Below are 57,010 nucleotides of genomic sequence, written 5' to 3'. Positions count from 1 at the left end.
CAGCGACGCGCAGATGCGCGGCCTGGCCGACGCGGCGCGCAGCCGCTCCGAGGCCGACTGGCTGGTGGGCATCAATGGCACGCGCGCCATGACGGCCTTCAACTCGCGCGACGGCGGCTTCTTCCTGACCACCGTCGGCCGCGTGCAGACGCCCACGCTGTCCATCGTGGTCGAGCGCGAGGAGAAGATCCGCGCGCACAAGCCGCGCGATTACTGGGAGATCCACGCCAGCTTCCTCGCCGAGGCCGGCGAGTACCCGGGCAAGTGGTTCAATCCCGACTTCAAGAAGCCCACGGGCGAGGATGCCGACGCCGACCTGCGCGCCGACCGCGTGTGGAGCCTGCAGGAGGCGCAGGCCATCGTCGACGCGGTGCGTGGCAAGGCCGCCAGCGTCAAGGAAGAGAGCAAGCCCACCACCCAGGCCTGCGGCCAGCTCTACGACCTGACCAGCCTGCAGCGCGAGGCCAACGGCCGTTTCGGTTTCTCCGCCAAGACCACCTTGCAACTGGCGCAGAGCCTGTACGAGCGCCACAAGGCCCTGACCTATCCGCGTACCGATTCGCGCGCCCTGCCCGAGGACTACCTGGGCACGGTGAAGGACACCTTCGAGATGCTGGCCGGCAGCGGCATGGGGCATCTGGCACCGCACGCGAAGACGGCGCTGAGCAACGGCTACATCAAGCCCAGCAAGCGCATCTTCGACAACAGCAAGGTGTCGGACCACTTTGCCATCATCCCCACGCTGCAGGCGCCGCACGGCCTGAGCGAGGCCGAGCAGAAGCTCTACGACCTGGTGGTGCGCCGCTTCATCGCGGTGTTCTTTCCCAGCGCCGAGTTCCTGGTCACCACGCGCATCAGCTCCGTGCTCAATCACCACTTCAAGACCGAAGGCAAGGTGCTGGTGAAGCCGGGCTGGATGGCCGTGTACGGCAAGGAAGCCGCCGAGGACGTGGAGGGCGCGCAAGCCGGCGACAAGGGCCAGAACCTGGTGCCGGTGCGCGAAGGCGAGACGGTTCGCACCGAGTCGGTGGAGCACAAGGGCCTGCAGACCCGGCCGCCCGCGCGCTACAGCGAAGCCACGCTGCTGGCCGCCATGGAAGGCGCGGGCAAGCTCATCGATGACGAAGAGCTGCGCGAAGCCATGCACGAGAAGGGCCTGGGCACGCCGGCCACGCGCGCGGCCACCATCGAAGGCCTGCTGGCCGAGAAGTACATGCTGCGCGAAGGCCGCGAGCTCATTCCGACCGCCAAGGCCTTCCAGCTCATGACGCTGCTGCGTGGCCTCGAGGTGGAAGACCTCTCCAAGCCCGAGCTCACCGGCGAGTGGGAATACAAGCTGGCGCAGATGGAGCACGGCAAGCTCTCGCGCGACGCCTTCATGGCCGAGATCGCGGCCATGACCGAGCGCCTGGTGAAGAAGGCCAAGGAGTACGACCGCGACACCGTGCCGGGCGACTACGCCACGCTGTCCACGCCCTGCCCCAACTGCGGCGGCGTGGTGAAGGAAAACTACCGCCGCTTCGCCTGCACTGGCGCCAACGGTGCCAGCGAGGGCTGCGGCTTCTCGTTCACCAAATCGCCCGCGGGCCGCACCTTCGAAACAAGCGAGGCCAACGATTTCCTGCGCGACAAGCGCATCGGTCCGCTGGAGGGTTTCCGCTCCAAGGCGGGCTGGCCCTTCGTGGCCGAACTCGCGCTCAAGTACAGCGAAGAAGACCGCAACTGGAAGCTCGAATTCGACTTCGGCGACGACCGCAAGGACGAGGAGACCGGCGAGCTGGTCGATTTCTCCGGCAGCGAATCCCTGGGCGCCTGCCCCAAGTGTGGCGGCGCGGTGCACGAGCACGGCGCCAACTACGTGTGCGAGCGCGCCGTGCCCACCGCGCAGCAGCCCACGCCGAGCTGCGACTTCAAGAGCGGCAAGGTCATCCTGCAGCAGCCCGTGGCGCGCGAGCAGATGAGCAAGCTGCTGGCCACCGGCAAGACCGACCTGCTCGACAAGTTCGTCTCCATGCGCACGCGCCGCCCGTTCAAGGCCTTCCTGGCCTGGGACGCCGAGGCCGGCAAGGTGAACTTCGAGTTCGAGAAGCGCGATAGCAAGTACCCGCCGCGCAAGGGCGCCCCGGCGCGTCCCGCGGCCAAGGCCGCCGCACCCGCGAAGAAGGCTGCGGCCAGGAAGGCCCCGGCCGCCAAGAAGGCGCCCGCCGAGAAGAAGGCCCCGCGCAAGACCACGGCCGTAACCGGCAAGCAGCCCAGTGCCGTGCTGGCGGCAGTCATCGGTGAAGGCCCGGTGTCGCGGCCCGAGGTGGTCAAGAAGCTGTGGGACTACATCAAGGCCAATGGCCTTCAGGACCCGGCGGACAAGCGCCGCGTCAAGGCCGACGCCAAGCTGCGCCCCGTGTTCGGCAAGGACGCGGTCACCATGTTCGAGATCGCCGGCCTGGTCGGCGACCACCTGAGCTGAATTCAACCCAAACCTGGAGACGGACCCAATGAGCCTCAAGCTGTACTACGCGCCCGGCGCGTGTTCCTTCGTGCCGCACAGCGCCCTTGAACTGGCGGGTGCCAGCTTCGAGCCCGCGCTGATCAAGCTGCACAAGGCCGAGCAGCGCGCGCCCGAGTACCTCGCCATCAACCCGCGCGGCCAGGTGCCGGTGCTGGTGGATGGCGACGAGGTCATCACGCAGATCCCGGCCATCGTGCTCTACCTCGATGGCAAGTTTCCCGACGCCGGCCTGCTGCCCGCCTCCGGCGTGGCGCGCTCGCGCGCGCTGCAGACCCTGGCCTGGATGAACAACACCGTGCACCCCACCTTCACGCACGTGTTCATGCCGCAGAAATTCACGGCCGACGAGGCCGCGCAGAAGGCCGTGAAGGCGCACGCGGTGGAGACCTACCGCGGTCTGCTCACCGAAATCGAGGCGCTGGCGCAGAAGGCCAGCCCCTGGCTGAGCGGCGACAAGCCCGGCGCGCTCGACGCCTACGCGCTGACACTGCTGCGCTGGGGCGGCTTTGCGGGCATCGACCCCAACAGCCTGCCCGCCACCTGGGCGCTGGTGCAGCGCTTCGCGGCGCTGCCGGCGGTGGCGCGCGCGATCGAGCGCGAGCGACTGGAATTGAACGTCTACAAAGGCTGAAGCGACGCCCGGCGGGCGGGCCTCACTCGCCTGCCTGCTTCGCCACGAAGCGCACCGACACGCGCAGCCCCGGGCGGGCGCGCTCCGGGTGCGCGTCTTCCATGTGCACGGTGGCGCCGTGCTGCTGCGCGATCTCCTGCACGATGGCCAGGCCCAGGCCCGAGCCGTCGACGTCGGTGCCCAGCGCGCGGTAGAAGGGCTGCATCACCAGTGCCCGCTCGCTCAGCGGGATGCCCGGGCCGTTGTCCTCCACCTGCACGAGCTGCACGCCGCTGAAGCGGTCCACGAGCACGCGCGCCGTCACCACGCCCTTGGGCCCGCCGTAGGCCATGGCGTTGTCCACCAGGTTGCGCACCATCTCCTGCAGCAGCGTGGGGTTGCCGGTGAGCTGCAGTTCCTCGGGCACCTCGCTGTCGCCTTCCACGCCGAGGTCGATGCCCTGCTCCAGGGCGCGCGGCACCGTGTCGCGCACCACGGCGGCCACCAGCCGCGCCAGGTCCACGCGCGCGCTGGGCAGGGTGCGGCCCGTGGTCTCGGCCCGCGCCAGGGCCAGCAACTGGTTCACCGTGTGCGTGGCGCGTGCGCTGGAGCGCGCGATCTGCTGCAGCGAGCCGCGCAGCCCCGCCGGATCGGACTCGCGCTGCGCGAGCTCGGCCTGCATGCGCAGGCCGGCCAGCGGCGTCTTGAGCTGGTGCGCTGCGTCGGCGAGGAAGCGGCGCTGCGTGGTCAGCGACACTTTCAGCCTGGCCAGCAGGTCGTTGATGGAGGACACCAGCGGCGCCACCTCTTGCGGAATGTCGGCCTCTTCGATGGGGCTCAGGTCGTCCGGACGGCGCGCGCGGATGCGCTGCTCCAGGTCCGACAGCGGGCGGATGCCGCGCACCAGCGCCAGCCACACCAGCAGCACCGCCAGCGGCAGGATCACGAACTGCGGGACCATCACGCCCTTGATGATCTCGTTGGCCAGCGTGGAGCGCCGCCCCGTGGTCTCGGCCACCTGCAAGAGCACCGGGCGCAGCGGGTCGGGCCGCGCGAGCCAGGTGTAGGCCACGCGCACCGCGTCGCCGCGCAGCACGTCGTCGCGCTGACGGATGCGGCCGGCCTCCGGCACCTCGTCGGCGGGTGGCGCGGGCAGGTCGAATTCACCGCTGACGAATTGGCCTCGGGCGTCGGCGAGCTGGTAGTACACGAGATCGGAATCATCGGCGCGCAGCAAATCGCGCGTCTGCGGGTCGAGCGCGAAGCGCAAGCTGCCTTCCTCCACCACCACCAGCTGCGCCAGCGCCTGCAGGTTGTATTCGAGCGCCCGGTCGAAGGGCTTGTTGGCAATGCCCTGGGCCACCACCCAGGTAAGCGCGAGCGACAGCGGCCACAGCAACAGCAGCGGCGTGAGCATCCAGTCCAGGATCTCGCCGAACAGGCTGCGCTGCTCGCGCTGGAACAGGCCGAAGGAGATCGGGGTGGTGTTGTGGCGCGCCGCGCGTTCGTCCGGCGCGGGGTGGGTCACACCTTCTCCAGGCAATAGCCCAGGCCGCGCACCGTGGCGATGCGGATCGGGCCCTTCTCGATCTTCTTGCGCAGGCGGTGGATGTAGACCTCGATCGCGTTGGTGCTGACCTCCTCGCCCCATTCGCACAGGCGCTCGACGAGCTGGTCCTTGCTGACCAGGCGGCCCGCGCGCTGCAGCAGCACCTCGAGCAGGCCCAGTTCGCGCGCCGACAGCTCCACCAGCTTGCCGTCGATGGTGGCCACGCGGCCGGCCTGGTCGTACTCCAGCGGGCCGTGGCGGATGAGGTTGGTGCTTCCGCCCATGCCGCGGCGCGTGAGGGCGCGCACGCGCGCCTCCAGTTCCTGCAGCGAAAAGGGCTTGGCCATGTAGTCGTCGGCACCGACGTCCAGGCCTTTGACGCGCTCCTCCACACTGTCGGCCGCGGTGAGGATGAGCACCGGCATGGCCGAGCCGCGCGAGCGCAGGCGCTTGAGCACTTCCAGGCCGTGCAGGCGCGGCAGGCCCAGGTCGAGGATGAGCAGGTCGAACTCGTTGTTGGTCATCAGGGCCGCGTCGGCCTCGGTGCCACTGGCCACGTGATCGACCGCCGCACCGGCCGCGCGCAGGCTGCGCAGCAGGCCGTCGGCCAGCACGTGGTCATCCTCGGCGATCAGGATGCGCATGGCTTGTCTCCTCAGGTCGTGGCGCATTGTAGGGACGGCGCCCTGTGACGGTGGGGCGCATCAGGCCTGCGCATAGGCCTCCAGACCGATGGCCACCACCGTGGCGACCTCCTGGCCCACCTGGGCGGCGAACTCGGCCTCGGCCCGGGCCACGGCGCGGCGGAAGGCATCCAGCCAGAGCAGGCCATCGGGCGTGAAGGCGATGCGCCGGGCCCGCGCGTCCAGGGGGTCGTTCTCGCGCCGCACCAGGCCCCAGGCCTCGCACTGTGTGACGAGGTCGCCCATGGCCTGCTTGCTCATGCCGGCGGCCTGCGCGAGTTCGGTGAGCCGCGAGCCGCGCAGCGACAGGTGCCGCGTGATGTGCACGTGCGCCGCGCCCACCTGCTGGCGCGCCGCCAGGTTGGACAGTGCCAGCGGCACCTCGGCGTCGTGCGCCATCAGGTGCAGCACGCGGGCGTCGAAGCGGCGCAGGGCTTCGCCCAGCAGGCGGCCCAGGTGGCCGCCCCGCCAGCGGTCGTCGGGTGAGGAAATCATGGTGATGGATTGTCAGGCAAACTGACCAAAATTTGCCTTGCCGGCAAGCAATGAACCGCTAAACTGCTGGGCATGCATCCAGTACTGGATGTGATCACAGATCCCGGAAGTCAACACCCACTCACCGCTCAGGAGCCATCAATGGACGCACCCGTGAAAAACGCCGCCCTCAACAGCGAAAAGGCCAAGGCCCTGCAGGCCGCGCTGGCCCAGATCGAGAAGCAGTTCGGCAAGGGCACGATCATGAAGCTCGGCGAAGGCGAGCAGATCGAGGACATCCAGGTTGTCTCCACCGGCTCGCTGGGCCTGGACATCGCCCTGGGCGTGGGCGGCCTGCCGCGCGGCCGTGTGATCGAGATCTACGGCCCGGAATCGTCCGGCAAGACCACGCTCACCTTGCAGGTCATCGCCGAGATGCAGCGCCTCAACGGCACCTGCGCCTTCGTCGACGCCGAGCATGCGCTGGACGTGCAGTACGCGCAGAAGCTCGGCGTGAACCTGCCCGAGTTGCTCATCAGCCAGCCCGACACCGGTGAACAGGCGCTGGAAATCGTCGACTCGCTGGTGCGCTCCGGCGCGGTCGATCTGGTCGTCGTCGACTCGGTGGCCGCGCTCACGCCCCGGGCCGAGATCGAAGGCGAGATGGGCGACCAGCACCCCGGCCTGCAGGCCCGCCTGATGAGCCAGGCCCTGCGCAAGCTCACGGGCACCATCAAGAAGTCCAACTGCACGGTCATCTTCATCAACCAGATCCGCATGAAGATCGGCGTGATGTTCGGCAACCCCGAGACCACCACCGGCGGCAACGCGCTCAAGTTCTATGCATCGGTGCGCCTGGACATTCGTCGCACCGGCACCATCAAGAAGGGCGACGACGCCATCGGCAACGAGACCAAGGTCAAGGTGGTGAAGAACAAGGTCTCGCCGCCGTTCAAGACGGCCGAGTTCGACATCCTCTTCGGCGAAGGCATCAGCCGCGAGGGCGAGATCCTCGACCTGGGCGTGGTGCACCGCGTGGTCGAAAAATCCGGCGCCTGGTACGCCTACAACGGCGAGAAGATCGGCCAGGGCCGCGACAACGCGCGCGAGTTCCTGAAGGAAAACGTCGAGCTGCGCGTGGAGATCGAGAACAAGGTGCGCGAGGCCCTGGGCGTGCCGCTGCTGCCGGTGGACGGCGCAGCCGGTGCCGAGGAGGCCGCGCCGGCCAAGGGGCGCAAGTCGAAAGCCAAGGCCGACGCCGCTGACGCCGAAGCGGCCGACGCCTGAGCGCCGTGGGCTTCGAAAAGCCCTCGCTCAAGGGCCGCGCGCTGCGGCTGCTGGCGCAACGCGAGCATTCGCGCGCCGAGCTGCAGCGCAAGCTCGCCGCGCACGAGGAATCGCCCGGTGAACTCGCGCGGGCGCTCGACGAACTGCAGGCCAAGGGCTTCATCGACGAGCGGCGCGTCATCGAATCGGTGATCCACCGCCGCGCCGCGCGCCTGGGGGCCTCGCGTGTGCGGCAGGAGCTGCAGGCCAAGGGCCTGCCAGCCGAAGCGGTGGCGCAGGCGGTGGGCGAGCTCCGCGGCAGCGAGGTCGAGCGCGCGCGTGAGGTCTGGCGCAAGAAATTCGGCCGCCCGCCCACCGATGCGACGGAGCGTGCGAAGCAGATGCGCTTTCTGGCTGCGCGCGGCTTCGGTGGCGAGGCGATCCGCCGGGTGGTGACGGGCGCCGACGATGACCTGGCTTAAAGCCCCAGCATGAGCTTGAGGTTCTGCACCGCGGCGCCGCTGGCGCCCTTGCCCAGGTTGTCCAGGCGCGCGATGAGCAGCGCGTGGCGATGGGCCTCGTTGGCGAATACGCGCAGCTCGATCAGGTTGGTGTCGTTGAGCGCGGTGGCGTCGAGCTTGCCGTCCTCGGTGGGCGGCAGCACCTTCACGAAGCCGCCCGCGGCCGCGCTCGCGGCGTAGTGCTTCACCAGCGCATCGTGGAGGTCGGCGGCCTTGGGCTTGCCGGGCAGGCTGTCCAGGTGCAGGGGCAGATGCACCAGCATGCCCTGGCGGAAATTGCCCACGGCGGGAATGAAGATGGGGCGCTGCTTGAGGCCGGTGAGCGCCATGATCTCGGGCAGGTGCTTGTGCGACAGGCCCAGCGCGTAGGCCTCGAACAGGGGGGCGGTGCCTGCCTCGTAGGCCTCGATCATGGAGCGGCCGCCCCCCGAGTAGCCGCTGACCGAGGGCAGGGTCAGCGGGAAGTCGGTGGGGATCAGACCGGCATCTACCAGGGGCCGGATGAGCGCGATGGCGCCCGTGGCGTAGCAGCCGGGGTTGGCCACGCGGTCGGCCTGCTGGACGGCGGCCGTTTGCGTGGCGGTGAGTTCGGGGAAGCCGTAGACCCAGCCGGGTGCGGTGCGGTGCGCGGTGGAGGCGTCGATGATGCGCGGCTTCTTGCCGCTCAGGCCATCGACCATCGCGACCGACTCGCGTGCCGCGTCGTCGTGCAGGCACAGGATCACGAGGTCGGCTTGCGCCATCAACTCGCGCTTGGCCTCGGGGTCCTTGCGGCGCTCGGGCGCGATGCTGAGCAATTGAACGCCCGGCTCCTTCACGAGCCGCTCGCGGATCTGCAGGCCGGTGGTGCCGGCTTCGCCGTCGATGAAGATCTGGTGGGCCATGCGCGAATCCTGTGGCGATGCGGGTCGGCGGGCCTCGGGACGGCGCCCGCCGTGAACCGGTTTGGTGCGATGCACCATGATACAGTCCCCGGTTGCTCCGTCCGTGAGCCCGTCCATCCGCCGCCGCTGCCGCGCCGGACACACGATCCATCCCTGAGAGAGACCTCATGAAGATTCACGAATACCAAGGCAAGGAAATCCTGCGCCAGTTTGGTGTGCCCGTGCCGCGCGGCATTCCCGCGTTCACGGTGCAAGAGGCGGTGGAAGCCGCGCAGAAGCTCGGCGGACCCGTGTGGGTCGTCAAGGCGCAGATCCACGCGGGTGGTCGCGGCAAGGGCGGCGGCGTGAAGGTGGCCAAGAGCATCGATCAGGTGAAAGACCTGGCGGGCCAGATCCTGGGCATGCAGCTCAAGACCCACCAGACCGGCCCCGAGGGCCAGAAGGTGCGTCGCCTCTACATCGAAGACGGCGCCGACATCCAGAAGGAGTACTACCTCTCCGCCGTGACCGACCGCGGCACGCAGAAGGTGGCCTTCATCGCCTCCAGCGAGGGCGGCATGGACATCGAGGAAGTGGCGCACGCCACGCCCGAGAAGATCGTCAAGGTCTTCGTCGACCCGCTGGTGGGCTTCACCGACGCGCAGGCCAAGGAACTCGCCCAGGGCATCAACCTGCCGGCCGACTCCGAAGCGCAGTTCGCCGACATCTGCAAGAAGCTCTACAAGTGCTACATGGACACGGACGCTTCGCTGGTCGAGATCAACCCGCTCAACCGCGACAGCAAGGGCAACATCATTGCCCTGGACGCCAAGTTCAACTTCGACTCCAACGCCCTGTTCCGCCATCCCGAGATCGTGGCCCTGCGCGACCTCGATGAAGAGGATCCAGCCGAGATCGAGGCCTCCAAGTTCGACCTTGCCTACATCAGCCTCGACGGCAACATCGGCTGCCTGGTGAACGGCGCCGGCCTGGCCATGGCGACCATGGACATCATCAAGCTGTTCGGCGGCGAGCCGGCCAACTTCCTCGACGTGGGCGGCGGCGCCACCACGGAGAAGGTGACCGAGGCCTTCAAGATCATGCTCAAGAACGACAAGGTGAAGGCCATCCTGGTCAACATCTTCGGCGGCATCATGAAGTGCGACACCATCGCCACCGGTGTGATCACCGCCTGCCGCGCGGTGAACCTGAGCGTGCCGCTGGTGGTGCGCATGAAGGGCACCAACGAAGAACTGGGCAAGAAGATGCTGGCCGAATCCGGCCTGCCCATCATCAGCGCCGACTCGATGGCCGAAGCGGCCCAGAAGGTCGTTGCCGCCGTCAAAGCCTGAGGAGCCAACATGTCGATCTACATCAACAAAGACACCAAGGTCATCACCCAGGGCATCACGGGCAAGACCGGCCAGTTCCACACCGAGAAGTGCCAGGAATACGCGAACGGCAAGCACTGCTTCGCCGCCGGCGTGAACCCCAAGAAGGCGGGCGAGTCGATCTTCAACATCCCGATCTACGCCTCGGTGAAGGAAGCCGCCCAGCAGACCGGCGCCACCGTGTCGGTGATCTACGTGCCGCCCGCGGGCGCCGCCGCCGCCATCTGGGAAGCCGTCGAGGCCGACCTGGACCTGGCGATCTGCATCACCGAAGGCATCCCCGTGCGCGACATGCTGGAAGTGCGCAACAAGATGAAGGCCAAAGAAGCCAAGGGTGGCAAAAAGACCCTGCTGCTGGGCCCCAACTGCCCCGGCCTGATCACGCCCGACGAGATCAAGATCGGCATCATGCCCGGCCACATCCACCGCAAAGGCCGCATTGGCGTGGTGTCGCGTTCGGGCACGCTGACGTATGAAGCCGTGGCCCAGCTCACCGAGATCGGCCTGGGCCAGTCCAGCGCGGTCGGCATCGGTGGCGACCCCATCAACGGCCTCAAGCACATCGACGTCATGAAGGCCTTCAACGACGACCCCGACACGGACGCCGTCATCATGATCGGCGAGATCGGCGGCCCCGACGAGGCCGAGGCCGCCATGTGGTGCAAGGCGAACATGAAAAAGCCCGTCGTCGGCTTCATCGCCGGCGTCACGGCGCCCCCCGGCAAACGCATGGGCCACGCCGGCGCGCTCATCAGCGGCGGCGCCGACACGGCCGACGCCAAGCTGGCCATCATGGAAGAGTGTGGCTTCAAGGTCACGCGCAACCCGTCCGAGATGGGCAAGCTGCTCAAGTCGCTGATCTGAGCGGCCTGAAGGGATGTGCAAAAGGCAACGCGCGCGTTGCCTTTTTTTTTCGGCTGTTGCGCGCAACGTGACGCTTGTCACCGATGCTGCTTGTCCTGCCCCGGGTGCTTGAAACAAAATGCAACACCTGTCGGGCGGCGTCTGCCGCTTGTCCTTCCAACCCTGCGTGAGGCCGATGATTCGACGGCTCGCACGTCGTCGCGAGTCTCGTCTGGAACGCCTCCGTGTCTGCCATTGAACCGCCATCTCCTGTGGGCCGCTTCCGCCTTCGGCGCACTCAGCCCCTGCGGTCGTCCGCCGACGAACGCCCCTCCATCCGCCCACCGGTATAACGCCTCGCACATGAATTTCGAGTTTCACGCCCTGACCGATCCTGGTCTCGTCAGGGACAACAACGAAGACTCGGTGGCGCTCGACCCCGACAACAGCCTGGCCATCCTTGCCGATGGCATGGGCGGCTACAACGCGGGCGAGGTTGCCAGCGCCATGGCCACCACCTTCATCAAGACGGAGTTGGGGCGCTGGATCGCCGAGGGCGGCTTCGAGGCCAGCGCGCGCGAGTTGAAGCGGGCGATGGAGATCTGCATCGACAACGCCAACCGGTCGATCTTCAATGCCGCCAATGCCAACCAGCAGTACGCCGGCATGGGCACCACGCTCGTGATGGGCGTCTTCCTCGACGGGCGCGTGATGATCGGCCATGTCGGTGATTCCCGCTGCTACCGCTTGCGCCGCGGCGAGTTCGTGCAGATGACGCGCGACCATTCCCTGCTGCAGGAGCAGATCGACGCCGGCCTCATCTCCATGGAGCAGGCGCAGTTCGCCACGCACCGCAACCTGGTGACGCGCGCACTGGGCGTGGAAGACACCGTGCTGCTCGAAGTCAATGAATACCGCGTCGAGGACGGCGACCTCTACCTCTTCTGCTCCGATGGCCTGAACGACATGCTCAGCGACGAACGCATCGCCGCGCTGCTGGTCACCGCCGGCACCTTGGAGGAAAAGGCAACGGCCCTGGTGGAAGCCGCCAATGGCGCGGGTGGGCGCGACAATATTTCGGTGATACTGGCGTTTGCCCGCGCCCGAGCCACCCGCCGCGGCCTGCTGTCGCGCATGCTGGGTCAATAATCGCTTCGATCCCAAATCAAGTCCAACAGGAATCCCGAGGAGTCGGCCATGCCGAAAATGATCGTTTCCATCGACGGCGTCGTCATCAAGGAGGTGCAGCTCACCAAGGACCGCACCACGCTGGGCCGCCGTCCGTACAACGACATCGTCATCGACAACCTGGCCGTCAGCGGCGAGCACGCCGTCCTTCAGATGTCCGGGGCCGACGTCTTCCTCGAAGACCTCAACAGCACCAACGGCACCTACGTCAACGGCAAGGCCATCAAGAAGCAGCAGCTGCAGGGCGGCGACACGGTCGAAATCGGCAAGTACAAGATCAAGTTCGTCAACGACGCGGCCGACTCCTACGAAAAAACCACGGTCATCAGCGGCGGCGCGGTGGTTTCTGCCGCGGCCGAGCCGGCGGCGGCCGTCAGCCTGGGTCCGGCCGCGATCAAGGTCATCAGCGGCTCGGCCGCCGGCCGCGAGGTCGCGCTGACCAAGGTCGTCACCACCATCGGCAAGCCGGGTGTGGCGGTGGCCGCCATCACCCGCCGCCCGCATGGCTACGTGGTGGCCATGGTCGAAGGCACGGTCAAGCCCACGGTCAATGGCATGCCGCTCAGCACCGACGGCATCGATCTCCACCACGGCGATCTTCTGGAGCTGGCCGGCACGCAGATGCAGTTCGTGCAGCAGTGAGGGCGTATCCCCGCACGCCCGTCCTCGGGGCTGCGCGGCTGGGTCACACGCTGGCCGGCGCCGAGAAATAAGTCACATCGCCTGCAAACCGCGGGGGGTACGCTCGGAGCCCCTGATGTTTTCCAGCCGCTGCCGATGAGGGTTCGCGTACTTGGGTGCTCAGGCGCCATCGCCCAAGGCTGCCGGACCACCGCTTTCCTGATCGACGACGACACGCTCATCGACGCCGGCACCGGCGTGGGTGATCTGAGCATCGACGAGATGCTGCGCATCAACCACGTGCTGCTCACGCACGCGCACCTCGATCACGTGGCCTCGCTGCCGCTCATGCTCGATGCGGTGGCCTCGCGCCGGCTGGCGGATGGCCGGCCCGAGCTGGCGGTGCACGCCCTCCCCGGCACCATCGCTGCCCTGCGGGCGCACATCTTCAACGACGTGATCTGGCCCGATTTCTCGCGCATTCCCTCCGAAGCCGCGCCCTTGATGCGCTTCGTGCCGTTCGACGTCGGCGATGTCGTGAGAGTCAACGGCAAATGCTTTGAGGCCTTGCCCGCCGTGCACACGGTCCCGGCGGTGGGTTTTGCCGTGGCCCGAGAGGGCGGCGGCCCGCATTGGGTGTTCAGTGGCGACACCGGCCGTAACCCGGCCTTCTGGAGCCGCGTCAACCAGTTGGACGTGGCGCAACTGGTCATTGAAACGGCTTTCAGTGACCGCGAGGCCGAACTGGCGCGCCGCAGCCAGCACCTGGCCCCGGTTCTGCTGGCCGAGGAGCTGCGCCACATCGCGCCGGGCAGCCGGTACCCGATCCACATCACCCACACCAAGCCAGCGGAAACCGATCTGATCGCCGACGACATCCGGAGCATGGCCCTGGATGCCCCGCGCGACATCCGCTGGCTAAGCGCGGGGCAGGTATTCGAGATCTGACAAATTCTGTCGCTCCAGGGTGGGGCGACAAATTTTGTTCCATCCGAAGTAGTCCAAAAGGCCGTAGTTGGGCGTCCGTGGGCCGGTCATCCACCCAGCCGACACGCTCATCTGTCACAGCCGGCTGGCACGCCATCTGCACAAGGGGATACGTCTCAACCCCAACCCCCCTTCTGGAGGAGTTCTCAATGAAGCGTACGATTCAAAAAGGTTTTACCCTCATCGAACTGATGATCGTGGTGGCCATCATCGGCATCCTGGCGGCGGTGGCGCTGCCGGCGTATCAGGATTACACCAAGCGGGCCAAGATGTCGGAAGTGATTCTGGCCGCGTCGGCTTGCCGCACCAGCGTGACGGAAATTTACCAATCGCGTACGGGGGCTTCCATGCCCGTTGCAGGCGCTTGGGGTTGCGAGGCGTCTGTGTCGACGTCCAACTACGTTCAACGGATCGCCACGAACGCCGCCGGTGCCGTGCAAGTGACCTCGCAGAACATCGGTTCTGGTGCCAACGGTACTGTGTTCTTGGTGCCGCAGATTTCTCCCGGCGGGGACACCGTTACGGCCTGGGTGTGCGGGCCGGGTACGGTGGACGCCAAGTTCCTTCCGGGATCTTGCCGAGACACCACGGTTGCAGCCACCGCTGGCCCTTTCGTCGCCACCACGCCGTAATTTGACGCCGCGAGAAAAGTACACAACGCTTGAATCAAGACGCCCCTTTGACGGGGCGTTTTCTTTGTGATGCCATACACACTCTTGCCCCTGTTCTTTCTGGCGGGTTGGGGTACCACCACCCATATTTCGCCTTGGGTCAGTTGGCACGCGGAGCTTCCGTTCTTTGTGGGGGCCATATTGATCGCATGGCTGCAAACCGGACGTCAGTGGAATTCAGGCGTATCGGGAGGGTTGATCCTCCCAGTGACCGTATGGCCGTTTGTGATCTTGATTCTGGCGACACTGGGGCAGTGGGCTGCGGGTAGGCTTGCGTACGCTGGTACTGCCTTGGTGGTGGTGCTGTACTTGGGATTGATGCTTGTGTGTCAGGTGATCGGTCGCAATGCGGATGTACGCAATGATCGAGGCGCAGGCGGCGTTGCAGCGTCGCAACTCGCGACCATTCTGGCCGGCACGCTGCTGGTTGCGAGTATCGCTTCCGTCGCACTTGCATTGGCTCAGGTCACCCAGGTTTGGGAGGGCAGTGCCTGGGTGCTTCGCACGGCGGGTATTCGCCGTCCTGGGGGAAACCTTGGACAACCCAACCACTTGTCCACGCTGCTCATGATGGGCATGGCTGCAGTTGCCTACTTTGGCGCCACGAGTCGTCTGTCGAAACTCACGGTCGCGTGCATTGTGGGCTTTCTCTGCCTTGGCTTAGCCATCACAGAATCTCGGACCGGTTTGGTTTGCTTGGTGGTGCTTTCGTTCTGGTGGGCTTGGAAGCAGCCGATGGTGGCCCCGAATGTCCCTCGCTGGATTCCGATTCCCTTTGTATCGGGCTATCTCTTCGTATTGATGATATGGCCTGAGGTCTACGAAGCTCTTGGCGGCGTACTGTATGAAGGGGCTCGGGTCGGCGCAGAAGGTGCCATTGGCGATGCGCGAATGACTATCTGGCCCCAATTGTGGAAAGCTACGGCCGCGTTTCCATGGTTAGGTTGGGGCATGCGAGAGACGACGGAGGCGCATGCGTCCGTTCTTCATGCATACGCATCAAGTCTGCCCCTCGCATACAGCCACAACATCATTCTTGATCTCGCCTTGTGGACCGGATGGCCCTTAACTTTGGCGCTGTTGCTGTTGTCCCTCTATTGGTTGTGCATGCGCACCTCGGCGATCGACGGCCCATTGGCCTGGTTTGGCATGGCCCTGGTTCTTCCGCTGGCGATACATTCACTGTTCGAGTTTCCGTTTGCCTATGCATACCTCTTGGCTCCGGCCATGCTCGGCATGGGATTGGTCGAAGCGAATGTCCCGTCGTCGGGCCCGCGACTGCGCATCCGCGCCGAATATATGGCCTTGTTGTTGGCGCCCCTCTCCGCTATTGGCGCTTGGTCTGCTATCGACTATCTTCGACTCGAGGAAGATTTCCGCGCCGCGAGATTTGAAATGCTCAAGATTGGTGCGCCGACCTCTGCGCACCAACGACCTCCGACGGTGATTCTGACGCAATTGGAAGCCGTAGTGCGCGCAGCGCGAATGAATTTGCATGACCGCATGAGCCTTGACGATCTAGAAGCGCTACGGATCGCCTCCACCCAAACCCCTTGGTCGGGCTTGCGCTACAAATATGCGCGAGCGCTGGCGCTGAATCAGCAACTGGACGCTGCGGCGAAACAACTTCAGCTTATTCGAGTTCAGTACGGCGCAGAAGTGCAGGAGGCGTTCCGTCGGCAGTTGACGGAGGATAATCGCAAGCTCGGAGTTCGAGAGGAATTACCGCAATATTGATTCAGTTCATGATGTCGATGATGCTCTTAATGGCTGCTCCCAGCGGAACCCCTTGGCGTTTCAAATTGGCAAGGGCCACTTGCTGCTCAGCCTGTTGGTAGTTGGTGCCGTGGCCTATGGCGTTCTCACGCTTTAGTACACACAGCCTTATAGGCGTGAAAAGAGTGGCAACGCGTCATGGTGATCCTGATTGTGTTGCAGGTGCTGGCGCTCGGTCATGGGCTTTGTTCGGTTTTCGTGGCGCGCCCGGTATTTGTGATCTACGAAATAGATCGATTCAGAGATATTCACGCAAACGACATTCCCTTGGAACCCATGGAAAAGGTCCATATGGGATTGGACGCGTTGCCATTGACCAGCCCCGCGCTGCCGCTGTTTAGCCGTACCAGACCGCGCAGGAGAGAGCGGAATTTACCTTTGCCGCAATTGTCGGTGTGCACAGCGGCGCGCGCTTGGACCTGCTGGTGGCGTATGCCCACTCGACAGAGGCGGTCAGACGCGCGGCGCTCCCGCATTAGCGGCTGGTGGCATCGCACCCTCAGGCTGGAGTCGCCCGAAAGGTGTTGTCTTCCGTAGAGGAGCCCGTCATTGGCTCAGGTTGGGTACCTTCCCGTCGTGGGGCGGACCTCCGGAGCACTACAGGATTGCCTTCCTTCGATCCGAAGTGATTGTGCGGGCGCTGGCAATCAGAAACTTGCTTAGCCAGTGGGGCCGGGCTCGAACGCGAACTCCCCACTCTTCCCCCCCCGCTTCTCCCTCAACCTCACCCCCCCAATCACCATTTCCCGATCCACCGCCTTGCACATGTCATAAATCGTGAGCAAGGCCACCGACGCCGCTGTAAGCGCCTCCATCTCCACCCCCGTCTGCCCCGTGCACTCCGCCGTCGCTGTGCACAGCACGCTGTGATCGGCGGCTTCCACCGTGAACTCCACCGCCACCCGCGTCAGCGCGATCGGATGGCACAGCGGTATGAGATCGCTGGTCTTCTTGGCGGCCATGATGCCGGCCAGCCGCGCCACGCCCAGCACGTCGCCCTTCTTCGCCGTGCCCGATTCGATCAACGCCAAGGTCGCCGGCTGCATGGTGATTCGTCCTTCGGCAATGGCAACACGGTGAGTGCTTGCTTTCGCGCCAACGTCCACCATGTGGGCCTGGCCCTGGGCATCGAAATGAGTGAGAGGGCTGCCGGACGGTGCCGGAGAAGAAGGGGGCTTGGACACGTTCTTGACGCCTGGTAACGCCGCTTCATGGCGGCTTTGCGCGTTCGCGCGGTGAACCGGTAAGGGGTTGGGGGCATCATACGGCCATGTTTTCGATCCCTGCGGGCCCCCGGCGGCCCCCGCGATTGGCGCTCTCGCTGCTGGCGCTCGCTCTGGCCTGGCCCGCAAGCTTCGTTCAGGCGCAGAACGATGCTGCCGCCCGCGCCGCCGCACAGCGCCCTGGCGCGAACGCCCCAGGCAACCCAGGCGGCAACCTCGCGCTCCCCAGCCTCGGCGACGGCGAAGGTCTCACCGTGTCCGCCGAGCGCCGGCTTGGCGACCGCATTGCCCGCAGCATTTACCGGGACCCGGACTACCTCGACGACCCCATGCTCGTCGACTACCTGCAGCTCCTGTGGCAACCCTTGCTGGCCGCCGCCAAGCAGCGTGGCGAGGTGCCGCCCGAGTTGGCCGAGCGCCTGGCCTGGGAGCTGATGATTTCGCGCGAGCGCAGCGTCAACGCCTTTGCCCTGCCCGGCGGCTACCTGGGCGTCAACCTGGGCCTGCTCGCGGTGACGGAGCGCCCCGAGGAGTTGGCCTCGGTGCTGGCGCACGAGCTGAGCCACGTCTCTCAGCGCCACATCGCACGCATGATGTCGAACGAGCAGCGCCTGGCGCCCTGGATGATCGGGGCCATGATCCTCGGCGCGCTGGCCGCCGGCTCCAACCCGCAAGCGGCGGGCGCCGCCATCGCGGGCGGCTCGGCGGTGGCGGCGCAGCAGTCGCTCAAGTTCTCGCGCGACATGGAGCGCGAGGCCGACCGGGTGGGCTTCGGCGTGCTGACTGGCGCGGGCTTCGACGGCCAGGGCTTCGTGAGCATGTTCGACAAGCTGGCGCAGGCCTCGCGCCTGAACGACGACGGCGCCTTCCCCTACCTGCGCAGCCACCCGCTCACGGGCGAGCGCATCGCCGACATGCAGTCGCGTTTGCCCTCGGCCGCAGCTGGCGTGGGTCCGCGTGCCGACGCCCCGCTGCGCCCCGCCGGCCTGCCATCGGCCGCGATGCACGCGCTGGCCTCGGCGCGCGCGCGCGTGCTGGCCGAGCGCAACAGCACGCGCTGGTCCGGCTGGGTGCAAATCGCGGCCGGGTCCGCGGCGAAGCCTGGTGAGCTGTATGCGGGCGCTCTGTCCGCGCAACGCCTGGGCCAGCACGATCGCGCGGCCGAACTGGCCCAGCGCCTGCGCACCGCCGTGGCCGGCAGCGACGCGCGCGCTATGGCCGATGCCCTGATGTTGGAGTTGCTGATGTTGCCCGGCGCGCCCGCCAACGCGGCGCTGTTGGCCGAGTTGCGCGACGCGGCGTTGGCCTCTGGCTCGCGCGGACCGTTGCTGCTGGGCGCTCAGGCCGCCATCGCCAGCGGCGAAGCCGAGCGCGCCGCTTCGCGCCTGCAGGTCTGGGTGGTGGACCACCCGCGCGACGCGCAGGCCTGGCAGACCCTGGCGCGCGCGCATCAGGCCCGGGGCCGCACCCTTCGCGCGGTGCGCGCCGAGGCCGAGGCGCGGGCCGCGCATTTCGACTGGGATGGCGCACTGGAGCGCCTGAAGGCCGCGCAGGCCCTGCCGCCCGCCCAGCGCAACGCCGATCCGATCGAGCTGGCCATCGTGGACAGCCGCCGCCGCGACGTGGAAGACCGCCTGCGCGAGGCAATGCGCGAAGAAGACAAGCGCTGAGCGCGCCTTACCAGGTAATGAGTGCCGCCAGCCAGTCCGGCTGCAGGCGCTGCGCGGGTGTGGCTCAGCCCAGCCGCAGGCTGCGCAGCGCCGCGTCCACCACCAGCATGATCACCGAGTAGATGATCGAGCCGAGCAGGGCCGCCCAGAACCCGGCCACATAGAAGCCGTCGAGCACGCTGGCCGCCGCCCAGAACAGCAAGGCGTTGATGACGAACAGGAAGAGGCCGAAGGTCACCACGGTCACCGGGAGCGTCAGCAGCACCAGCACCGGGCGCAGCAGCAGGTAGAACAGGCCGATCACCGCGGCGGCGATGAGCGCCGACGGGAAGCTGCGCACTTCCACGCCGCCGTACAGCCAGGCCACCAGCAGCAGCGCGCAGGCCGCCAGCATCCAGCGCAGGATCAGCCGCATGTGCGCCTCAGGCCTTCTCGGCCGCGTCGGCGCGTTGCGCCACGCGCCGGTTGTGCAGGTAGCCCAGGGTCAACACCACCACGATGGTGAGGGCCACGAAGCCCCAGTACGCGGCCATCTGCGCGAACTCGGGGCCCTTGAACCAGGGGGCCAGCAGCGCCTCGTTGACCACCATCTTGCCGGCCGTGAAGGCCAGCACACCGGCGCCGATGTACATGATGGCCGGGTACTTCTCGACCAGCTTGAGGATCAGCGTGCTGCCGAACACCACGATCGGAATGCTGATGAGCAGGCCGATGACCACCAGGTCGAAAGCGCCGCGCGCCGCGCCGGCCACGCCCAGCACGTTGTCGATGCCCATCACCGCGTCCGCGATGATGATGGTCTTCATGGCGCCCCAGAAAGTGGTGGCGGCCGGGCCGTGCTCGTCGCCGTCGCCTTCGTCCTCGGCGATCAGCTTGTAGGCGATCCACATGAGCGCGACGCCGCCGATGGCCATGAGCCCGGGGATCTTCAGCAGCCACACCACCACCAGCGTCATGGCCGAGCGCACGACGATGGCGCCAATCGTGCCCCAGACGATGGCCTTCTTCTGGTGTTCCTTGGGCAGGTTGCGCGCGGCCAGCGCGATCACGATCGCGTTGTCGCCGGCAAGCACGAGGTCGATGAGGATGATGGCCAGCAGGGCGGACCACCAGGCAGCGGACATGAATTCCATGATGAAAAGGGGCTCCAGAGGGGATGAAGTCTGAAGGTCTCGCCCGGCACCACGTGTCCGTGGGCCCAACGCGCCGGGTGCCGCGCAGCGGACACCGTATTGACGACGCGTTGACCGGCGCGGCATGACACCAGAAGGAGCCGCCGCCGCGCCCGGGAGCTACTCCCCTTCCGCGAAACCGTGGATTGTATGCGGCGATGCCAGCGGCCCGCCGGCCGGGCTCAGAGGGGAATTGCGTACGCGGTATCCCTCACCCGGCGCGGCCCGTGAGCATGCCTACACTGTCTGGACCGGCCGGCGGACGTCCCTGCGGTCGATTCGCGCTCACCGGAAAGCCTCACCATGGAATTGCTGTCGAGTCCCCAGTTCTGGCTGGGCCTGGGCCAGATCATCTGGATCAACATCATCCTGTCCGGCGACAACGCCGTGGTGATCGCGCTGGCCGCGCGCGGGCTCGGGCCGCGCCAGCAGAAGCAGGCGATCTTCTGGGGCACGGCGGCGGCCGTGCTGCTGCGCGTGGTGCTGACGGTGGTGGCCGTCAAGCTCATGCAGATGCCCTGGCTGCAACTGGTGGGCGGCCTGCTGCTGCTGTGGATCGGCGTGCAGTTGCTCAACGGCGGAGACGACGAACCGGTCGAAGGCAAGTCCAGCGGCGGCTTGCTGGCCGCCATCCGCACCATCCTCGTGGCGGATCTGGTGATGAGCCTGGACAACGTCATCGGCGTGGCCGCCGCGGCCAACGGCAACATTCCGCTGCTGGTCATCGGGCTGGCCATCGCCATTCCCATCGTGATCTTCGGCAGCACGCTGATGATCCGAATCATGGGCCGCTTCCCCGCCATCGTGACCTTGGGCGCCGCCCTGATCGGCTGGGTGGGTGGCGAAACCCTCGTGTCCGACAAGATGATCGAGCCCTGGATTCCGCACCACTCCATCGGCTTCTACGCCGCGGCCGCGCTGGGCGCGGTGCTGGTGGTGGCTGCGGGCAAGTTCCTGCAGCGCCGCAACAAGGCGGACTGAGCGGGCGGACGGATCACCCGGGCGCGCGCAGGGGTGCCGTCAGAACGTGGGGCGAGGGCGTCTTATCATCGCCCTCCCATGGCCGGCATCCACATCACCGACATCGAAGCGGCCATCAACTGGTGGCGCGAACGTTCCCCTTCGCCCGACGGTGTCTCGCTGCCCGCGCCCACGCGCGCCCTGGCCGAGGTCTACGCCCAGCTGGTCTTCTTCCACGAGGCCGAGGCCGACGAGCACAGCATGCCCTCCGAGGCCCGCGAGGCCTGGCTGGCCTGGTACGCCACCACGCCCGACACGCCCTGCATCGCGATCTGCTCCACCAGCCAGGGCGACGACGTGTGCAAGGGCTGCGGTCGCCTGTTCGAGGAAGTGCAGCGCTGGACGGAGATGACCCCGGGCGAGAAGCGCCACACCTGGCGACGCATCACCATCGAAGGCGACGCCTGGCGATTCAATCGCTACCGCGAGCGGGCCGCCGCGTAGGGCCCGCTCAGGCGCGTTTGGCCAGTTCGGCCGCCTTGCCCGTGTAGGTGGCGGGCGTCATGGCCAACAGCCGGTCCTTCTCGGCCTGCGGAATCTCCAGGCTGCGGATCAGCGCGTGCATGGCCTCGGCTGTGACGGTCTTGCCGCGCGTCACTTCCTTGAGCTTCTCGTAGGCGCCGGAGACACCGAAGCGGCGCATCACCGTCTGGATGGGCTCGGCCAGCACCTCCCAGGAGGCGTCGAGGTCGGCGGCCAGCGCTTCCTCGTTCAGTTCGAGCTTGCCCAGGCCCACGCCCAAGGCGTGGTAGGCCAGCACCGCGTAGCCCAACGCCACGCCCATGTTGCGCAGCACGGTGGAATCGGTCAGGTCGCGCTGCCAGCGGCTCACGGGCAGCTTTTCGCTCAGGTGGCGCAGCAAGGCGTTGGCCAGGCCCAGGTTGCCCTCGGCGTTCTCGAAGTCGATCGGGTTGACCTTGTGCGGCATGGTCGAGGAGCCGACCTCGCCCGCCTTGAGCTTCTGCTTGAAGTAGCCCAGGCTCACATAACCCCAGATGTCGCGCGCGATGTCGACCAGGATGGTGTTGGTGCGCGCCACCGCGTCGAACAGCTCGGCCATGTAGTCGTGCGGCTCGATCTGGATGCTGTAGGGCTGGAACGTCAGGCCCAGGCCCAGCGGCTCGGGCGTCTCCACCACCTTGCGGCTGAAGGCCTCCCAGTCGAAGTCGGGCCAGGCCGCGAGGTGGGCGTTGTAGTTGCCCACGGCGCCGTTCATCTTGCCCAGCAGCTTCACGTTCGCGATGCGCTCGCGCGCGGCGGCCAGGCGCACCACCACGTTGGCGAGTTCCTTGCCCACGGTGGTGGGGCTGGCCGTCTGGCCGTGGGTGCGGCTGAGCATGGGCACGGCCGCAAAGCCGTGCGCCATCTCGCGCAGCTTGTCGATGACCGCGTCGAGTGCGGGCAGCAGCACCTGCTCGCGCGCGCCCTTGAGCTGAAGCGCGTGACTGGTGTTGTTGATGTCCTCGCTGGTGCAGGCAAAGTGCACGAACTCGGCGGCGCGCTCCAGCTCGGGCCGGGCCTCGAACTTCGATTTGATCCAGTACTCGACGGCCTTGACGTCGTGGTTGGTGGTCTTCTCGATGGCCTTGATGGCTTCGCCATCGGCCTCGCTGAAGTTCTTCACCAGGCCCAGCAGGTAGGTGCGTGCACCGGGCGACAGCGGCTTGAATTCCGCGAAGCCCGCGTCGGACAGGGTGATGAACCAGGCGATTTCAACCTGCACGCGCCGGTGCATGTAGCCCAGCTCGCTCATGACGGGGCGCAGCGGCGCCAGGCGCCCGGCGTAGCGGCCGTCCAGCGGCGACAGGGCAGTGATCGGGGAGAGTTCGGCGCTCGTGGGCGCGGCGGGAGCAGGGGTCTGGCGCATCCCGGAATTGTAGGAGTGCGCCCGTCCCGGGCCGCAGGGGTGCCGGGCGTGTCAGGCGAAAGGCCCAGGTCGCTGGCTAAAATCGCCGACCATTCCCTAGCCCCACAGACCATGAAACTCATCGGTGCCGTCACCAGCCCCTACGTGCGCAAAGTGCGCATCGTCATGGCCGAGAAGAAGCTGGACTACCAGTTCGTGCTGGAAGACGTGTGGTCCGACGACACCACCATCGGCGCGTCCAATCCGCTGCACAAGGTGCCCTGCCTGGTGATGGAAGGCGGCGAAGCGGTGTTCGACTCGCGCGTGATCGTCGAGTACCTCGACGGCCTGTCGCCGGTGGGCAAGCTCATCCCGCCCTCGGGCCGCGAGCGCGCCGAGGTCAAGACCTGGGAGGCCCTGGCCGACGGCGTGCTCGACGCCGCCGTGCTCGCGCGCCTGGAGTCCACCTGGCCGCACCGCACGGCCGAGCAGCGCAGCCAGGCCTGGATCGACCGCCAGATGGTCAAGATCCATGCGGCGCTCAAGTCCATGAGCCAGGGGCTGGGCGACAAGCCCTTCTGCTCGGGCATCCACTTCAGCCTGTCCGACGTGGCCGTGGGCTGCGCGCTGGGCTACCTGGATTTCCGCTTCCCCGCCATCGACTGGCGCGGCGACTTTCCCAACCTGGCCCGGCTGAACGACAAGCTCGTGCAGCGCCAGAGCTTCATCGACTCCCTGCCCAGCGCCTGAGCGCCCTTCAGGCCAGCACACCCGGCAGCGCCTGGCGCAGGGCGCGCCGCTCGCTGATGCGCGGCACCAGGTCGAAGCGGTCGATCAGCGCACGCGCCGCGTGCAACCCGGCCTTCAAGCCGTCTTCGTGAAAGCCGTCGCCGCACCAGGCGCCTGCGTACCAGGTGTGGCGCCGGCCCTGCAGCGCCGGCAAACGAAACTGGGCGCGGACCGCCTCGAGATCGAACACCGGGTGCGCCACGTCGAAGGCGCCGAGCACCCGCTCGGGCGCGATGGCGCGCGAGCCACCGTACGAGGCCAGTAGCGGTGATGCCATGGGCAGCGGCTGCGTGCGGTTGAGCAGGCAATGCAGGCCGCCGGGCTCGCAATTCCACGCCGCCCAGGCCCCGAGCGCGGCAGGCAGCACGGACGTGTCGGTGTGCAGCACGGCGCGCCGGCTCGGGAAGCGGATGGCACCCAGCGTGGCGCGCTCTTCGTCGCTGGCGTCCTCGCCGAGCACGGCCAGCGCCTGATCGGCGTGGCAGGCCAGCACCACGGCGTCGAAGCGCTCGACCTGGGCGTCGGTGACCACGCGCACGCCCTGGGCGTCGCGCGCGACATGGCGCACCGGCGTGGACAGGCGCGCGTCGCCGATGCCGGCGACGATGGCCTGCACGAACGGACGCGCACCGCCCGCCACCGTGAACCACCGGGAGCGCCCGCCGAGCCGCAGCACATCGTGGTGACTGAGAAAGCGCGCGGCGGTCAACAGCGGCGCGCTCAGCACCTCCTCGACCGGGCATCCCCAGAGGCCGCTCAGCAGAGGCAGCAGGCAGTCCTCGCGAAAGCCGCTCGAGAAGTGCCGTTCGCGCAGGAATCCGTCCAGCGGCTGCAGCAGGGGGTTGTCGGGATCGGACGCGCTGTCTGGCCGTGCCAGGGCAGCGCACGCGCGCTTGAAACGCCGGGCGTCGGCCAGCATGCGCCAGAAGCGCAGGCTCGCGAGCAGGCGCCGCTGCGTGAACACGCCGGCCAGATCCGTGCTGCTCCAGGCCAGCCCGGTGCCGGGCACCTGCACCGAGAACGAGCCCTCGGACGCCGCCAGTGGCACGCCCAGTTGCGTGAACAGGGCCAGCAGATTCGGGCTGGTGCGCTCGTCGAGCACCAGAAAGCCCGCGTCCAGGCCGACGCTCGCCTTCGCCCCCGTGGCGTCGGGCAGCGCGACATCCAGCGTGCGGGTCTGGCCACCGAAAGCCTCGCTGCCCTCGAACAGCGTGATGTCGGCCAGGCCTTGCAGTGTGTGCGCGGCCGCCAGCCCGGCGATGCCGGAGCCGACGACGGCGACGCGGGCCTGGTGGGGGCTGGCGCCCGGGCTCATGCGCGCCCCCGGGCGGCGACCGCCGGGCAGCCCCGGCGGCAAGGTGGACAAGAAACTGCGAAGCGCCCCGACGCGAACAAGGGAGGGAGGGAGGAGGAGGAGAAGCGCCTCGGGATTGCATCCGGAGCCCAGGGGCCCGGAAGGCTTCGCAGTGGAAAACGGTGTTCGGGTCGCTCCCTCGCCGACACGCGCGGTTGGAGCGCGGGCCGGCGCGGGAAGTTCCGCGGGAAATGTGTATCGGTTTCTGTGCGGGTCATGGGGCAATCCGGGTGCCCGTTATACCCCCCGCCTACAATATTGCGCGTTTTGCCTGTCGTTGAGAGAAGACCATGCTGTATCCCGAACTGTTCAAACAACTGGAGTCCGTCCGCTGGGACATGGACAAGGACATCCCGTGGGATCGGTTCGACGCCAGCCGGCTGAGCGACGAACAGGCCCAGACGATCAAGATGAACGCCATCACCGAGTGGGCGGCGCTGCCGGCCACCGAGATGTTCCTGCGCGACAACCGCGACGACTCCGACTTCTCGGCCTTCATGTCGATCTGGTTCTTCGAGGAGCAGAAGCACTCGCTGGTGCTGATGGAATACCTGCGCCGCTTCCGGCCCGAGCTCGTGCCCACCGAGCAGGAGCTGCACGAGATCCGCTTCGAGTTCGATCCCGCGCCCGCGCTGGAGACGCTCATGCTGCACTTCTGCGGCGAGATCCGCCTCAACCACTGGTACCGCCGCGCGTCCGAGTGGCACAGCGAACCGGTCATCAAGCACATCTACACCACGCTGAGCCAGGACGAGGCGCGCCACGGCGGTGCCTACCTGCGCTACATGAAGCGCGCCATCGGAAAATTCGGCAACGAGGCCCGCGCCGCGTTCGCCAAGGTCGGCGTGCTGATGGCGAGCGCGCGGCGCACGGCCCAGGCCTTGCACCCCACCAACCTGCACGTCAACAAGGCGCTGTTCCCCAAGGACACCATTCAGAGCCGCCTGCCCAACCCCGAGTGGCTGGAGCACTGGCTCGACCAGCAGATCAACTTCGACGCCGTGTGGGAAAGCAAGGTGGTCGACCGCATACTGCACAACCTGAGCCTGCTCATGGACGGCCGCTTCAAGACCGTGCAGGAACTCAACCGCTTCCGCAAGTCGCTCGGCGCCGAGCCGGCGGCGGCCTGACGCCGGCCCCTCAGGCCACCGCGCGCCGCGCGCGCCAGCGGTTCCAGCCCGCGCCCAGCGCCCCGAACAGCGCGCCCCAGGCGGCACCGCTCAGGTGCGCGGCGCGCACCACCGACATCTGGTTGCCCGGGTCCCAGACCACGGGGCCGGACCAGCCGTGTTCCAGCCAGAGCTTGAGCAGCAAGCCGGCCGCCAGCAGCAGGCCCCAGGGGCGCAGGGCCCTGGGACCACCCAGCAGCAGATGCACCGCGAGCACCGCCACGCCCGCGTGCAGCACGCCCGACAGGCCCACCGCGTAGCCGATCAGCGGCCACATCACCAGGCTCATCTGCATGAGCGGCCAGCTCAGCGCCCAGGCCAGCGTGGCAACGCGCGTGGGCCGCAACCACCAGCCGGCCGCGGTGAGCGCGCCCAGCGCGAGCTGGTTGCCCACCAGGTGCGGCGTGTTCAGGTGCACCCAGGCGCTGGTCCACAGCGTCCACGGTGCCTGGTGCCATTCGGCGGAACGCCACACGAGCGCCTGCACCGCCGCTTCCTGCGACCACCACAGCACCATGCTCGCCACGCCGTGCAGGGCGCACAGCGCGAGCCAACTGCGCGAGCCTCTCATGGGCGCGGCGCTCAGGCGCGGGGGTTGCCCAGCACCTGCGTCCACAGCGCGCGCACGGCGTCGGCCTCGGCCTGGAGTTCGGCCGGATCGACCTGCGTGGAGGTCTCGTCCAGGCGAGCGCGGTGCTGCACCTGGCGCAGCCGGCGGTAGGCCAGCGCGGCGGCTTCGCCCATGCCGGCGGGCAGCAGGCCCGCCGCCTCGGCGCGGCGCAGCAGGTTGATGTTGCCCGTGTTGGCGCGCAGCTCGGGGTGCTGGCGCGAGTGCAGCAGCACCAGGTACTGCACCACGAACTCCACGTCCACCATGCCGCCCGGGCTGTGCTTCACGTCGAAGCGCCCGCCGCGCAGTGTTTGCGCCGAGCGCACCTTCTCGCGCATGGAGACGATCTCGCCGGCCAGCGCGGCGGCGTCGCGTGGCGCGGTGATGACGGCCTCGCGCACGGCGTCGAAGCGACCGGCCAGGCCGGCGCTGCCGAGCACGAAGCGCGCGCGCGTCATGGCCTGGTGCTCCCAGGTCCAGGCGGTGTTGCTGCCGCGCTGGGTCTGGTACTTCTCGAAGGCCTCGAAGCTGGTGACCAGCAGGCCCGAGTTGCCATTGGGCCGCAAGGCGGTGTCGATCTCGAACAGGTCGCCCTCGCCGGTCTTCACCTGCAGCCAGTTGATCATCTTGCGCACGAAGCCGGCGTAGATCTCGCTCGCGTTCTCGTGCTCGTCCTCGTAGACGAAGACGATGTCCAGGTCGCTGCCGTAGCCCAGTTCCTTGCCGCCCAGCTTGCCGTAGCCAATGATGGCGAAGGCCGGCGTGTCCTGGTGGCGGGTCTTCAACCGCTCCCAGCACCAGCGCGCCGTCAGGCGCAGCACCGAGTCGGCCAGGGCCGAGAGATCGTCGGCCACCTGCTCCACCGTGAGCACGCCCTCCACGTCGCGCGCCAGGGTGCGGAAGGTCTCGGCGTGGTGGGCGCGGCGCAGCAGGTTGAGCAGGGTCTCCTCGTCGTCTTCGCCGGTGATTCGCAGCGAGGCGCGCCGCGTCTCGCACTCGGACTCGAAGGCCTCGGCGTCGAAGCGCTCGGCCATCAGCTGCTGGCTGGCCAGTTCGTCGATGACGCCGGGGTGCTGCATGAGGTAACGCGCCGGCCATTTGGCCGCGCCCAGCAGGCGCAGCAGGCGTTCGTGCACCGAGGGGCGCTCCTGCAGCAGCGCCAGGTAGCTCTCGCGGCGCAGCAGCGGCTCGATCCAGTCGACCATGCGCAGCGCGGCGGTTTCGCTCACGCGGCCGTCCTCGATCCAGGAACCGGTGCGCTGCACCAGGCGCACCAGGCGCGCGCGCGTGTCCTCGCGCAGGGCCAGCACGCGCGGGTGCTCGCACCAGCGCTGCACGCGCTCGGCCAGCGCGGCGGGCAACTGGGGCAGCACGGCGCCCAGGTCGTCGTCGGCGGCACGCGGCGCCGCACCATTGCAGCCCTTGCCCTTGCAGGCCCCCGGGCTGCCGCCGAGCAGGGTATCGAACTCCTCGGCCACCAGCTCGCGGTGCGCGTCCAGCGCGTGCAGGAACGCGCAGGTGTTGGCAAATCCGAGGGTGGCGGCCATCCAGGCCAGGTCGTCGTCGCGCTCGGGCAGCACGTGGGTCTGCTGGTCGTCCAGGTACTGGATGCGGTGCTCCACCTGGCGCAGGAAGACGTAGGCCTCGGCCAGCGCCCGGGCCTTCTCGGGCGGCATCAGGCCGGCCTTGGCCACGCGCTGCAGCGCGTCCAGCGTGGGGCGCGTGCGCAGCTCGGGGAACTGGCCGCCGCGCACCACCTGCAGCAGCTGCACGGTGAACTCGATCTCGCGAATCCCGCCGCGCGAGAGCTTGACGTCGTTGGCCCGGCCCGGGTTGCCGGCGGCGCGGCGCGCCGCGTGCTCGCGGATCTGCCGGTGCAGCACGCGCAGCGACTCGAACACGCCGTAATCGAGGTAGCGGCGGAACACGAAGGGCAGCACGGTGCCGCGCAGCGCGGCCATGCCGTCCTTGTCGGCCAGCGCGCTGGCCGGGGCGATCACGCGGCTCTTGAGCCAGGCGAAGCGCTCCCACTCGCGGCCCTGCACGAGGAAGTACTCCTCCAGCGCGCCCAACGAGACCACGCTGGGGCCGGAGTTGCCGTTGGGCCGCAGGGCCAGGTCGACCCGGAACACGTTGCCGTGCTCGGTGGTCTCCCCCACCGTGTTGTAGAGGTGCTTGACCGCCTTCGCGAAGTACTCGTGGTGGCTGATGCGGTGTCGGCCTTCGGCGTTGCCCGCGGTCTCGCCGTCCTGGTCGTAGACGTAGATCAGGTCGATGTCGCTGGACACGTTGAGCTCGCGCGCGCCCAGCTTGCCCATGCCGATGACCCAGAGCTGGGCGCGGGCGCCATTGGCGCAAAGCGGCGCGCCGTGCAGCGCGTCCAGTTCCTCGAAGGCCAGCGCGCAGGCCCGGTCGAGCGCGAACTCGGCCAGTTCGGTGACCGCGCCGGTGACGGCCTCGAGCGAGGCGCCGCCCTCGCAGTCGATGACCGCCAGCCGCTCCAGCACGAGCTGGCGCAGCACGCGCAAGGCGGCCGGCAGCGCCAGGCCTCGCGCCACGAGCGCGTCCAGGCAGGCGCGCATGGCGGCCTTGTCGGGCGCGCCGGGCGGCAGGCAGGCCAGCTCGGCGGCGTAGCGGCGGCGCACGCGCTGCACGAAGCGGGAATGGTCGGCCTGTCGGGTGGCCGGGGTCGGGGCGGCGGTGGTGGTGTTCACAATCGTTGACAAGCCGTGCTCAGCACCACCGGAACCTGTGTGGTGTCCCACCCTCATAATTTGCGGTGGACATGAACCGATCTCTTGACGCCAGCGCCTCGAGCGCCAATGGCGATGCACCGGCCGGCCGAGGGCTGCGGCTGTGGGCACGCGCCCTGCGCGTGCTGTTGTGGCTGCTGGCGGGCCTTTGGGGCGTGTTCATCCTGACCTGGCTCGTTTTGCAGGCGTGGATTGTGCCAAGGATCGACACCTGGCGCCCCGACCTGGAACGCTGGGCCACACACGCGGTCGGGATACCGGTCACCATCGGCGCCATCCGGGCCATCGAGGGCCCGACACTGGCCGGCGTGCTGCCGCCGCTGGTGCCCTCTTTCGAGCTCAGCGACGTTCGGCTGCACGACGCCAATGGCCGCAGCGCGCTGCAGCTGCCGCTGGTGCGGGCCGCGGTCTCGGTTCAGTCGCTCTGGCACGGCGGCTTCGAGCAACTGCGCATCGACAGCCCGAGCGTGGACGTGCGCCGGCGCGCCGATGGCCGCGTGGAAATCGCGGGCATCGACGTCTCGGGCGACGGCGGGGGCAACCACGCCGCGGCCGACTGGTTTTTCGAGCAACCGGAGTTCGTGGTGCGCGGCGGCACCGTGCGCTGGATCGACGAGCGCCGCCAGCAGCCACCGGTGCTGCTGCGCGACCTCGACTTCGTGGCGCGCAATGGCGCGCGCTCGCACGAACTGCGCCTGGACGCCACGCCCGAACCCGAGTGGGGCGAGCGTTTCAGCCTGCGGGGGCGCCTGCGCGAGCCGCTGCTGCGCCTGCCCCTGAAGGCGCCCGCCGGCCAGGCGCCCTGGGACAACTGGAGCGGCGAGCTCTACGCCGAGTTCGCGCGCGCCGACGTCTCGCGCCTGCGCGCCCACCTGGACCTGAGCGACTCGGGCGTGGACGTGCGCAGCGGCGAAGGCGCGCTGCGCGCCTGGGCGCGCGTGCAGCAAGGCCAGGTGCAGGGCCTCACGCTGGACATGGCCCTGCAGGACCTCGACCTGCAGCTCGCGCCCGACCTGCCCGACCTGGCCCTGGCGCAGGCGCGGGGCCGGCTGGAGGCGCAGTGGTCCGACCGTGGCATGAGCCTCGGTTCGGACGACCTGGCGTTCACCACGCGCGAAGGCCTGGACTGGGCCGGCGCCCGTGTGCGCGTGGAGCACACGCTGGCGCGCGAGCGCCAAGGCGCCCGCACGGTGGTGCAGGCGCAGGCGGTGGACCTGCAGACCGTGGCGGCGATCGCCGAACGGCTGCCCCTGCCCGCCGACGCGCGCGACTGGCTGGCGCGCCTGCAGCCGCGCGGGCGGCTCGACACGCTCGATCTGACGTGGCAGGCGCGCGGCAGCGGCCCCATGGCCGAGCACGTGGTGGCGCGTGCCAGGGGCCGCGTGAGTGGTCTCGCCCTGGCCGGCGAGCCCAGCGGCAAACGCTCGCGCAGCGGGCGCTTTCCCTTGCCGGGACGGCCCGGCATCGAGGGCGCGGACGTCGATTTCGACCTTGACGAGAACGGCGGCCAGGCCAGCGTGGCGCTGCGCGAAGGCGCCTTCATCTTCCCCGACGTGTTCGAGGAACCGCGGATCGCGCTCGACCGCTTCGACGGCCGCGTGCGCTGGACGGTCAAGGGCGATCGTCTCGACATCCAGCTCGACCAGGCCACCCTGGCCAACGATCACGCCGAAGGCACGCTGCAGGCGCGCTGGCACACCGGTGACCCCGCCGCCCAGCCCGCGCAACCGCGCCTGCCGGGCGTGCTCGACCTCAGCGCTCAGCTCACCCGCGCCGATGGCACGGCGGTGCACCGCTACCTGCCGATGGTCGTGCCCGAGAGCGCGCGCCGCTACGTGCGCGAGGCCGCGCGGGCCGGTGGCTCGCGCCAGGCGAGCTTTCGCGTCCAGGGCCTGGTGGACGACATTCCCTTCGACGAGCCGCACCACAGTTCGGGCACCTTCCGCATCGAGGCGGCGCTGGAGGGCGTGGACTTCGACTACCTGCCCGCCGTCCTGCAGGACGAGGGGGAGGCGCACTGGCCCGGGGTGCGCAACGCCAGCGCGCGCTTCGTGCTCGACCGCGGCAGCCTTCAGATCAGCGAGGTGCGCGGCGGTGTGGACGGCGCGCCCGGCGTCGCACTGGACGGCGGGGTGGACATCGAAAACCTCGCGCACGACGCGCGGGTGCGTGTGCGCGTCCACGGCAAGGGCCCGGCGGACGAGCTGCTGGGCTTCGTCCAGCGCTCGCCGGTGAACACCTTCACCGAGGGCGCCCTGGCCTCGGCCCAGGCCAGCGGGCCGGGCGAGACCACGGTGCAGATCGATCTGCCGCTCAAGCACCTGAAGGACAGCCGGGTGAGTGGCAAGGTCAGACTCGACGGCACCGACCTGCGCCTCATGCCCGGCACGCCGTTGCTCGCGCGCACGCGCGCCACGCTCGACTTCACCGACCAGGGCTTCGCCTTCACCGGCGCACGCAGCCAGGTGCTGGGCGGGGAACTGCTGTTCGACGGCAGCCTGCGCAGCGAGGCGCCGGGCCGCACGGTGGCCCGGTTCCGCGGCAGCGGCACGGCCAGTGCCGCCGGCCTGCGCGAGGGCGGGTTTGGCCCCGTGTCCAATCTGTTCGCGCACGCCAGCGGCAGCGCCCGCTACAACGCCACCCTCGGCTTTCGCGGCGGCGCCCCCGAGCTGCGCATCGACAGCAGCCTGCAGGGCCTGGCGCTGAGCCTGCCCGCGCCCCTGAGCAAGCCCGCCGAGGCCGCCTGGCCCCTGCGCCTGGAGAGCGCCGTGCAGGGCCTGCAGGGCGACAAGGCCGTCAGTGACCGGATCACGCTGCAACTCGGCCCTGCCGCGCAGCCGCTGGTGGACCTGATCGCCGAACGCGACCTGCGCGGCGAGTCGGCGCGCCTGGTGCGCGGTGGACTGGCCGTGGGCCAGGCCGCTGGCGAACGCGCCGTGCTGCCGCCTCAGGGCCTGCACGCCCGGCTGCGCGTGGGCGAGCTCGATCTCGATGCCTGGCGGGCCCTGCTGCGCGACAGCGGCACCGAGGCCACGGCCGTCCTCGGCGAAGGTCTGCCCTTGGCGGTGTCGCTTCATGCCGACGCGGCGCTCGTCGATGGGCGGCGCTTCCAGCGCGTGGTCGTCGGCGCCTCGCGCGAGGGCCCGGTCTGGCGCGCCAACGTCGACGCCAACGAACTCAATGGTTATGTCGAGTTCCGTCCGGCGGGTCCCGCCGGGGCGGGCAGCATCCGCGCCCGGCTGGCGCGCCTCACGCTGTCGCCGGCCGCGCCGCGCGAGGTCGACGCCTTGCTGCAGCAGCCCGGCAGCGTGCCTGCGCTGGACATCGCGGTGGACGACCTGCAGTGGGACGGGCGCTCGCTCGGCCGTGTGGAGATCGACGCCGTCAACCGCGGCGGGCCCACGCGCGTGGGTGAATGGCGGCTCAACGCCTTGCGCGCCACCTTGCCCGAAGCGCGGCTCAGCGCCTCGGGCAACTGGGCGCCCCTGGGGGGCGGCGAAGGCGGCCAGCGCCGCACCGCCTTGCAGTTCCGCCTCGACGTGGACGACAGCGGCGCGCTGTTGAACCGCTTCGGCAAGGAAGGCCTGGTGCGCGGCGGCAAGGGGCGGCTCGAAGGCCAGATCGGCTGGCTCGGCACGCCCTTCGGCATTCACTACCCGACGCTGGCCGGCAACCTCAAGCTGGACGTGGCGCGCGGCCAGTTCCTCAAGGCCGACCCGGGCGCGGGCCGCCTGCTCGGCGTGCTCAGCCTGCAGGCCCTGCCGCGCCGCCTGGCGCTCGATTTCCGCGACGTCTTCTCCGAGGGCTTTGCCTTCGACTTCGTGCGGGGCGACGCGCGCATCGAGCAGGGCGTCATCCACAGCAACAACCTGCAGATGAAGGGCGTGAACGCGGCGGTGCTGATGGAAGGCTCGGCCGACCTCGCACGCGAAACGCAGGACCTGAAGGTGGTGGTGGTGCCCGAGCTCAACGCCGGCACGGCATCCCTCATCGCCACCGCCATCAACCCGGCGGTGGGCCTGGGCAGCTTCCTCGCGCAGTTCCTGCTGCGCCAGCCGCTGCAAAGCGCGGCCACGCAGGAATTTCGCGTCAGCGGCGGCTGGGCCGACCCGCAGGTGGAGAAGGTGGCGCGGCCGACCCCGGCGCCCACGCCGGGCACCACGCTGCAGTAAGCTTGAAGGCTTGCCCCCCGGGGTGTCGCACCCTGGCCGATCGCACGCCCCCTTTTCCGCCGGAGGACTCACCGCATGAAAGTTGCCGCCATCCAGATGGTGTCCGGCATCAGCCTGGACGCCAACCTCAGCGAAGCCCTGCGCCTGCTGCGCCAGGCCGCCGCCGTCGGGGCCGAACTCGCGGTGCTGCCCGAGTACTTCTGCTTCATGGGCGCCAAGGACGAAGACAAGCTCCTCATCGCCGAAACCGAGGGCCTGGGCCGCGTGCAGGACTTCCTGGCCGACGCCGCGCGCGACCTGAAGATGTGCATCGTGGGCGGCACCCTGCCCATGGCCACCGCCGACCCGTCGCACGCCGCCAACGCCTCGCTCAGCTTCGACGCCAAGGGCCACCGCCTGAGCCGCTACGACAAGATCCACCTCTTCCGCTACGACAACGGGCGCGAGCGCTACGACGAGGCCGCGGTGCTGCAGGCCGGCGACACGCCCACCCATTTCGAGCTGCGCTCGCGCGACGGCGAGAACTGGCGCATCGGCCAGAGCGTGTGCTACGACCTGCGCTTCGCCGAGCTCTACCGCATGCTCGCGTCCGACGTGCTGCTGGTGCCCGCCGCCTTCACCTACACCACCGGCTCGGCGCACTGGGAGGTGCTGCTGCGCGCCCGCGCCATCGAGAACCAGGCCTTCGTCATCGCCAGCGCTCAGGGCGGCGTGCACGAGAACGGCCGGCGCACCTGGGGCCACAGCATGGTGATCGACCCCTGGGGCCAGGTGATGGCCCTGCACGCCGAGGGACCGGGCGTGGCGCTGGCCGACATCGACATGGCGCGCATCCGCCAGGTGCGCGAGCAACTCCCCTGTCTGGAGCACCGCGTTCTCTGCTGAACGCGCTGCTGCGCCCGTGAGTCGCGCCCTCAAGCCGCCCCGCTGGCCCCTGTGGGGCGCGCTGCTGCTGCTGGTGGGCGCGCTGCTCGCGGTGCTGGTCTTCCTGGCCGCCGAGTACGAGGTCGGGCGCGATCAGGCCGCGCTCGACCAGGATGCCACCACCGTGGTCGGCGAAATCCGCGGGGCGCTGCTGCACAACGTCCAGAGCCTGCAATCGCTCAACGCCTTTTCCCCCACGCCGGCGGGCTGGGACACGGCCGCGGCCGAACTGCTCGCGCAGCGGCGCGAGCTCGTGCGGCTCGAATGGCGGGACACGGACATGCGCGTGCTCGCGCAGCGCCTCTCGCCCTACCGGCCCGACGTGTTCGACCTGCTGCCGCGCGGCCAGGCCCTGCCCGAGGTGCGCCAGGCCTGCGACGCCGCGCTGCGCCTGTCGGGCCCGGCGTACTCCGCCAGCTACTTCTGGCCCAAGCGCGACGGCCGCGGCCTGGAGGTGATGGAGCTGTGCCTGCCCCTGAGCGAAGCCGGCGAGTCGCGCGGCTTCCTCATCGCCACCTACTCCCTGCCCGCCATGCTGGCCGAACTCACCGACGCGGTCCCGCTGCGCGGGCGCGGCCTGAGCTTCGTGGAGAGCGACGGCGCGCGCCTGGCCGTGCACAGCGTGGTGCCCCTGCAGCGGCGCACCCTCAGCGCGCACGCCCTGCTGGACCTGCCGGGCCACACCCTGCTGCTGCAACTGGAGAGCCCGCGCCGCGCGCTCGGCCTGTTCCCCAACGTGCTCACCGGCGTGGTGGGCGCGCTCTCGCTGGCGCTGCTGGCGGTGCTGTACCTGCTGGCGCGCGACATGCGACGGCGCCAGCGCGCCGAGCAGCGCGCGGCCGACGCACTGGCCTTTCGCAAGGCCATGGAGGACTCGCTCGTCACCGGCCTGCGCGCGCGCGACATGACCGGGCGCATCACCTACGTCAACCCCGCCTTCTGCCAGATGGTGGGCCTGACGGCCGAGCAGCTGGTGGGCAGCGGCATGCCCGCGCCCTGGTGGCCGCCCGAACTGGTGGACGAGTACCAGCAGCGCCAGGCCGTGCGCCTGGCCGGTCAGATCCTGCCGCGCGAGGGCTACGAATCCGTGTTCCAGCGCAGCGATGGCACGCGCTTTCCGGTGCTCATCATCGAGGCCCCGCTGATCGACGCCCAGGGCGTGCAGACCGGCTACATGAGCGCCATCATCGACCTCACCGAGCAGCGCCGCATCGAGGAGCTCAACCGCGCCTCGCAGGACAAGCTGCAGGCCACCGCGCGCCTGGCCACCGTGGGCGAGATGGCCTCGCTCATCAGCCACGAACTCAACCAGCCGCTGGCGGCCATCGCCAGCTACGCCAGCGGCACCCTCAACCTGCTGCAACGTGGCGAAGACCGGGGCGACGACAGCGTGGGTGGCGACATCGAGCGCGCCATCCGCCGCATCGGCGAGCAGGCCGAGCGCGCGGGCCGCGTGATCCGCGGCGTGGCCGACTTCGTGCGCCGCCGCGACCAGGTGCGCGAGGCGGTGGAGCCGCGCCAGCTCATCGAAGGCATTTCCACCCTGCTCACCTTGCAGGCCAAGAAGCGCGGCATCCGCCTGCAGGTCGACATCGCCCCCGGCACGCCGCGCGTGTGGTGCGACCGCACCATGGTCGAGCAGGTGCTGCTCAACCTCGCGCGCAACGGCATGCAGGCCATGCCGCTGGGCGACCCGGGCACGGCCAGCGGCCTGCGCGTGCTGCACATCGCCATGGCGCCGGTGATGGGCGAGGCCGGCGAACCGGGCGAAGGGCGTTGCGCGCGCTGGGTGCGCGTGGACGTGACCGACCACGGCCAAGGCCTGCCGCCCGAAGTGGCCGAGCGCCTGTTCACGCCCTTCTTCACCACCAGGGCCGAGGGCATGGGCCTGGGCCTGAGCCTGTGCCGCACGGTGGTGGAGCAGCACGGCGGCGCGCTGGACTTCGAGCCCGCGCAGCCGCGTGGCACGCGCTTCTCGTTCACCCTGCCCGTGGCCGAGGCGCAGGCGGGGCGGCCGCTGGAGGCCCAGGCCGCGCTCCTATGATCCGCGCATGACCGAATTCCCCGACGCGAAGATCTACCTCGTGGACGACGACGTCGGCGTGCGCGAGGCCCTGGCCTGGCTGCTGCGCACGCGCCGGCTGATCAGCGACGGCTTCGACAGCGCCGAGGACTTCCTGGCCGGCGCCGCCATCGCGCGGCAGGAGCCCGACGTGCCCTGCTGCGTGCTGCTGGACGTGCGCATGCCCGGCATGAGCGGCCTGGCCCTGTTCGAGAAGCTGCGCCTGCTGCCCTGGCAGGCGGCCATGCCCATCATCTTTCTGTCGGGCCACGCCGACGTGCCCACCGCCGTGGCGGCGGTCAAGCGCGGCGCCTTCGACTTCTGCGAAAAGCCGTTCTCGGACAACGCGCTGGTCGACCGCGTCGAGCAGGCGCTGCGCCAGTCGGCCGCGCAACTGGCCGAGCGCGCCGTGCGGCGCGAGCTGCAGCAGCGCCTGAGCAGCCTGACCGAGCGCGAACGCGACGTGATGAACCTCGTGGTGGCTGGTCTGCCCAACAAGCTGGTGGCCGATCAGCTGCAGATCAGTGTGCGCACGGTGGAAGTCCACCGCTCGCGCGTGTTCGACAAGATGGGCGTGAAATCCGCGGTCGAACTGGCCAACCGGTTGCGCGATGCCTGAGCCGGGGCCGGGAACGATCAGCGCGCCGGCGGGTCCTGTTCCGGGGCCTTGCGCTTGTCGCGCTCGGCCTCCTCGGGCAGTTCGCCCTTGCGGCGGCCGGAGAACATGGTCCACCACACGATGAACACCAACAGGAGCAGCGCGCCCAGCGCTTCGAGCAGCAAGAGAGTCATGGCGGACGGAATCGACGGAATGAAGAGACTGGCGCGTGGGGCCGTGGCGGCGGGCATTGTAGGCAGCCTGGTGGCCTGCGCGGTGGGCCCCCGGGTGGTGCTGGAGCCGGCACCGGAAGTTCCCGCGCCCGGCGCAGCGGAGCCGGCGGCCAGGCAGCACAGCAAGAGCCGCTGGGTACCCGTGGCCTGGAACGCCCTGCCCGGCTGGGGCCAGGACGCCCTGCACGACGCCTGGAACGCGCTGATCCAGGGCTGCGAGCGGCCGGCGGCCGGCTTCGAGGCCGTGTGCGCCGAAGCGCGCCCGCTGGCCTTCGCCGACGCGCCGCGCCAGCAGGCCTGGATGCAGGAGCGCCTGCAGCCCTACCGCGTGCTCGAGGCCGACGGGCGCGAGCCCGAGGGCCTGCTCACCGGCTACTACGAGCCCATCATGGACGCCACGCGCGAGCCCACGGCGACGAACCGCGTGCCGCTGCACGCGGTGCCGGTCGGGCTGGTGCCGGGCCAGCGCTGGTACACGCGCCAGCAGGTCGACACCCTGCCCGAGGCGCAGGCCGCGCTGCGCGGGCGCGCCATCGCCTGGCTGGCCGACCCGATCGACGCGCTGATCCTGCAGATCCAGGGCTCGGGGCGCGTGAACATCACCGAGCCCGATGGCCGGGTGCGCCAGGTGCGCCTGGCCTTTGCCGCACACAACGGCCACACCTACCAGAGCGTGGGCCGCTGGTTGCTCGACCAGGGCGCGATCCGCGAGGCCTCGTGGGAGTCCATCAAGGCCTGGGCGCGGCAGAACCCGGAGCGGGTGAACGAGATGCTGTGGAGCAACCCGCGCACGGTGTTCTTCAGGGAGGAGCCGCTGACGCCGCTGACGGCGGCCTTCGGCCCGCGCGGCGCGCAGGGCGTGCCGCTGACGCCCGGGCGCTCCATCGCGGTCGATCCGCAGAGCATTCCCTACGGCACACCAGTGTGGCTGGCCACGCAGGGGCCCGCGCTGGCGACCAATCGCCTGGTGCTGGCGCAGGACACGGGCGGCGCCATCCTGGGCGCGGTGCGCGCCGATCTCTTCACCGGCTGGGGCGGCTGGAACGACGAAGCCTACCGGCAGGCGGCCACGCTCAAGCAACCGCTGCGCTTGTGGGTGTTGTGGCCGCGGTGAGGGAGTTGGCGCTTCAAGGGCTTCAATTGCAGCGGGTGGGCGGGCCCTCGGCCAGCGGAGCGCACTGGCACGCCAGAGAGGGAGTCCGTCTTCCTTGTTGGCGAACCCAGGTGTCACTTGTCAGGGGCGAGCACAGGGCCGTGGCGGCGCCTGTGCGGTGCCGAGAAGCGCAGCGCGGGTGGCCGCGCGCGCAGCGCGCTTCGTCATCTGATTTGCGGCATCTGTTTGAGCGGAGCGCGCAAAGCGCGCGCAGCGAGTTATGCCGCAGGCCACTCGCGCGAGCATCGCAGGGGAGTCCTCGCGCAGCGAGGACCACCGCAGTGAAGCCGCCACGGCCCTGTGCTCGCCCCTGACACCGCCAACCACGGCGGCGAGCACGGCATTGCACGGCACGTACTGTCAGCGCGACGACGCCAGGCGCCCCGACCACCACCGACCGATCAACGAAGCCCGCGTCGTCACCACCTCCGGCCGTTCGACGTCCCGTGGCGGCAGGTTGTTCAGCACCGCGTTCGGCCGCTCGTTCACCAAACGGCTGGCCTCGCGCTCGCCCACTAGGCGCCGCGCCACCGCCAGTCCCTCCGTCAACCGCGGCAGGCGCCGCCCCGTCGTGTGCGCGTCGGTGGCCAGCAGGTGCGTGTGGCCTTCGCCGATGAAGCGCTCGCCCCAGTAGCGGGCGCGCCGGCCGAAGACGCCCGTCAGCGCCCCCGCCGTCACCTGCATCCATGCGCCCTGCGCGATCAGGCGCTTGAACACCGGGTAGTGGCCCTCCACCCAGGCCAGCCGCTCCGGGTGCGTGACGATGGGCGTGTAGCCCGCCGCGATCAGCTCGGCCACCTGCGCTTCCAGCCGCGGCGGCGGCGCGGTGTGCGAGGGCTCCAGCAGGAAGTAGCGCGAGCCGTTCAGCGTCGGCACCCGCCCGCTGCGGATGCCTTCGATCAGGCCCGGCACCAGGTGCACGTCCGCCCCCACCACCAGCTTCAGCGCAATGGCGTGGCGGTCGAGTTCGGCCTGCAGCGCGTCGCGTGCGCGCGCAATGCCCGGGCCGTCGTTCATGTACATGCCCGGGTAGATGTGCGGCGTGCAGGCCAGGGTGTGGATGCCGTCGGCCACGGCGATGCGCGCCATCGCCAGCGAATGGTCCAGCGTCTTCGCCCCGTCGTCGATCCCCGGCAGGATGTGGCAGTGCAGGTCGATCATGGCGGTCGGGCCTCGCGCCCGGCGCTGTCCGGCGCCGACGCCTGGGGTTGCGCCGCGTGCGCCCCCTCGTCGTCCCGTGGAACCATCAGCAGGTACGCGCCCGCCAGCACCGCGGCGCCCATGCCCAGCCACACCAGCCGCGCGCGGGCGGACCATCCGCCCCGGGGCGGCGGCGCGTGCGGCAGCGAAGGCCGGGGCACCAGGGGCGCGGCCAGCAAGGGCCGCGTCCGCGCGGGCGCGCCGGCCCGGGCGGCCCAGCGCAGGTGCGCCGGTGCCCGCAACTCGGCGACGCACGCGGCCCGCTTGTCCGGCGACGCCAGCAGGTCCTTGGCCAGGTTGACCCGCATGGCCGCGTCGGCGGGCCAGCTCTCGCCAGCCGCCACGAAGTCCGGGTGCGTCAGGCGGATCATCAGGCGGTAGTGCTCGCGCAACTGCAGCGGCTCGAAATCCGTCGGCAGGCCCAGCAGGGTGAAGGGGTCGGCGCCCGGGCGCAGCATCACCGTTCGCACGAAGAAGCGTGCCGCGCGCCGCAGCCCGGGCGCGTGCGTGGCGGCGGCGGGCAGGTCCTCCACCGGACGGTCGCTGGCCAGCAGCATCACGCGGTGGATGTGCTCGAACAGCGGGCGCGGCTCGCGCAGCGCCACGGGGTAGCGCCCGGGGGACCGCTCGAACTCCAGCAGCGTCAGCAGCAGGCGCCGCCATTCGGGCGGGCTCAGGCCCTTGTCGCGTTCGGTCACGCTCACGTCGCCGAATAGGGGTCCAGCGTGGGCTCGATGCGCCCGCCGGCGGGCAGCGGCACGGGGTGCTCGGGCGGGTCGTGCCGGGCAGGCGGCGGCGCCGGCCGCTCGCCGTGCGCGTAGCCATGGCCATAGTAGGCGGCGTAGGCGTAGTCGCTGGTGTGCTCGTTGAGCGCGTGCGTGAACACCACGCCCATGGGCGCCAGGCCCGCGTTGCGCAGGCGGCGCAGGGCGTCCTTGATGCTGTCCCTGCGCGTGCCGCCGGCCTTGATGGCCAGCACGATGTTCTGCACCTGGTTGCCCAGCACGATCGCATCGGCGATGCCCAGCAGCGGCGGGCCGTCGATCACGATCTGCTCGTAGCCCAGGGCCTGCGCCTTGTCCAGCAGCAGGCCCAGGCTCGGGCCCGCCAGCAGTTCCACCGGGTTGGGCGGCACCGGACCGGCGGTGATCAGGGCCAGCTTGTCCACCGTGGTGTGGTGCACCGCGGCGTCGAGGTCGCGGTCGCCGCTCAGCAGGTTGGACAGGCCGCGGTCGTTGGCCACGCCAAGCATCTTGTGCAGGCCGCCCTTGCGCATGTCGGCGTCGATCAGCAGCACATGCTGGCCCAGCTGCGCGAAGTTGATCGCCAGCGCCAGCGCCGTGGTGCTCTTGCCCTCGCTCTTGCCGCAGCTCGTCACCATGAAGCGCGAGGGCGCGCCCTCGGCCGTGCTGAACTGCAGCGCCGTGCGCATGGAGCGGTAGGACTCGGCGAAGGTGCTGCGCGGCTCGTGGTGGGCCAGCAGGGCCACGGCTTCCTTGCGGCCCCGCTCGGGGCGGGTGAAGGGAATCAGGCCCAGCAGCGGCAACTGGTACCGGGCCTCGATGTCGTTGGCGTTCTTCACCGAATCGTCCATCTGCTCGCGCAGCAGGGCGGCCAGCATGCCCAGGAACAGGCCCAGCACCACACCCAGGCCCAGGTTGAGCTTGATGTTGGGGTTGGCCGGGAACAGCGGCGCCGAGGCCTCGTCGACGATGCTCACGTTGTTGGCGGTGATGCCCGCCATCACGTTCACCTCCTTCAGGCGCTGCAGCAGGCTGTCGTACACCTGCCGGTTGGTGTCGAGCTCGCGGCTCAGCAGGTTCATGTCCACGCTGCGGTCCTGCACGCTGAGCACCTCGCTGCGGCTGCCGGCCACCTTGCTGCGCAACTGGTCCTCCGTTCGTTTGGCGGCGACGTACTCGCCCTGGATGCTGGCGAGGATGTTGTTGACCTCCGTCTTGATGCGTGCGTCCAACTCGGCGATCTGGGCGCGCGCCGCCACCATGGCGGGGTACTCCGGTTTGAAGGTGGAGCGGTTCTTCGCGTACTCGGCTTCCAGCCGGGCGCGCTGCTCCTTGTAGGCGCGAATGGCCTCGTTGGTCACCGCCTGCGGCGCGCTTTCGGGGTTGAGCTTCACCTGGTTGTAGAGCGTCTCGGCCCGGATGCGGTCCTGCTCGGCCTTGGCCAGCGCGGTGGAGAAGTCCACGAAGGTCTGGATGGCGGCGCTGCCCTTGTCGCCCAGGTTCAGGATCTCGTTCTTCTTCGCGTAGGCGTTGATGACCCGCTCGCTTTCTTCCAGCTTGGCCTTGGTCTGGCGGATCTGCTCCTCCAGGTACTCGCGCGCGTAGATCGACGAGTGCAGCTTGCGCTCGATGTTGGTGGCGATGAAGGCCCGCGACATCGCGTTGGCGATGGTGGCGGCCAGTTGCGGGTCGGGGTTGAGCACCTGGATCTGCACCAGGCGCGAGTTGCGGATGGGCTCCACGCTGAGCGACTCCTGAAACCGCGCCACCGTGGCGGCGCGGCTGAGCGTGCCCTCGTCGGCAGGCGCCGGGGAGGCCACCAGCGCGCGCAGCCGCTGCCAGGCGGTGCCGAGGAAGGCCAGCGTCCGGTCGGCCAGCCCGTCGCCGCCGGCCTCGGCTGGCGCGGGCGGCGCGGCGGGCGTGGCCGGCTTGTCGGGCTTGTACAGGCCCAGCTCGTCGATCACCCGCTCGGCCAGGCTGCGGCTCTTCATCAGCTCGATCTGCGTGCGCAGCTGCAGCTGGTCGGCCAGGGGACCCTCGTCCACCTCGACCTCGGCGTTGAAGCCCACCACCTTCTGCGCCGCGCGGTCGATCTGCAGCAGCGCCGAGCTCTTGTACTGCGGCGTCATCTGCAGCGTGTACACGCCGGCCGCCAGGGTGCACAGGGCGGTGACGCCCAGGATGGTCCGCTTGCGCCGCAGCAGGGCGCGCCAGAGGGTCTTGAGGTCGATGCGGTCGTCGGCCCGCGTTCCCGCCTCGACCTGTGTCGCCATCAGCTCGGACAGGGCGGCCTCGCGGCGCAAGGCCAGTGCGCTGAGCCCGTTCCCGGGGCCGGCGGGCAGCGGGTGTTGGTCATGGGAAGCCATGGCGTGCCCCTTGTCAGTTGAACGGGTTGAGCGTGCTCAGGATGTCGCTGAAGAGCGAGTCCCGCAGCGCCGTGCGCCGTGCGTTGCGCTGGACCACGATGACGTCGTCGGCGCGGATGTCGGGGTCCTTCTGCTGGCCGGCGCGCACCTGGTCGAGGTCGTAGGTGAACTGCTCGCGCGTGCCCCCTTCGCCGTGGCGGTAGACCACGATCTGCTTGACGTCCGCGTAGGGCGCGAAGCCGCCCGACAGGGCCAGGGCGCGCAGCAGCGTGAGCTGGCCCGTCACCGGGTAGATGCCCGGGCGTGTCACCGCGCCTTCGATGGCGATGCGCTGCGTGGTGAACTCCTTGATGAAGATCGAGACCTGCGGGTCCATCAGGTACTTCTCCTCGTAGCGGGCGGCGATGAGGTCTTCGGCGGCCTGCGCCGTGAGCCCCGCCACCTGCACCGCGCCGATGAGCGGCAGCGAGACCTGCCCCGAGGCGTCCACGCGCACGTCGCGCTTCATGTCGGGCACGCCGAACACGTCGAAGCTCAGCAGGTCGTTGGGCGAGAGGCGATAGTCCGCGTTGGCCGCGGGCGGCGCGCCGGGCACCGTGACCACGCCCTCGGTGCCCGGCGCGGCACCGATCGGCGCCGTGGCGCCGGGTGCGGCGGCGGTGGGTGTGGCCACGGCGTTCGCCGGGGCGGCGGTCTGGGCGCGCAGCGGCAGCGCGGCCGCCAGGACCAGCAGGCCCAGGGCGCAAGGCAGGGCCTTCAGGGTGAAGGTCGTGTTCATGAGGCTTCTCCTTTCTGACCCGCGGACGGGCCGAAACCGGTGTTCATCGATCGCGCCTGCGCCAGGGCCAGCATCTGCGCTTCGAACCGGCGCAGGATCGCGTCCCGGCTCAGTTCGGCCTCGGCGTAACGGCGGCCGTTCGCGCCGAGTTCGGCGCGTCGGGTGGGGTCGGCCGCGAGCGCGCGCAGCGCCTCGGCCAGGGCGGCGGGGTTCTCCGGCGGCACCACCAGCCCGCAGGCGGCGTCCTGCTCCACCACGCGGCACAGTTCGGTGCCGGGCATGGCGGTGGCCAGCACGGCGCGGCCGCTGGCCAGCATGCCGGTGAGCTTGGAGGGCATCACCAGGTCCGCCGCGTCGGCCCGCTGGGGCAGCAGGTGCACGTCGGCCAGTCCGAGCCAGTGGTTCAGGCGCTCCAGCGGCTGCAGGTCCAGGAAGCGCACCGTGTCCAGGCCCGCGCAGCGCGCCTGCAGATCGGCCCGGCCCGAGCCCTGGCCGCCGAAGACGAAGCGGATGCGCGGCTCGTCGCGCAGCAGGCGGGCCGTGTCGGCGAGCACCTCCAGCCCCTGCTTGTTGCCCATGTTGCCGGAGTACAGCGCCACCACGGCGTCGGGCGGCAGGCCCAGTTCGGCCCGGTAGTCGCTGGGCGCGGCCAGCGGCGTGACGCCGCCGATGTCCACCCAGTTGGGACAGTGCAGCACCCGCCCGGGCGCCACGCCCTTGTCCAGGGCGCGCTCCACCATGCGGCCGGAGATGGTGGACACGCGGTCGAAGCGCCGCATCAGCCAGCCCTCGGCCCGCTGCACCCAGCGGCGCAGCGTGCGGCCCTTGATCAGGCCCAGGTCGAAGGCCGCGTCCACCTCGTAGTCCTGGATGTGCAGCCAACGGCCGGCGCCGCGCAGCGCGGCGAAGGCCGCGGCGGCGGGCGCGCACATCAGGGGCGGCTCCACCACCCACACCACGTCGGGCTTCCAGCGCCACTGGGCGGCCAGCGCCGGCAGGCTGGCCAGCGCGAAGCTGGCCAGGTGCAGCAGGCGCTTGGCGCCGCCCGGCCGGTGCGGCACCCACAGCGGCGTGCGGATCACCTGCACGCCATGCCAGTGCTCGCGGCGGTAGTGGCGCGCGCTGTAACCCTCGCCCACCTTCCAGTCCGGGTAGTAGGGCGGCGCGGTGATCACGCGCACCTCGTGCCCCGCCTCGGCCAGCCAGCGCGCCATCTCGCCCGTGTACTTGCCGATGCCGGTGAGCTCGGGCGCGAAATTGATGCCGTAGATGAGCAGCTTCATCGCGCGCTCCCTGCCCTGGCCTCGCCGACGAAGGCGCGCACGCCCATCAGCTTCATCTGGTACTGGCTGATGTTCTTGTGGCTCTGCGCCGAGACGATGAGGTAGAAGTTCTGTCGACGCGCGATCTCGGGCACGTAGGGGTGGGAGGCCTGCAGCACCTGCTGGCCGTTGAGCCACCAGCGCACGGTCAGGTCGTCGGGCGAGTACGACACGCCGAACACATTGGGCTGCGTCCGGTCCAGCGGCACCTTCGAGGTCGGGTTCGGGTTCTGGATCTTCTGGTAGTTCGGGTGGATGCCGGTCCACGAGATGGCGGTGTGGTGCCCGCCGGGCCCGAAGCCGCCCTCGTCGATGTCCAGTTCGAACCAGCGCTCGAAGCTCTTGGGATCGCCCTCGTACACGTCTTCCATGCGCAGGTTGTGCTCGATCGGCAGCAGCCAGACGGCGGGGAAGTTGTCGCGGTCGTTGGACGAAAGCGCCACCTGCGCCTCGATGTAGAAGGGCCGGTTGCCGCTCAGGAGCGGAAACTGGCCGGGACGCGAGTTCGTTTTCACGGTGGCGAGTGCGCCGCCGCGCTGCATCACGATGCCGTCCTCGGCCTGCGCGTAGAGGCCACGGTCCTTGAGCTTGGTGAAGTACAGCCCCGCGTAGTACTTGCGCCCGTCGGCCCGGCCGGTGAAGTCCACCTCGTCGAGCCGGGGGCAGTCGCGAAACAGCGGCTGCACGGCGCCCACCTGCGTGGCGCCCTCGGGCGTCGAGGCGTCCTGGCAGATCAGGGCGTCGTTGGCGTGCGCCGCGTTCGCCAGGCCCAGCCAGGCGGCCGCCAGTAGCCAGGGGGCGAGGGGGGAGAAGGTGTCGGTGCGCATGCGGGTCCTTGGTTCAATGCCGGGGCGCCAGCCGCTGGTCGTCGACATCCGGGGTGGTGGGTGCTTCGCTCTGCGGCACCAGCTTGTGCCCCGTCAGCCGGCTCAGCTCGGCGCAGATGGCCGCCTTGTCGCTCAGGTGCGCCACCGCCTGCTCCAGCTCCATCACCTGCGCGCCCACCAGGAAGCGGTACCAGTAGCCCTGCAGGAAGTGGTAGACGAGGCCGCTGCGTCCGTCCAGGAAGCCGAGCTGGAAGACGTAGCGCCAGACGAAGTACAGGGCCGCGCTGACGGTGAAGGGGATGCGGTTGTAGATGCGCTCCTTCACCCAGCGCTTGGACGAGGCCTGGAACGAGGCGCTGTGCGCATTGAGCGCTTCGTCGCGGGCGAACAGGCCCAGGCGCTGGTTGAGCACCTCGATGGCCTCGCGCGTGGCGTACCGGTTGTGTTTGTCGATGAAGTAGGCCAGGTCGTTGAGGTTGTGGTCGGCGAAGCCGCCATCGAAGGTGACCGTGCGGCCGCCCCAGACCACCATGTGCTCGTCCATCCAGCGGTTCTCCATGCGGCCGTGCCCGTGGCGCCACAGGCGCAGCATCACCAGCGGGTAGCGCCCGCCGTGGCGCACCCAGCGGTCCATGAAGATGTGTTTGCGCTTGAGGTTCACGCCCACCACGTCGGCCGGCAGGCCGGGCAGCTTCGTGGCGATCTCCTGCGCCAGGTCCGGCTCGATGATTTCGTCGGCGTCCAGGCGCAGCACCCACTCGCCGCGGATGTCCAGCGTGTCCAGGGCCCACTGGAATTGCCGGGCCTGGTTCACGAAGGCGTGCGTACAGACCTCGGCGCCCAGGCGCTGCGCGATGTCGGTGGTGCCGTCCGTGGAGCCGGAGTCCACCACGCAGACCTGGTCCACGAACGGCTGGATGGAGCGGATGGCGCGCGCGATGTGGAGGGCTTCGTTGTAGGTCAGGATGATGGCGGTGATGCTCATGGCGAATCCTCCTCAGGCATGAAGGGTGGCGATCTCGGCCGGCGGGCGCCGGGGCGAGAAGGCCACCTTGGTGTCCGGCGCGCTGGGCTCGCCGAAGGCGATCATCAGAATCAGCCGCTCGCCGTCGGGAATGCCGCCCACGCGGCGGATCGCGGACTCGGTCCTGTGGTCGATGGCCAGGTTCAGCGGACAGGCGCCCCAAGCCATCGAGCGGCAGGCCAGCAGCAGGCACATGGCAAACAGCGCGCCATCCACGTAGGCCTGGTTGCGCTGGCCGGGCCCGCCCCAGGCGCAGATCTCGGAACTCACCACGAACAGGTTGCCCACACTCTCGGCGAAGCCGCGCGAGCCGCCCTGCAGCGCGAGCAGCTTGCGGATCAGTGCCGGGTCCTGGTAGGTGTGCACCCGCGTGGCCTGGCGGTTGCATTGCGAGGGCGCCTGCTGCGCCAGCGCGATCACCTCGAGGATGCGATCGGGGTCGATCGGCGCCTGTCGAAGCGTGCGCACGCTCGAGCGGCTGGCGATCAGCTGCTGCAGGTCGCCGGCGGCCTGGCCATTGAAGGAGTAGTCGCGCGTGCCGCCCTTCCAGGGCTTGGGCAGGCGCGCCTCCCATTGCTTCAGGTAGGCGCTGATCTCGTCGAGCAGCGGGTCGCACGCGCCGGCCTGGGCGTGGAAGTTCAGGTAGGCCTCCAGCGCGCCCAGCGACATGTGGGCCGGCACCGGCGAGTGGCCGATGTCGTAGCGCGAGAGCGCGTTCATCACGAAGCGCACCTTGTCCTTGCCGAACAGCAGCCGTGGCTGCTGCAGGGACAGGCCCTTCTCGATCGTGTGGGCCTCGATGATGATCTTGTAGAACGCGCGCTTGGACTTGTCCGCGAATGGCGAGTACGAGTTGAAGCGCAGGAACAGCGCGGCGTCGCGCAGGGCCTCGCTGAAGATGCCCGCGACCTTGGCGAGTTTGCCGATCATGGGCCTTCTCCTGGCGGCTCGTGTCCGCGGTCGGACAGCACGCGGTCCTTGATCTTTCGGCACGGGTGTCCCACGCAGACGGACCAGGCCGGCATGTCCTGCGTGACCACGGAGCGCGCGCCGATCACCGCGCCTTCGCCGATGACCACGTGCGGGTGCACGAAGCTCTCGGCCGCGACCCAGGCGTGGTCCCCGATCACGATGGGTCCGGTGGTCAGCGGCCGCGACAGGGAGCGGATGTCGTGCGAGCCCGCGCACAGGAAGCTGCGCTGGCTGACGGCGACCTTGGAGCCGAGGGTGATGCGGCCCATGCTGTAGCAGTCCACGCCGTCGCCGAGCGCCGACAGCTCGCCCATGACGAGATTCCAGGGCGCCCAGACGCGGCACGAGGGCGCGATGCGGCAGCCCGCGCCGATGCGGGCCCCGAAGGCGCGCAGCAGGAAGCGCCGCCAGCCGTGCAGCGCCCAGCGGGGCGTGGGCCGGAAGGCCAGCAGCCAGACCAGCTCCCACGCCAGGCGCCGCAGCTTCTGCGATGGCGTGAAGCCGCTGCGGTAACGCAGCGAACTGAAATCGCTCAGGGAATCGCTCATGCGACGAGCCTCCGTGCTTCGCACTGCGGGGCAGAGCGCTTCGCCAGCGGCCCCGCAGCGCTCCTCGGAACCACGGCCCTCAGTTGCGTGCTCAGGAAATCGCTGCCGGCCTGGCGCAAGTGGCTCAGGCGCTGGTCCACGCTGTCCCAGTCGATCGCACCTTGCATCAAGGCGTGGGTGTTGGCCTCCGAGAAGGCGGGCGCGAAGCGGCTTTCCAGGCGCACGGTGCGCAGCAGGTTGATGGCGCGGGCGTTGGCGGCGGCCTTGTCGCCGGTGAGCCCGGCGACGATGAAGGGCTTGCGGAACAGCAGCGCGAACACGGTGCCGTGGAAGGAGTTGGTCACCACGAAGCGCGCGTTCTTGACGAGGGTGACCCACTCGCCGGGATCGGGGTACACGGTGGTGCCGATCTCCGCCCAGCGCCGGTGCGGGTTGTGCGGCGACAGGATGCGGCAACCCAGTTGCCGCGACACCCGCTCGGCGGTCTGGCGGATGTTGTCGGGCGAGCGCAGGCCGTAGCAGAACACGTACGGCTCGTCCGGCACGATGGATGAGCGCCCGGTGAGTTCGGCGTAGTCGTCGTGCAGCAGGGTCGGGTCGGGCACGTTGGCCGGCCGCTGCCCGGTGGCCTGCTCCACCAGCGTCACGCCGGAGGCCTCGCGCACCGAGATCGCGTCGAAGTGGTGCAGCAGGCGCGGCAACTGCTCGGCCTCGGAGGAAGACACGCGGTCGCGGCCGAAGCTGGCGGCGTACGAGATCTTGCGGGCGGGGAAGGACTCGGCGAAGGCCAGGAAGTAGTTCGGGTCGAAACCGAAGTGCTGCGACGGGCTCCAGATCTGGTCGCTGCCCGCCACGATCAGGTCGAAGTCCCGCGCGGCGGCGAGGGACGCGGCGTTGTCCACCGGCGCGGCGCCGCTGGCGACGTCCAGGAAGCGCTCGCGAAAGCGCACGAACTTCTCGCGCTGCTGGCGGTTGCCGAAGTGCCGGTTGACGAACGACGACAGGGCCAGGTACGTGACCTTCAGGTTGGCCTTGAGCCGCTCGGGCGAGGTGGGCAGCGTGAGCCGGCCGCCGTGTTCGATGTGCGCGGGCCGGTAGTCGATGAAGTGCGCGCGGTGGCCGTGCTCGGTGAGCCAGCGGCGCAGGGCATAGGCCTGCAGCGCGGCGCCGTAGTTGTCGCTGAAGTGGAAGGTGAGGATGCCGACGTTCATGGGGTCAAGCCGGGGGGGCGCGCCAGCGGCGCGGGTGCCAGGGGGCGGGTCATGCGGGCCATCTGCTGCCGGCTCGGGGAACGCCCGCCCATGAGGACCGACAAGGCCCGGGGGGCGAGCCGGCGCAGGGCCCAGACAGCGGGGACGCACACCAGCAGCGCCAGCAGGGGCGAGAGGGCGAAGTGGGCGAGAAAGACCGGCGCGGCGCCGGCGTGGCCCGTGCGCTCGATGGCCATCCACCAGAGGCCGGTGGCCATGCCGTGGGTGCAGAAGATGAAGAAGGCGATGGGCTCGAACCGCAGGAGGACCTCGCCGGTGCGGGTGTGCAGCAGCCTCGACGCCAGGGCCCAGAAGACCACGCAGCCCGCCGCGCGCAGCGCGATGTCCAGCGCGGCGTACGGAACGCTGAGCGGATCGGACGCGCCCCAGGCCGCTGGGAGAAGAAAGGGCGCGGCGGCCAGCAGGGCCATGGCCAGGCCGGCGGCCAGCACGGGTTCGCGCGGCATGGCTTGCGTCGGGATCGGTGCCTGATGCACCCACCAGAGGCAGCCCGCGAAGTAGAAGAGGGGAATGGCGCCATTGAGGAACAGCACGCCGTCCAGGCCCAGCAAGGCGTTGAGCAGCAGGGCCGCCGCGGCGGTGCGCGGCCACCGGCGCGCCAGGTACACGAAAGCGGGCGATATCAGGGCGCAGACGAAGGCGTCGCGCAGGAAGTAGAGCGGCGCCATGGCCGGCTGGGCGGTGAGGGCCAGCACCGCGTTCGGCCATTCCTGGGCTTCGGGCACCGCCGTGAAGCCCGACTCCAGGTATTCCTTGGCGAGGTAGATCAGGTTCCACAGCACCAGGGGCACGATCAGCGAGACGAACCGGTGGCTGAGGGCTTGCGCGTAGGGGCGCTGGCTCAGCGCGCGGGCCAGGAGATAGCCCGAGATCAGACTCAGCAGGGGCACGCTGGTGTGGCCCAGCAGCTGCCGCAGGTAGTGGATCAGGCCCATGGGCGAGAACAGGGACTCGGGCAGCCCCGGCTGGTACGGCTGGGCGTGCGCGTACACCAGCAGCAGGATGCAGAGAATGCGCGCCAGGCGCATGGCGTCCGAGACCCCGGGGCTCACTGGGGACCCTTCGCCCTCGCGGGCTGCGGTGCGAGCCGCTTCGGGCGGCCGGGCGAGGCTCATGGCTGGTGTTCTCCCTGGTGCATCGCGCGCTCCAGTGCCACCGGGGTCGGGGCGGTGGGCTGCCGTGTCGCGCGCCGGGCCAGCAGGCGCAGGGCGTGGTGCTGGAAGCGGGCCGCCGCCACGGGTCCGCCCAGGCGGATGGATTCGGTGTTCGCCAGGGCCGCGCGGTCCCAGCGGAAGTCCCGGCAGACGCTGCGCAGGCGTTCCAGCAGCGCGGGGGCGCTGCCGGCCTCGAACACGTAGCCGTTGCGCCCGGGGTCGATCACGTCGCTGGCCCCGCAGCGGTTGCTGCAGATCACCGGCGTGCCCACCATCAGGGCCTCGTTGACCACCGCGCCCCAGCCATCGAAGCGGCTGGGCAGCACCAGGGCGTCGGCGGCGGCCATCGCTTCGGCGATGCCGGCGTTCGGCATCCCCGGCACGAAGCTCACGCGACCGGCGATGCCGAGCTGGCGGGCCAGCGACTGCAGGTCCTGCTCCAGCGGACCCTTGCCGATGATGCGCAGGCGGGCGCGGGGCTCGTCGAGCCGGCTGAAGGCCTGCAGCAGCAGATCGACCCGCTTGCGCGGGATCAACTGGCCCACATAGAGGATCTCCTTGTGCCCGTCCGGCGGCGGCGTGGCCGGTGGCAGCGGCGCGCCGTCCACCACGTGCAGGAAAGGCACGATGCGGTCCCGGGGGTAGCCGCAGGCCGAGAAGAAGCGCGTGCCGCCATAACGGCCCGAGTGGCCGATGCAGAACACGCCGCGCAGGTGGCGGCGGTAGCGCAGCGCGTCCCAGGTGTAGAGCAGCCAGCGCGGCAGCAGGCGCGCGCCGGGTTCGTAGCGGTTCTCCGTCATCAGGAAGCGGTGCACCGGCGCGCCCAGGCTCGCCTTGAACGCGGCCAGTGGCAGCGCGAAGCCGCGCAGGCCGAAGAACACCTGCACCGAGCCGGGCAGCCGCGCCAGGTCGGCGAGCTGTTCGGGCGTGGGGGCGATGTGCACGCGCACCTGACCGGTGTCGGGCAGCGGGTAGCCGCGGCCGCGGTAGTAGGCGGGCACGTCCTCCGTCACGCACCAGTGCACGGTGTTGCCGGGCAGCTCCGCCAGGGCCCGGATGTACGGGGCCTGGTGGAACATCAGGTAGGAGTGCCAGAAGACGTAGGTCATGGTTGGGGGGCCGCGTGGCGGGCCACCGCGGCGCTGGTTGGGGGCAGGTCGCGCCGGGCCGGCCGGGGATGGAGAGCCGGCCGGCGTCGGGACGGCTGGGGGTTCAGGCCCAGGTTCAGCCGCAGCAGCAGCAGCAGCACCAGCAGCGAGAACGGGTTGCCCACGGCGACCAGGTACCGGTTGAAGACGGACTGGAACAGCACGAACACCAGCATCAGGCCGCTGAGGAAGAGCGCCGGGTCCATCACCCCGGTGGCAAAGCTGCGGCTCAGCGCGCGCCAGGCGGTGACCACGAAGCACAGGGCGATCAGCAGGCCGAACACCACGCCGTGCTCGAGCGCGAGGTTGATGTAGGAGCTCTCCACGGGAAAGCCGATCACCTCGGGCCCGGCGGCGCGCACGCCGCGGCCGGTGAAGAACAGCAGGGGGTCGGAGAACACCAGGAGGATGCCCTCGCGCCAGATGACTTCGCGGCCCGTGGCGCCGGACTCCGTGCCGCGCGTGGGCGAGTCCAGGTCCAGGATGACGGTGAGGTAGTCGGCGATGGCGCCGGCCTTCACCGCGGCGACCACCAGCAGCGCGATGGCCGACAGCACCAGGGCCATGCGGGCCCGGCGCGAGCCGCGCCAGGCGATGAGGACCACCGCGATGGTGCCGGTCAGCCCCAGGGCCAGCAGGCTGGCGCGCGCGGAGGCGGCGAGCACGATGCTCAGGCACAGCGCCGACATCAGCAGCGCGAACAGCTTCTGGTGCACGCGCGGCGTGGCCAGGCAGTGCTGGAAGAACAGCAGCGCGCCGCCGCCGTACACCAGGCCGCTGAGGTTGGGGTGCATGCCCAGCGGCGCGAAGCGCACCAGGCCGATGCTGTACTCGACGGTGCCCGCCACCGAGGCCAGGTACTCGGCGGGCTGGGTCGCCAGCACGGAGACGATGAGGGCGATGTAGGCGCGCCGGAACACCGTGTCGATACGGGCCGCCGCATCCTGCCGCGCCAGCACGGCGGCCGCGGCCAGCACCACCAGGAACATGGCGCCGAACGCGGTGGACATGGGATTGCCGCGAACGAAGGCCACCAGCATGGCGAAGAGGAAGGCGCCGCCCACGATGGCTTCGGCGGTGCTCAATTCGATGCGGTGCGTGCCGCCCGCCATCAGGGCGAGGAAACCGGCGCCGAGGAACAGCGCGACCGCCCCCATCTGCACGGCCTGGAACGCGGGCCCTTCGATGTACCAGCCACCCACGTAGATGGCCAGGCCGAGCAGCCAGAGGGAGAGGAAGCGCAGCAGGGCGTTCATGAAGCCGGCGCCCGCTTGAAGGCGGCGTGAAGGCTGGACATGGCGGCGGGCCAGGCGGCCGAGGCCGTGATGCACCGGAGCTGCTCGACGGTGGTGATCAGGCGCCGGTGCTGGTGGGTCGAGATGAGCAGGCGGCTGTCGAAGCGGGCCAGGGCATAGGCCAGGGCCAGCGCGCCGGTGGCCTCGGCCGGGTCGGTGCCGGCGGGCAGCAGACTGGCCAGTTGGTCGCGCAGCTGGTGGTCGCGCGCCATCGCCGGGCCGATGGCGGGCGCGACGAAGCGCAGGGCGCCGTGCAGCACGTCGGCGGGATCGACCGTGGTCCAGTCGGCGCCCGGCGCGGGGCAGCGGTACTGCAGCACGGAGCCGAAGCGCACGAGCTGGCTCGCCGGCTCGCCGGTGGAGCTGCCGTAGGCGCCCAGTTGGCCGGTGGCCACGTAGCGGTCGAGCAGCGACTGCAAGGCGCCGAGCGGGGCGTGCGGCTGGGCTTCGTGCATCAGCAGGAAGTCCACCCGGCCCCGCTGCAGGTGCTGCAGGCTGGTTTCGAATGAGCGGGCAATGAAATCGAAGTCGAAGTTGGCGGCCGGGGCGTGCCGCGCCATGCCCCGCAGCACCGCCTGGCGCAGGCCGGGAACCCAGCGGGCGATCGGCTTGACCACGGCCCGCGCCTTCTGCTTCAGGCCCGGCGAGGCGGGGCGGGCCAGCCCGGCCTTGGTGGCCACGGTCACCGCTTCCTGCCGGCCCTTGAGCGCCTCGCCCAGCACCGATTCGGACGCGCCCAGGCCGTACGGCGGCGCGGTGTCGAAGTGGCGGATGCCCAGGTCCAGTGCGGTGTGGATGAGGCGCACGGACGCGGCCTTGTCGCCGCCCCCGTTGAGGCGGCCGCAGCCGAAGCCCAGGCGCTGGGTCAGCAGGTCGTTGCCGCGGGTGTCCATGCGGGAATCTCCGTGCGCAGGCGCTCGGCCAGGCGGGCCGTGAGCGCCAGCGCGGTGAAGGTGGGGTTGGCGTAGCTGGAGGTGCGAAAGACCGCCGCACCGGCCACGTAGAGGTTGCTCGTGCCGAACACGCGCAGCTCGCGGTCGACCACGCCGTCGCGCGGGTGGTGGCCCATGCGCGCGCCGCCGCACTGGTGGTAGGTGTCGGTGGCCTGGTCCAGCACGCGCGGGTCTTCGCCGTCGAGCAGCGGGTCGATCTCCACGCGCGCCAGGCCAGCGGCGCGCAGGCTGTCGCCGGCCCGGCGCACGAAGGCGGCCATGGCGCGCACCTCGGCCTGGCCGCCGATGCGCCAGTCCAGCGCGGCCAGCGGCACGCCGAAGCGGTCCTGGCGCCGGGGGTCCAGCGTGATGCGGCTGTCGTCGCGGGGGAGTTGCTCGGTGTGCATCACGAGCCACACGCCGCGGTCGGCCGGGTTGTAGATGCGGTGGTGCCGCAGGTACTGCACCACCATGGGCAACCAGGCGCTGCCCATGCCTCGCACATGACGCAGCACGTCGCCCAGGCCCTGGCGCGGCAGGCCGCCGCGCATCAATGAACGGGCCATCACCTTCAGGTGCTGCAGGTGCTCGGCGACGCTGGACTCGAACGCGAAGTAGCCGGTGACGTTGAGCGCCGGCTCGGCGCCGAGCTCGCCGGTGTTCAGACGCAGCTTGGGCTGGTACTTGTGGCCAGCCAGCACGATGTTCTGGAAGGTGCGCAGGAAGCGCGGCTTGTCCAGCGGGTGCACGCGGCCGCCGCGCAGCTCCAGGTGGTCCTGGAAACCGGCGCCGACCCAGGGGTTGCCGGCCCAGGGCGCCTGGGGCTGTTGCGCCGCGCAGGCCAGCAGCAGGCGCGCGATCTCGATGGTGCCGTTGGCCAGCACGACGCGTTCGCCGCGAACGGGGGTGGTGCTGCCGTCGGCCCGCGCCACGCGCACCGCGGCCACGCGCTCGCCATCGGGCGCCAGTTCGAGGCCGGTGGCGTGGGCGTGCAGCAGCACGGTCAGCCGCGGCGATTGGCGCAGGCGCTCGCCGAAGAAGCGGGCCAGGGCCGGCTCCTTGAGCCAGCGCGTGAGGAACAGCGTGAAGCCGGGGATGTCGGGGTAGCCGTCGCCGAACAGCTTGTGCGCCTGGGGCGTGTGCTCGTCCAGCGCGTCGGCCAGGCGCAGCTCCTTGGCCACCGCCTCGTACCAGGGCAGCAGTTCGTCGTAGCGGATCGGCCAGGGCGCGTCGGACACGCCGGCGCGGGCCTCGAAATCGGAGGGCACGAAGCCGGTGAGCTGCCCGCCCCAGAGGTTGGACGTGCCGCCCAGCGCGCGCCCCCGCGCCACGGCGATGCCGTTGTGGGCGCGGCCGATGACGGTGGCGTCGTTGAGCGCCTGCGACGGCGGCTCGAAGCCGCCGCCACCCGATTCGAGCACCAGCACGCGGCGGCCCTGGCGCTCCAGCAGCACCGCCAGCAACAGCGCCACGGTGCCGCCGCCGACGATGAGCACGTCGTGCGTGCCGTCCGGCGGCGGGGCGTGGTTCAGGTCGACGATCATGCGGCGACTCCCGTGGTGTGCGGGTGATGCATGCGCAGGCGGTGCACGGCGCGCGTGGCCGTGAGCCAGACCAGCGCCTCGCCCAGCACCATGGCGCCCACCACGCCCGTCATGCCGGCGCGGGGCCACACCAGCCAGGCCACCACCAGCGCGACCACGGCGGCCAGCAGGCTTTGCGCGGCCAGGCCGGCGTGGCGGTTGATGGACATGAGCACCACGCGCGGCACCTGCGTGGCCGAGCACGTGGCCGCGTAGAGCAGGAACAGCGCCATGCTGGTGGCGGTGAAGGGAATCTGGCCATGGGTCCACACCTCCAGCAGCCAGGGCGCGGCCAGGTAGACCAGCAGCGCGCCGGCGGTGGCGATGAGCAGGCCCAGGCGCTTGGCGCGGCGGTAGAGCTGCCAGAACGGACCATCGCCCTGCTGGCCCTTGAGCGCGGTGAGTTCCGGCCAGAGCGGGTTGCTCAGCGCGTTGGTGACCTGCACCACCACCCGTGCGATGGTGCGGTAGGTGTTGAAGACGGCGGTGGCGGCCGGGCCCAGGGTGGCCGCCACGAGCAGGGTGAAGCCCTGCAGGCTCAGCGCATTGGTGAGCGAGAGCGAGAAGAACAGCGCGCCCGGCTTCGCGGTGTCGCGGATGTCGCTCCATCTGGCCTGTCGCACGCCCCAGCGCAGGAAATCGGTGCGCCGCTGGCTCAGCCACAGGCTCAGCAGGGTGTAGCCCACGCGCGCCGCCAGCATCGACGCGGCCACACCGATGAAGCTGCGCGTGAGCGCCAGGCCGATGAGGCCGCCCGTCCAGTCGCACAGCCGGCCGGTGGTGACCAGGTAGGTGCCGGCCGCGTAGCCGCCGGTGGCCTTGTAGACCACCTCGGCCAGGCTGCAGAAGAGCGCCAGCACCACGCTGACGGACAGCAGCATGAGCACGGCCTTCCACTGCGGCGCCTGCAGCGTGGTGGACGGCAGCAGCCACAGCGTGCTGCCCACGACCAGCAGCGCCAGCAGCGACACCGCCAGCAAAAAGGCCAGCGCGCTCTGGAACACCTCGGCCGCGCGCGCCTTCTGGCCCTGCGTGATCAGGCCGATCATGCGGTTGCAGGCGGCGTGGGAGATGCCCGCGTCGGCCATCGACAGGTAGAAGGGCAGCGCGGTGAGCGCCAGCCAGTAGCCATAGGTGGCCATGTCCCAGT

Annotated in this window: 49 protein-coding genes (2 of these 49 cut by a window edge); 21 read left to right on the top strand and 28 right to left on the bottom strand. The window is 69.8% G+C overall.

The annotated features are described in order from the left end of the window. Together GTO19_RS01405 and GTO19_RS01400 are read left to right on the top strand one after the other, a co-directional pair. Positions 1–2,464 carry the 3' portion of a DNA topoisomerase III gene (locus GTO19_RS01405; RefSeq protein ID WP_291017006.1) on the top strand. It extends 479 nt beyond the left edge of the window, so 2,464 of the gene's 2,943 nt are visible here — the last part of the coding sequence; its start codon lies off the left edge, out of view; its stop codon occupies positions 2,462–2,464. A 28-nt stretch (positions 2,465–2,492) separates the two neighbouring features. Then, positions 2,493–3,137 (top strand): glutathione S-transferase family protein, encoded by a 645-nt coding sequence (locus GTO19_RS01400; protein ID WP_291017005.1) that lies wholly within the window; start codon positions 2,493–2,495, stop codon positions 3,135–3,137. Between the two features lie 22 nt (positions 3,138–3,159). On the opposite strand, the gene GTO19_RS01395 is transcribed toward GTO19_RS01400, so the two are convergent. The 3 genes from GTO19_RS01395 to GTO19_RS01385 are packed head-to-tail and all read right to left on the bottom strand — an operon-like array spanning position 3,160 to position 5,843. After that, positions 3,160–4,644 (bottom strand): sensor histidine kinase, encoded by a 1,485-nt coding sequence (locus GTO19_RS01395; RefSeq protein WP_291017003.1) that lies wholly within the window; start codon positions 4,642–4,644, stop codon positions 3,160–3,162. After that, positions 4,641–5,309: a response regulator transcription factor gene (locus GTO19_RS01390; RefSeq protein ID WP_009520702.1), complete on the bottom strand. Its 669-nt coding sequence runs from the start codon at positions 5,307–5,309 to the stop codon at positions 4,641–4,643. Before GTO19_RS01390 ends, GTO19_RS01395 begins: the two co-directional genes overlap by 4 nt. A gap of 60 nt (positions 5,310–5,369) precedes the next feature. Next, entirely contained in the window at positions 5,370–5,843 is a 474-nt protein-coding gene (locus GTO19_RS01385) for a MarR family transcriptional regulator (RefSeq protein ID WP_291017000.1), read from the bottom strand. Between the two features lie 141 nt (positions 5,844–5,984). Between GTO19_RS01385 and recA the strand changes: the two genes are divergently transcribed. Both recA and recX read left to right on the top strand, forming a co-directional pair. Further along, entirely contained in the window at positions 5,985–7,109 is a 1,125-nt protein-coding gene (gene recA, locus GTO19_RS01380) for a recombinase RecA (protein WP_291016998.1), read from the top strand. A 5-nt stretch (positions 7,110–7,114) separates the two neighbouring features. Next, positions 7,115–7,570 (top strand): recombination regulator RecX, encoded by a 456-nt coding sequence (gene recX, locus GTO19_RS01375; RefSeq protein WP_291016996.1) that lies wholly within the window; start codon positions 7,115–7,117, stop codon positions 7,568–7,570. On the opposite strand, the gene argC is transcribed toward recX, so the two are convergent. Continuing rightward, positions 7,567–8,493, bottom strand: coding sequence for an N-acetyl-gamma-glutamyl-phosphate reductase (argC, locus tag GTO19_RS01370; RefSeq protein ID WP_291016993.1), 927 nt, complete (start codon positions 8,491–8,493; stop codon positions 7,567–7,569). The two genes, recX and argC, sit on opposite strands and share 4 nt — an antisense overlap. Before the next feature lie 167 nt (positions 8,494–8,660). Between argC and sucC the strand changes: the two genes are divergently transcribed. From sucC to GTO19_RS01335, 7 genes are all read left to right on the top strand, one after another. Next, a complete protein-coding gene (gene sucC, locus GTO19_RS01365; RefSeq protein ID WP_291016990.1) occupies positions 8,661–9,824 on the top strand; it encodes an ADP-forming succinate--CoA ligase subunit beta in 1,164 nt (387 codons plus the stop codon). Between the two features lie 9 nt (positions 9,825–9,833). Then, complete coding sequence (gene sucD, locus GTO19_RS01360) at positions 9,834–10,727, top strand: succinate--CoA ligase subunit alpha (RefSeq protein ID WP_288253507.1); 894 nt, start codon at positions 9,834–9,836, stop codon at positions 10,725–10,727. A 342-nt stretch (positions 10,728–11,069) separates the two neighbouring features. Continuing rightward, positions 11,070–11,855, top strand: coding sequence for a Stp1/IreP family PP2C-type Ser/Thr phosphatase (locus GTO19_RS01355; RefSeq protein WP_291016982.1), 786 nt, complete (start codon positions 11,070–11,072; stop codon positions 11,853–11,855). Between the two features lie 48 nt (positions 11,856–11,903). After that, positions 11,904–12,536, top strand: coding sequence for an FHA domain-containing protein (locus GTO19_RS01350; protein WP_291016979.1), 633 nt, complete (start codon positions 11,904–11,906; stop codon positions 12,534–12,536). A 135-nt stretch (positions 12,537–12,671) separates the two neighbouring features. Next, positions 12,672–13,463, top strand: a complete 792-nt coding sequence (locus tag GTO19_RS01345; protein WP_291016977.1) for a 3',5'-cyclic-nucleotide phosphodiesterase — start codon at positions 12,672–12,674, stop codon at positions 13,461–13,463. 188 nt (positions 13,464–13,651) lie between these two features. Beyond that, complete coding sequence (locus tag GTO19_RS01340) at positions 13,652–14,134, top strand: pilin (RefSeq protein ID WP_291016974.1); 483 nt, start codon at positions 13,652–13,654, stop codon at positions 14,132–14,134. 84 nt (positions 14,135–14,218) lie between these two features. Further along, the gene (locus tag GTO19_RS01335; RefSeq protein WP_291016972.1) at positions 14,219–15,910 is read left to right on the top strand and encodes an O-antigen ligase family protein; all 1,692 of its coding nucleotides are present in this window, start codon (positions 14,219–14,221) and stop codon (positions 15,908–15,910) included. 698 nt (positions 15,911–16,608) lie between these two features. On the opposite strand, the gene moaC is transcribed toward GTO19_RS01335, so the two are convergent. After that, positions 16,609–17,133, bottom strand: a complete 525-nt coding sequence (gene moaC / locus GTO19_RS01330; RefSeq protein WP_291016968.1) for a cyclic pyranopterin monophosphate synthase MoaC — start codon at positions 17,131–17,133, stop codon at positions 16,609–16,611. Positions 17,134–17,219: 86 nt separating this feature from the next. Between moaC and GTO19_RS01325 the strand changes: the two genes are divergently transcribed. Continuing rightward, positions 17,220–18,842 carry a M48 family metalloprotease gene (locus GTO19_RS01325; RefSeq protein WP_291016965.1) on the top strand — a complete coding sequence of 541 codons (1,623 nt, stop codon included), beginning with the start codon at positions 17,220–17,222 and terminating at the stop codon, positions 18,840–18,842. Between the two features lie 64 nt (positions 18,843–18,906). Here the strand turns inward: GTO19_RS01325 and GTO19_RS01320 are convergent, their stop codons facing one another. Further along, complete coding sequence (locus GTO19_RS01320; protein WP_291016962.1) at positions 18,907–19,257, bottom strand: phage holin family protein; 351 nt, start codon at positions 19,255–19,257, stop codon at positions 18,907–18,909. Positions 19,258–19,264: 7 nt separating this feature from the next. Then, positions 19,265–19,975 carry a TerC family protein gene (locus GTO19_RS01315; protein WP_291016960.1) on the bottom strand — a complete coding sequence of 237 codons (711 nt, stop codon included), beginning with the start codon at positions 19,973–19,975 and terminating at the stop codon, positions 19,265–19,267. A gap of 342 nt (positions 19,976–20,317) precedes the next feature. Here GTO19_RS01315 and GTO19_RS01310 point away from each other — a divergent pair, with 342 nt between their 5' ends. Further along, positions 20,318–20,995: a TerC family protein gene (locus GTO19_RS01310; RefSeq protein ID WP_291016957.1), complete on the top strand. Its 678-nt coding sequence runs from the start codon at positions 20,318–20,320 to the stop codon at positions 20,993–20,995. 78 nt (positions 20,996–21,073) lie between these two features. Further along, entirely contained in the window at positions 21,074–21,478 is a 405-nt protein-coding gene (locus GTO19_RS01305) for a DUF3717 domain-containing protein (protein ID WP_291016954.1), read from the top strand. Between the two features lie 7 nt (positions 21,479–21,485). Here GTO19_RS01305 and purB read toward each other — a convergent pair whose 3' ends face one another. Beyond that, positions 21,486–22,901: an adenylosuccinate lyase gene (gene purB / locus GTO19_RS01300; protein ID WP_291016951.1), complete on the bottom strand. Its 1,416-nt coding sequence runs from the start codon at positions 22,899–22,901 to the stop codon at positions 21,486–21,488. Positions 22,902–23,012: 111 nt separating this feature from the next. On the opposite strand from purB, the gene GTO19_RS01295 reads away from it, so the two are divergent. Then, on the top strand, positions 23,013–23,630 hold the full coding sequence (locus tag GTO19_RS01295) for a glutathione S-transferase N-terminal domain-containing protein (protein WP_009520218.1): 618 nt from the start codon (positions 23,013–23,015) through the stop codon (positions 23,628–23,630). A gap of 7 nt (positions 23,631–23,637) precedes the next feature. On the opposite strand, the gene GTO19_RS01290 is transcribed toward GTO19_RS01295, so the two are convergent. Further along, entirely contained in the window at positions 23,638–24,984 is a 1,347-nt protein-coding gene (locus GTO19_RS01290) for an FAD-dependent oxidoreductase (protein WP_291016940.1), read from the bottom strand. Between the two features lie 329 nt (positions 24,985–25,313). Here GTO19_RS01290 and GTO19_RS01285 point away from each other — a divergent pair, with 329 nt between their 5' ends. Further along, entirely contained in the window at positions 25,314–26,153 is an 840-nt protein-coding gene (locus GTO19_RS01285) for a ferritin-like domain-containing protein (protein ID WP_291016937.1), read from the top strand. A gap of 10 nt (positions 26,154–26,163) precedes the next feature. Here the strand turns inward: GTO19_RS01285 and GTO19_RS01280 are convergent, their stop codons facing one another. Then, entirely contained in the window at positions 26,164–26,763 is a 600-nt protein-coding gene (locus GTO19_RS01280; protein WP_291016935.1) for a hypothetical protein, read from the bottom strand. A gap of 11 nt (positions 26,764–26,774) precedes the next feature. Beyond that, complete coding sequence (gene glnE, locus GTO19_RS01275; protein ID WP_291016933.1) at positions 26,775–29,573, bottom strand: bifunctional [glutamate--ammonia ligase]-adenylyl-L-tyrosine phosphorylase/[glutamate--ammonia-ligase] adenylyltransferase; 2,799 nt, start codon at positions 29,571–29,573, stop codon at positions 26,775–26,777. Between the two features lie 14 nt (positions 29,574–29,587). On the opposite strand from glnE, the gene GTO19_RS01270 reads away from it, so the two are divergent. From GTO19_RS01270 to GTO19_RS01255, 4 genes are all read left to right on the top strand, one after another. Next, positions 29,588–33,727, top strand: a complete 4,140-nt coding sequence (locus tag GTO19_RS01270) for a YhdP family protein (protein ID WP_291016930.1) — start codon at positions 29,588–29,590, stop codon at positions 33,725–33,727. A 75-nt stretch (positions 33,728–33,802) separates the two neighbouring features. Then, on the top strand, positions 33,803–34,612 hold the full coding sequence (locus GTO19_RS01265; RefSeq protein WP_291016927.1) for a carbon-nitrogen hydrolase family protein: 810 nt from the start codon (positions 33,803–33,805) through the stop codon (positions 34,610–34,612). A 16-nt stretch (positions 34,613–34,628) separates the two neighbouring features. Continuing rightward, on the top strand, positions 34,629–36,695 hold the full coding sequence (locus tag GTO19_RS01260) for an ATP-binding protein (RefSeq protein ID WP_291016924.1): 2,067 nt from the start codon (positions 34,629–34,631) through the stop codon (positions 36,693–36,695). Between the two features lie 7 nt (positions 36,696–36,702). Further along, complete coding sequence (locus tag GTO19_RS01255; RefSeq protein ID WP_291016921.1) at positions 36,703–37,332, top strand: response regulator; 630 nt, start codon at positions 36,703–36,705, stop codon at positions 37,330–37,332. A 17-nt stretch (positions 37,333–37,349) separates the two neighbouring features. Here the strand turns inward: GTO19_RS01255 and GTO19_RS01250 are convergent, their stop codons facing one another. Further along, a complete protein-coding gene (locus GTO19_RS01250) occupies positions 37,350–37,505 on the bottom strand; it encodes a hypothetical protein (RefSeq protein WP_291016919.1) in 156 nt (51 codons plus the stop codon). Between GTO19_RS01250 and GTO19_RS01245 the strand changes: the two genes are divergently transcribed. Continuing rightward, the gene (locus GTO19_RS01245; RefSeq protein ID WP_291016917.1) at positions 37,438–38,658 is read left to right on the top strand and encodes an MltA domain-containing protein; all 1,221 of its coding nucleotides are present in this window, start codon (positions 37,438–37,440) and stop codon (positions 38,656–38,658) included. The genes GTO19_RS01250 and GTO19_RS01245 overlap by 68 nt on opposite strands. A 399-nt stretch (positions 38,659–39,057) precedes the next feature. Here GTO19_RS01245 and GTO19_RS01240 read toward each other — a convergent pair whose 3' ends face one another. The 16 genes in view from GTO19_RS01240 to GTO19_RS01165 are tightly spaced (at most 59 nt apart) and all read right to left on the bottom strand, a layout consistent with a single transcriptional unit that may run on beyond the window. Further along, the gene (locus GTO19_RS01240; RefSeq protein WP_291016915.1) at positions 39,058–39,858 is read right to left on the bottom strand and encodes a CpsB/CapC family capsule biosynthesis tyrosine phosphatase; all 801 of its coding nucleotides are present in this window, start codon (positions 39,856–39,858) and stop codon (positions 39,058–39,060) included. After that, positions 39,855–40,601, bottom strand: coding sequence for a hypothetical protein (locus GTO19_RS01235; protein ID WP_291016913.1), 747 nt, complete (start codon positions 40,599–40,601; stop codon positions 39,855–39,857). The genes GTO19_RS01240 and GTO19_RS01235 overlap by 4 nt, the downstream gene beginning before the upstream one ends. Further along, positions 40,598–43,006 (bottom strand): polysaccharide biosynthesis tyrosine autokinase, encoded by a 2,409-nt coding sequence (locus GTO19_RS01230; protein WP_291016912.1) that lies wholly within the window; start codon positions 43,004–43,006, stop codon positions 40,598–40,600. Before GTO19_RS01230 ends, GTO19_RS01235 begins: the two co-directional genes overlap by 4 nt. A gap of 13 nt (positions 43,007–43,019) precedes the next feature. Then, a complete protein-coding gene (locus GTO19_RS01225) occupies positions 43,020–43,784 on the bottom strand; it encodes a polysaccharide biosynthesis/export family protein (RefSeq protein ID WP_291016910.1) in 765 nt (254 codons plus the stop codon). Beyond that, positions 43,781–45,067: a glycosyltransferase WbuB gene (locus GTO19_RS01220; protein WP_291016907.1), complete on the bottom strand. Its 1,287-nt coding sequence runs from the start codon at positions 45,065–45,067 to the stop codon at positions 43,781–43,783. The genes GTO19_RS01225 and GTO19_RS01220 overlap by 4 nt, the downstream gene beginning before the upstream one ends. Next, on the bottom strand, positions 45,064–45,933 hold the full coding sequence (locus GTO19_RS01215; protein ID WP_291016905.1) for a hypothetical protein: 870 nt from the start codon (positions 45,931–45,933) through the stop codon (positions 45,064–45,066). Before GTO19_RS01215 ends, GTO19_RS01220 begins: the two co-directional genes overlap by 4 nt. Positions 45,934–45,946: 13 nt before the next feature. Next, entirely contained in the window at positions 45,947–46,918 is a 972-nt protein-coding gene (locus GTO19_RS01210) for a glycosyltransferase family 2 protein (RefSeq protein ID WP_291016903.1), read from the bottom strand. 12 nt (positions 46,919–46,930) lie between these two features. After that, positions 46,931–47,887 carry a nitroreductase family protein gene (locus GTO19_RS01205; RefSeq protein WP_291016900.1) on the bottom strand — a complete coding sequence of 319 codons (957 nt, stop codon included), beginning with the start codon at positions 47,885–47,887 and terminating at the stop codon, positions 46,931–46,933. Further along, positions 47,884–48,477 (bottom strand): putative colanic acid biosynthesis acetyltransferase, encoded by a 594-nt coding sequence (locus tag GTO19_RS01200; RefSeq protein ID WP_291016898.1) that lies wholly within the window; start codon positions 48,475–48,477, stop codon positions 47,884–47,886. Before GTO19_RS01200 ends, GTO19_RS01205 begins: the two co-directional genes overlap by 4 nt. Continuing rightward, a complete protein-coding gene (locus GTO19_RS01195) occupies positions 48,474–49,688 on the bottom strand; it encodes a polysaccharide pyruvyl transferase family protein (protein WP_291016896.1) in 1,215 nt (404 codons plus the stop codon). The genes GTO19_RS01200 and GTO19_RS01195 overlap by 4 nt, the downstream gene beginning before the upstream one ends. Beyond that, entirely contained in the window at positions 49,685–50,800 is a 1,116-nt protein-coding gene (locus GTO19_RS01190; RefSeq protein ID WP_291016895.1) for an acyltransferase, read from the bottom strand. Before GTO19_RS01190 ends, GTO19_RS01195 begins: the two co-directional genes overlap by 4 nt. A gap of 59 nt (positions 50,801–50,859) precedes the next feature. Then, positions 50,860–52,011, bottom strand: a complete 1,152-nt coding sequence (locus tag GTO19_RS01185; protein ID WP_291016891.1) for a glycosyltransferase — start codon at positions 52,009–52,011, stop codon at positions 50,860–50,862. Further along, complete coding sequence (locus tag GTO19_RS01180; RefSeq protein WP_291016889.1) at positions 52,008–53,306, bottom strand: hypothetical protein; 1,299 nt, start codon at positions 53,304–53,306, stop codon at positions 52,008–52,010. The genes GTO19_RS01185 and GTO19_RS01180 overlap by 4 nt, the downstream gene beginning before the upstream one ends. Beyond that, the gene (locus GTO19_RS01175; RefSeq protein WP_291016886.1) at positions 53,303–54,238 is read right to left on the bottom strand and encodes an aldo/keto reductase; all 936 of its coding nucleotides are present in this window, start codon (positions 54,236–54,238) and stop codon (positions 53,303–53,305) included. Before GTO19_RS01175 ends, GTO19_RS01180 begins: the two co-directional genes overlap by 4 nt. Continuing rightward, entirely contained in the window at positions 54,211–55,821 is a 1,611-nt protein-coding gene (locus tag GTO19_RS01170; RefSeq protein WP_291016883.1) for a GMC family oxidoreductase, read from the bottom strand. Before GTO19_RS01170 ends, GTO19_RS01175 begins: the two co-directional genes overlap by 28 nt. Next, positions 55,818–57,010, bottom strand: partial view of a lipopolysaccharide biosynthesis protein gene (locus GTO19_RS01165; protein ID WP_291016880.1) — the 3' portion only. The gene runs 139 nt beyond the window's last position; the window shows 1,193 of its 1,332 coding nt (coding positions 140–1,332); the start codon falls outside the window, past its right edge — the gene reads right to left on this strand; the stop codon is at positions 55,818–55,820. Before GTO19_RS01165 ends, GTO19_RS01170 begins: the two co-directional genes overlap by 4 nt.

The organism is Hydrogenophaga sp., from assembly GCF_011772445.1.
Lineage (GTDB): Bacteria > Pseudomonadota > Gammaproteobacteria > Burkholderiales > Burkholderiaceae_C > Hydrogenophaga.
This window is presented reverse-complemented; position numbering and strand designations above follow the sequence as displayed.

Coding starts and splice junctions, on each gene's coding strand:
- recA (WP_291016998.1), top strand. CDS start 5,985: ATGGACGCACCCGTGAAAAACGCCGCCCTCAACAGCGAAAAGGCCAAG.
- GTO19_RS01180 (WP_291016889.1), bottom strand. CDS start 53,306: ATGAACGCCCTGCTGCGCTTCCTCTCCCTCTGGCTGCTCGGCCTGGCC.
- GTO19_RS01200 (WP_291016898.1), bottom strand. CDS start 48,477: ATGAGCGATTCCCTGAGCGATTTCAGTTCGCTGCGTTACCGCAGCGGC.
- GTO19_RS01400 (WP_291017005.1), top strand. CDS start 2,493: ATGAGCCTCAAGCTGTACTACGCGCCCGGCGCGTGTTCCTTCGTGCCG.
- GTO19_RS01285 (WP_291016937.1), top strand. CDS start 25,314: ATGCTGTATCCCGAACTGTTCAAACAACTGGAGTCCGTCCGCTGGGAC.
- GTO19_RS01310 (WP_291016957.1), top strand. CDS start 20,318: ATGGAATTGCTGTCGAGTCCCCAGTTCTGGCTGGGCCTGGGCCAGATC.
- GTO19_RS01225 (WP_291016910.1), bottom strand. CDS start 43,784: ATGAACACGACCTTCACCCTGAAGGCCCTGCCTTGCGCCCTGGGCCTG.
- GTO19_RS01265 (WP_291016927.1), top strand. CDS start 33,803: ATGAAAGTTGCCGCCATCCAGATGGTGTCCGGCATCAGCCTGGACGCC.
- GTO19_RS01345 (WP_291016977.1), top strand. CDS start 12,672: ATGAGGGTTCGCGTACTTGGGTGCTCAGGCGCCATCGCCCAAGGCTGC.
- GTO19_RS01290 (WP_291016940.1), bottom strand. CDS start 24,984: ATGAGCCCGGGCGCCAGCCCCCACCAGGCCCGCGTCGCCGTCGTCGGC.
- GTO19_RS01240 (WP_291016915.1), bottom strand. CDS start 39,858: ATGATCGACCTGCACTGCCACATCCTGCCGGGGATCGACGACGGGGCG.
- GTO19_RS01195 (WP_291016896.1), bottom strand. CDS start 49,688: ATGAACGTCGGCATCCTCACCTTCCACTTCAGCGACAACTACGGCGCC.
- GTO19_RS01175 (WP_291016886.1), bottom strand. CDS start 54,238: ATGGACACCCGCGGCAACGACCTGCTGACCCAGCGCCTGGGCTTCGGC.
- GTO19_RS01325 (WP_291016965.1), top strand. CDS start 17,220: ATGTTTTCGATCCCTGCGGGCCCCCGGCGGCCCCCGCGATTGGCGCTC.
- GTO19_RS01215 (WP_291016905.1), bottom strand. CDS start 45,933: ATGCGCACCGACACCTTCTCCCCCCTCGCCCCCTGGCTACTGGCGGCC.
- GTO19_RS01320 (WP_291016962.1), bottom strand. CDS start 19,257: ATGCGGCTGATCCTGCGCTGGATGCTGGCGGCCTGCGCGCTGCTGCTG.
- GTO19_RS01170 (WP_291016883.1), bottom strand. CDS start 55,821: ATGATCGTCGACCTGAACCACGCCCCGCCGCCGGACGGCACGCACGAC.
- GTO19_RS01355 (WP_291016982.1), top strand. CDS start 11,070: ATGAATTTCGAGTTTCACGCCCTGACCGATCCTGGTCTCGTCAGGGAC.
- GTO19_RS01250 (WP_291016919.1), bottom strand. CDS start 37,505: ATGACTCTCTTGCTGCTCGAAGCGCTGGGCGCGCTGCTCCTGTTGGTG.
- GTO19_RS01305 (WP_291016954.1), top strand. CDS start 21,074: ATGGCCGGCATCCACATCACCGACATCGAAGCGGCCATCAACTGGTGG.
- GTO19_RS01205 (WP_291016900.1), bottom strand. CDS start 47,887: ATGATCGGCAAACTCGCCAAGGTCGCGGGCATCTTCAGCGAGGCCCTG.
- GTO19_RS01210 (WP_291016903.1), bottom strand. CDS start 46,918: ATGAGCATCACCGCCATCATCCTGACCTACAACGAAGCCCTCCACATC.
- glnE (WP_291016933.1), bottom strand. CDS start 29,573: ATGAGGGTGGGACACCACACAGGTTCCGGTGGTGCTGAGCACGGCTTG.
- GTO19_RS01385 (WP_291017000.1), bottom strand. CDS start 5,843: ATGATTTCCTCACCCGACGACCGCTGGCGGGGCGGCCACCTGGGCCGC.
- GTO19_RS01295 (WP_009520218.1), top strand. CDS start 23,013: ATGAAACTCATCGGTGCCGTCACCAGCCCCTACGTGCGCAAAGTGCGC.
- sucD (WP_288253507.1), top strand. CDS start 9,834: ATGTCGATCTACATCAACAAAGACACCAAGGTCATCACCCAGGGCATC.
- GTO19_RS01280 (WP_291016935.1), bottom strand. CDS start 26,763: ATGAGAGGCTCGCGCAGTTGGCTCGCGCTGTGCGCCCTGCACGGCGTG.
- GTO19_RS01220 (WP_291016907.1), bottom strand. CDS start 45,067: ATGAAGCTGCTCATCTACGGCATCAATTTCGCGCCCGAGCTCACCGGC.
- sucC (WP_291016990.1), top strand. CDS start 8,661: ATGAAGATTCACGAATACCAAGGCAAGGAAATCCTGCGCCAGTTTGGT.
- GTO19_RS01315 (WP_291016960.1), bottom strand. CDS start 19,975: ATGGAATTCATGTCCGCTGCCTGGTGGTCCGCCCTGCTGGCCATCATC.
- GTO19_RS01390 (WP_009520702.1), bottom strand. CDS start 5,309: ATGCGCATCCTGATCGCCGAGGATGACCACGTGCTGGCCGACGGCCTG.
- GTO19_RS01255 (WP_291016921.1), top strand. CDS start 36,703: ATGACCGAATTCCCCGACGCGAAGATCTACCTCGTGGACGACGACGTC.
- purB (WP_291016951.1), bottom strand. CDS start 22,901: ATGCGCCAGACCCCTGCTCCCGCCGCGCCCACGAGCGCCGAACTCTCC.
- GTO19_RS01185 (WP_291016891.1), bottom strand. CDS start 52,011: ATGACCTACGTCTTCTGGCACTCCTACCTGATGTTCCACCAGGCCCCG.
- argC (WP_291016993.1), bottom strand. CDS start 8,493: ATGGCCCACCAGATCTTCATCGACGGCGAAGCCGGCACCACCGGCCTG.
- GTO19_RS01340 (WP_291016974.1), top strand. CDS start 13,652: ATGAAGCGTACGATTCAAAAAGGTTTTACCCTCATCGAACTGATGATC.
- GTO19_RS01350 (WP_291016979.1), top strand. CDS start 11,904: ATGCCGAAAATGATCGTTTCCATCGACGGCGTCGTCATCAAGGAGGTG.
- GTO19_RS01270 (WP_291016930.1), top strand. CDS start 29,588: ATGAACCGATCTCTTGACGCCAGCGCCTCGAGCGCCAATGGCGATGCA.
- GTO19_RS01230 (WP_291016912.1), bottom strand. CDS start 43,006: ATGGCTTCCCATGACCAACACCCGCTGCCCGCCGGCCCCGGGAACGGG.
- GTO19_RS01245 (WP_291016917.1), top strand. CDS start 37,438: ATGGTCCACCACACGATGAACACCAACAGGAGCAGCGCGCCCAGCGCT.